Origin of the sequence: Streptomyces sp. NPDC001828, assembly GCF_042892175.1 — a bacterium.
Classification (GTDB): Bacteria; Actinomycetota; Actinomycetes; order Streptomycetales; family Streptomycetaceae; genus Streptomyces.
Genome location: NZ_JBIATV010000017.1, coordinates 1 through 48543, shown reverse-complemented (window position 1 = coordinate 48543; position 48543 = coordinate 1). Strand labels below are relative to the sequence as shown.

Genomic DNA, 48543 nt, shown 5'->3' with positions numbered 1-48543 from the left:
GCGCGCTCTACACCACCCGGGTGCGGGTATTATCTCGGGGTGGCGCCCCCACACCCTTTTTTGGGGGGGGGGGGCCCCCCCCGCCCCCCCCCCCCCCCGCCCCCCCCCCCCCCGGGGGGGCCGGGGCCCCCCCCCCCCAAGCCCACCCACCCCACTTCCACCCCCGGAGGGATCAGGGCCGGTGCTCGGCGATCGCCGCGAACTCCTCCACCGTCAGCGCCTCGCCCCGCGCCTGGGGCGAAACCCCCGCCGCCACCAGCGCCGCCTCGGCCGCCGCCGGCGAGCCCGCCCAGCCGGACAGCGCCGCGCGGAGCGTCTTGCGGCGCTGGGCGAACGCCGCGTCGACCACCGCGAAGACCTCCGCCTTGGAGGCCGTCGTCACCACGGGGGCCGCGCGGCGGACCAGCGACACGAGCCCGGAGTCCACGTTCGGCGCGGGCCAGAACACGTTCCGCCCGATCGACCCGGCACGCTTGACGTCGGCGTACCAGTTCGCCTTGACCGACGGCACCCCGTACACCTTGTTGCCCGGCTTCGCCGCGAGCCGGTCGGCGACCTCCGCCTGGACCATGACCAGGGTGCGCTCGATGCTCGGGAAGCGGTCCAGCATGTGGAGGAGCACCGGGACCGCCACGTTGTACGGGAGGTTCGCGACCAGCGCGGTGGGAGCCGGGCCCGGCAGGTCCTGGACGAGCATCGCGTCGGAGTGGACCAGCGCGAAGCGGTCGGCCCGCGCGGGCATCCGCGCCTGGATCGTGGCGGGCAGGGCCGCCGCGAGCACGTCGTCGATCTCGACCGCCACCACGCGGTCCGCCGCCTCCAGGAGCGCCAGGGTCAGCGAGCCGAGACCCGGCCCCACCTCCACCGCCACGTCGTCGGGGCGGACCTCGGCGGTACGCACGATCCGGCGGACCGTGTTGGCGTCGATGACGAAGTTCTGGCCGCGCTGCTTGGTGGGGCGTACGCCAAGCGCTGCGGCCAGTTCACGGACGTCGGCGGGGGTAAGGAGTGCGTCGGGCTCAGTGGTGCTCACCGATACAGCCTACGGCCGCAGTGCGGCCACGGGCTCGACCCCCGGGTCACGAAGAGCTTCTTCGCCCGGAACGTCTGCTCGGCGGCCGGCGCCTGCTCGGCCCGCCCGCTGCCGCCCAGCGCGTGCCAGGTGCCGGGGTCGAACTGGTAGAGCCCGCCATAGGTGCCCGACGGGTCGAGCGCGCCCGGCCGGCCGCCGGACTCGCAGTGCGCCAGGCCGCTCCAGTTGAGGTGGTCGGCGCCGCCCACCGAGGACGGCAGCGCCTTGGTGCCGACCTTGACCTGCTGGGTGACCGGGGCGCGCACGATCTCCTCGGCGATCTTCCGCGGCTTCTGCTTGACGCCGTTGACGGTCCGCAGCGCGTAGGTGACCTTGCGGGCGCCCTGCTCGCCCTGGCGGACCACGACCTGGGTGCCCGCGAACAGGGAGGCGTCCTTGGCCTTCTCGACCCGGAACGGGATGGGCTCCTCGCGCACCTCCTTGGTGCCGCTGATCCGCATGACGGTGACGGTCTGCCCGTCGCGCGGGAAGGAGGCACCGGGTACGGAGGTGGTGTCCTGGCCCTGGAGGGAGATGCCCGCCTCCTGGAGCGCCTCGGCGACGGTGGCCGCGTTGGTGCGCAGGGTGCGTTCGCGGCCGTCCGCGAGGAAGGTCACCGAGCGTTCGGTGCGTACGTCGAGGGTGAGGCCGGCGCGGCCGATCGCCGAGGAGCGGGACGCCGAGAGATAGGCGCCCTCGGCCCGCACCCCGAGCTGGCGCAGGGCGCCCTCGACGGTGTCGGCCGTCGTCCACACCTGGCGGCGCTGCCCGTCGAGGGTGAGCTGGACGGGGCGGCCGTAGCGCACCACGACCTCGTCGCCGCCCGCCAGCGCCGCGCCGGGGCCGGGCGCCACGATGTCGTGCGCGCCGACCGGTACGTGTTCGTCGGCGAGGAGTTCCTCGACGCTGTCGGCGAAGGTGTGCATGGTGCGCGGGACGCCGTCGACGGTGAGCTTGACGGCCTTGTCGCTGACCAGGAACGCGGAGGTGCCGCCCGCCAGGAACGCGACGACCAGGGCCTGCGGGACGAGCCGGCGCAGCCGGTCGGGCCCGGCCGAGGACTTGCGGCGCCGGGCGGCCCGGCGCGCCCCGGCCCGCCCGCCGCTGTCGGCGTCCTGGCCGGGCGGCGGCCCGGACGGCTCGGGGCCGCGCGGCTCGGGGACGGGGGCCGCCGGCGCGATCCGGGTGTCGTGGTCGGCGTACGCGGTGCCGTGGGGAGGCGGCGCGGTGACGGTCGCGGTGCGGTGGCCGCCGCGTGCGGCACGGTGACTGCCCTGCGAATTGCTCACGACGCTCCGGGGTCCGGTCCGATGGTGCGGGCCGGGACACTAGCGGAGGGACGGTCACTCTCCAAAGCAGCTCGACTACGCAGTGTCGTGGCGTTACTCTGCGCGCCGCCTCACGATGGCCGGATTTGTTATCGCTCAGTAATCAAACGCCCGCGCGGTGTTGTCGGCGATCGCCGCGGCCAGCACGTCTTCGCCGACGCCCTTGACGGCCGCCATGGCACGCACCGTGACCGGAATGAGATACGGCGCATTGGGCCGTCCGCGGTACGGCGCCGGCGTGAGGAACGGCGCATCCGTCTCGACGAGAACGAGTTCTCGCGGGGCGACCGCGAGAGCGTCCCGCAACGGCTGGGCGTTTTTGAAGGTCATGTTTCCGGCGAAGGACATGAAGTACCCGGATTCCGCGCAGAGTTCGGCCATTTCCGCGTCGCCGGAATAACAGTGGAAGACGGTCCGTTCGGGGGCGCCTTCCTCGCGCAGAATGCGCAGCACATCGGCGTGCGCCTCGCGATCGTGGATGACGAGCGCCTTGTCGTGCCGCTTGGCGATCTCGATGTGCGCCCGGAAGGACCGCTCCTGGGCGGCCTTGCCCTCGTGCCCGGTACGGAAGTGGTCGAGGCCGGTCTCGCCGACGGCCTTGACCCAGGGCAGCGCGGCGAGCCGCTCGATCTCGGCGAGCGCCTCGTCGAGCGCGCCTTCGCCGCCGGGGCCGCGTGCGCCCTGGCGCGACCAGCCGTCGGGGTCCCCGTGGACGATCCGGGGGGCCTCGTTGGGGTGCAGGGCGACGGCCGCGTGGACGGCCGCGTACGCCTCGGCGGTGTCGGCGGCCCACTGGGAGCCCAACACGTCGCAGCCCACCTGGACCACGGTGGTGACGCCGACGGCCGCGGCCTTTTCCAGGGCCTGTTCGACCGTGCCGTCCTGCATGTCCAGGTGGGTGTGCGAATCGGCCACCGCCACCCCTAGGGGCTCGGGCAGCGGGGGCGGGGCATCTTTGGCGGCGCTCATGCGCCGATCCTACGAAAGGGCACGCGCCCCCGGCGCCCGGTGCCTACTTGCGGTGGAAGGGGTGCAGGAGGTCGGACAGGTGCCAGTGGTGCTCCGGCTTCACGGTGGAGTCGGCCGCGTCCTGGGGCCCGGGCTGCGCCGGGGCGGACGCGCGGCGCTGGACCTGCTGCGCGGAGGACACCCGCCCGGCGCGCATGATGCGCACCACGTGGCCGCCGCAGTTGAGGCAGGTGGGGGCGGACAGCGGGGAGGGCACCCGTTCGCCGTTGGCCTTGTATATGACGAATGCCTGGCCAGTGGCGTCTACGTGGTGCTCTATCTCGTACGCCTGTTCCCAGCCGTATCCGCACCGCATGCACGCGAAGGCGTATGCCTCGTGTGCCGTGGTCTCAGCGATCTCACTCATGTGCCGGCTCCTCTTGTCCGCTGGACAAGCTCTTGCGAGCGCTCTTGCGAGCGGGGGCGAAAAGGTCCCCGATCCAGGAGACGCCTTTCGCTGCCAAAATGCATCAGGTGCTGTCGAGAGTTGGCGCGGTCTTGGCCTTTCCTAGGGCTGCGTGCTTTTCTCCGCCCCGGTGCGCGGCCTGCGTTTTACTTTTTACGATAGTCCTTTACCGTCCGCGGGGCTCTGACGTGCCGCGTTCTTTGCCGCGACAACCGCGTCGAAGACCTCTCGCTTGGGTAGACCGGTCTCGACGGCGACGGCCGCGATGGCCTCCTTGCGCCGCTCCCCCGCCTCCTCCCTGACCTGTACGCGCCGCACCAGCTCGGCCGCGTCGAGATCGGCCGGGCCGGTCTCGGGAGCGCCCTCGACCACGACGGTGATCTCGCCGCGCACCCCCTCGGCCGCCCACTGTGCGAGGTCCTTCAGCGGGCCGCGCTTGACCTCCTCGTACGTCTTGGTCAGCTCCCGGCACACCGCCGCGCGCCGCTCGGCGCCGAACACCTCGGCCATCGCCGCGAGGGTGTCGTCGAGCCGGTGCGGGGCCTCGAAGTAGACGAGGGTGCGCCGCTCGTCGGCGACCTCGCGCAGCCGCCCGAGGCGTTCGCCCGCCTTGCGCGGCAGGAAGCCCTCGAAGCAGAAGCGGTCCACGGGCAGCCCGGACAGGGCGAGCGCGGTGAGCACGGCCGAGGGACCCGGCACCGCCGTGACCTTGATGTCCTTCTCGACGCAGGCCGCGACCAGGCGGTAGCCCGGGTCGGAGACCGAGGGCATGCCGGCATCGGTCACGAGCAGCACCCGGGCGCCGCCTTCGAGGGCCTCGACCAGTTCGGGGGTGCGCGCCGACTCGTTGCCCTCGAAGTAGGACACGACCCGGCCCGTGGTGTGGACGCCGAGCGCCTGGGTGAGGCGGCGGAGCCGCCGGGTGTCCTCCGCGGCGACGACGTCGGCCCGCTCCAGTTCGGCGGCGAGCCGGGGCGGGGCGTCCGCGGTGTCGCCGATGGGGGTGCCTGCGAGTACGAGTGTTCCGGTCACACCGACCATCCTCGCAGCCCGCCGTGGCCGAGGCCGCCGGGCCCGGCCACGGGACTCCCACAGGCGAGTTCCCTACGATGGCGCGGTGACCAGTACTGCGCCACAGACCCGACCGGGCCACGACGCCGGGAACGAACCGCCTTCCTGGCGGCACCGCATGCGCCGGTTCGGCCATGTCGTGCGGCCGAGAACCGGGCTGCGCGAGCGCCTGGTGCCGCCCTTCGCCGAGCCCGCGGGCCAGCTGTGGACGGTGCTCGGCATCGGGCCGCTGTGGGCGGCCCGCATCGTGCGCTGGTCGGCGTGGGCGGGGCCGCTCCTGGTGACCCTGGTCGCGGGGCTCATGCGGTTCTGGCACCTGGGTTCCCCGCACGCGGTGATATTCGACGAGACGTACTACGCCAAGGACGCCTGGGCGCTCATCAACCACGGCTACGAGGGCGACTGGCCGAAGGACATCGACAAGTCGATCCTCGCCAACCCGGACCTCATCTCGGTGCCGACCGCGCCGGGCTATGTGGTGCATCCGCCGGTCGGCAAGTACCTGATCGGCATCGGCGAGAAGATGTTCGGCTTCACGCCGTTCGGCTGGCGCTTCATGGTCGCCGTCCTCGGCACCCTGTCGGTGCTGCTGATCTGCCGGATCGGGCGGCGCCTCTTCCGCTCGACGTTCCTGGGCTGCCTGGCCGGCGCGCTGCTCGCGGTCGACGGGCTGCACTTCGTGATGAGCCGCACCGCGCTGCTCGACACGGTCGTGATGTTCTTCGTCGTGGCCGCCTTCGGCTGCCTCCTGGTCGACCGCGACCGCACGAGAGCCAGGCTCGCGGCGGCGCTGCCCGAGGACGAGGACGGGCTGCTGCGCCCGGACGCCGAGATCGCGGCGAGTCTGCGGTTCGGGTGGCGGCCCTGGCGGATCGGGGCCGGGGTCATGCTCGGCCTGGCCTGCGGCACCAAGTGGAACGGCCTGTACATCCTGGTCTTCTTCTGCGTGATGGCCGTCCTGTGGGACGCGGGCGCCCGGCGCACGGCCGGTGCGGTCAGCCCCTACCGGGCGGTGCTCCGCCGGGACGCGTTCTGGGCGTTCGTGTCCACGGTGCCGGTGGCGATCGCCACGTACATGGTGTCGTGGACGGGCTGGTTCGCCACCGACAAGGGGTACGGGCGGCACTGGGCGGACGGCCGCGCGGGCCTGTCCCCCGACCACGTCAAGCTCCCGGTCATCGGCACGATCAACCACCTGCCGCAGTTCGACCTGAGCTGGGTGCCGGCCTCGCTGCGCAGCTTCTGGCACTACGAGACCGAGGTCTACAGCTTCCACGTCGGCCTCACCGAGGGCCACACCTACCAGTCGAACCCGTGGAGCTGGCTGGTCCTCGGCCGGCCGGTCTCGTACTACTACGAGAGCCCCGGCCCCGGCTCCGACGGCTGCCCTTCGGACGCGGGCGGCAAGTGCGCCTCCGAGGTCCTGGCACTCGGCACCCCGCTGCTGTGGTGGGCCGGCTGCTTCGCGCTCCTGTACGTCCTGTGGCGCTGGTTCTTCCGGCGCGACTGGCGGGCGGGCGCGATCGCGTGCGGCATCGCGGCCGGGTACCTGCCCTGGTTCATGTACCAGGAGCGGACGATCTTCTTCTTCTACGCGGTCGTCTTCGTGCCGTTCCTGTGTCTCGCGGTGGCGATGATGATCGGGGCGATCATCGGGCCACCGCAGGTGACGCGCGGCGCGGCCGTTCCGGTGGATCCGGGGCTTGCCCCCGGGGAGCGGCGGCGTGCGGTCGGGGCGATCGGGGCCGGCGTGCTCGTGCTGCTCATCGTCTGGAACTTCGTGTACTTCTGGCCCATCTACACCGGTACGCCCATCCCGCTGGACTCCTGGCGCAGCCGGATGTGGCTGGACAGCTGGGTGTGACGCCGGGTCCCGTTCCGGTAACCGTTCGGACAACTGCGAGACCCGCTGTCGCTCCCGTCCCGTAGAGTCACTCCCAAGTAACCCTTGAACACGTTCAAGAGGTTCGGGGGACTCCTGGGGAGGGGAACTGCGGGATGCGCAGCGGAGCGAAGGTCGCCATCGTGGGCGGGGTGTTCGTGGTGGTCGCCGGAGGCGTGGCGTACGGGGGCTACGCACTGGTCGGCGGGAGCGACGACAAGGGTTCCGGCGGGACGCGCACACAGGGTGCGCCCGCCCGCACCGGGCCGCCGGGAGCGGACGAGATCAAGGAGACGTCCACCAGCTTCCTGCAGGCCTGGGCGAAGGGCGACGCGGCGGGGGCCGCCGCCCTGACCAACAACCAGACGGACGCCTCCACGGCCCTGTCCGGCTTCAGCGACCAGGCCCACATCACCCACGTGACGGTCACGCCGGGCGCGCCGAACGGGGCGGTCGTCCCGTACACGGTGAAGGCCGACGTCTCGTTCGGGGGGAAGACGGCTCCGCTGTCCTACGCCTCCCAACTCACCGTCGTACGGGGCGAGTCCACGCACAAGCCGCTCGTCGACTGGCAGCCCGCGGTGCTCTACCCGCAGTTGAAGAAGGGCGAGCACCTGGTGACCGACCAGGCGCAGAACCCGGAGATCCAGGCCGTCGACGTCAAGGACCGTCCGCTGACCAAGGAGAAGTACCCCTCGCTCGGCGCGATCCTGGACGGGCTGCGCGAGAAGTACGGCGCGAAGGTGAACGGCACGCCGGGCGTCGAGCTCCAGATCCAGGGCAACGGCACCCCGGCGCGCACCTTGATCACCCTTCAGAAGGGCACCCCGGGCAAGCTGAAGACGACGCTCGACGCGGATGTGCAGGCCGCCGCCGAGCAGGCGGTGAAGCGGTTCGGGGAGTCCTCGGTGGTCGCGGTGCGGCCCAGCACCGGTGAGATCCGGGCGGTCGCGGACAACCGGAACGACAAGTTCCCCGCCTCGCTCCAGGGCCGGGTCGCCCCGGGCTCGACGATGAAGATCGTCACGGCGGCGATGCTGATCGAGAAGGGCAAGGCGTCGCCGGACAAGCCGACCGAGTGTCCCTCCGACGTGATGTGGCAGGGCGTCACCTTCCACAACCTCAACAACTTCTCGCTGGACAACAAGCCCTTCTCCATGAGCTTCGCCAAGTCCTGCAACACCGCCTTCATCAAGCTCGTCGACGACGTGAACGACGATGCCGCGCTGGGCCGGGTCGCCGCCGACTACTTCGGCATCGGCCAGGACTGGAAGGTCGGCGTGCCGTCCTTCGACGGCAGCGTGCCCGCGTCGGCCGGGGCCGAGACGGCCGCCGCCTACATCGGGCAGGGCAAGGTCCAGATGAGCCCGCTCGACATGGCGTCGGTCGCGGCGACCGCGAAGTCGGGCCGCTTCCGCCAGCCGGTGATCGTGCCGCAGTCCCTCGACGGCCGCGAGCTGGCCCAGGCCGACCCGCTGCCCTCCGGCATCGCCGCCCAGCTGCGCGAGATGATGCACATCACCGCGACCGCCTCGTACGGAACGGCGACGCAGGCCATGGCGAGCGTCGGCGGGGTCAAGGGCGCCAAGACCGGCTCGGCGGAGAAGGACGGCCAGAACAAGTCGGACAGCTGGTTCACCGGCTACAGCGACGACCTCGCGGCCGCCGCCCTCGTCCAGTCCGGCGGCCACGGCGGTGACGCGGCGGGGCCCATCGTCGCCCAGGTCCTGCGCGCGGGCTGACACCGGCCAGGGTGCCCCTACCCGTCCTGGGCCGACTGCTGGAAGCCGGTGTTGACGGCGAGGAGGCCGCCGTCCACGCGCAGTGTGGTGCCGGTGATCCAGGCCGCGTCGCAGGAGGCCAGGAAGGCCACGGCCGCCGCGATGTCGTCGGGCTCGCCGACCCGGCCCAGCGGATACGCCGCCGACAGCCGCTCCAGCTGGGCCTCGCGGCCGTCCCAGGCGGGCGTGCGGATGGTGCCGGGGTGCACGAGATTGACCCGCACCCCGCGCGGCGCGGCGTCCCCGGCGAGCGTACGGGTCAGGGAGGCGAGGCCCGCCTTGGCGGCGCTGTAGGCGTGGTTGCCGAAGTCCTGCTCGCCGTTGACCGAGCCGATGTTCACGATCGCGCCCCGGCCGGAGGCCGCCAGGTGCGGGAGGGCGGCGCGGGCGCAGCGGAAGGCGCCGGTGAGGGTGATGTCGAGGTCGCGGGCCCACTCCTCGTCGTCCTCGTCCTCGAAGCGCTCGGCGTCCGGGGTGCAGGAGTAGGCGTTGTTGACCAGGACGTCGAGCCGGCCGAACTCCTCGACGGCGAAGGCGACCGCGGCCTCCACCGAGGCGCGGTCGGCCACGTCGCAGTGCCGGGCGACGGCGCCCACCAGGTCGGCGGCGACCGCCCGCGCACGCGCCAAGTCGATGTCGGCGACGAGGACTTGGGCGCCCTCGGCGGTCAGCCTGCGCGCGATGGCCGCGCCGATGCCGCGCCCCGCGCCGGTGACCAGCGCCGTGTGTCCCGCGAAACGTGCCGTGTGCGAAGCGATCCGAGAATGCGTCATACGGTCGAACGTAGCGCCCTCACCAGTGCCTGGGCGCGGGGATCCGCGGTGACGCCCTTCTGCAGGCCGTTGGTCACATAGCCGAACGCGAGGCCCGACTCGGGGTCGGCGAAGCCCAGCGAGCCGCCGCGTCCGGGGTGCCCGAAGGACCCGGCGGCGAGCAGCGGGGAGGCCGGGCCGTGCAGCATGTACCCGAGCCCGAAGCGGGTGTTCACGACCAGCACCCGGTCGGGTCCGGCGCTCTCCTCGGTGCGGGCCAGGGTGAGCGTGGCGGGCGCGAACAGGCGCTGCCCGCCGTCGACTCGGCCGATCGTGGCGGCGTAGAAGCGGGCCAGCGCGCGGGCGGTGGAGATGCCGGCGGACGCGGGGAGTTCGGCGGCTCGGTAGGCGGGGTCGTTCTCGTCGGGCAGCGGGTCGATCGCGCCGAACGCGCGGCGGGTCGGCGAGTCGGGGTCCCCGTAGGCCTCGGCGACGTTCCGCCTGGGCCGCAGCCGGAGCCCGCCCTCGCCCTCGGGCGCCTCGACCGGGCCGACCCGGCCCACCCGGTGCGCCTCGGTGTCCGGCACGCCCAGCCAGAAGTCCAGGCCGAGCGGCCCGGCTATCTCCTCGGCGAGCCAGCGGCCGATGGTGCGCCCGGTGACGCGCCGGACCAGCTCGCCGAGCAGCCAGCTGTACGTCTGGGCGTGATAGCCGTGCGCGGTGCCGGGCTCCCAGAGCGGGGCCTGGGCGGCGACGGCGGCAGGGCCCGTTTCGCCGTCGGTGGCCTCGGCCGGGGTGAGCGGACGGTCAAGGGCGGGCACTCCGGCCCGGTGCGCGAGCAGATGGCGCACCAGGGTGCGTTCCTTGCCGGCCGTCTTGAACTCGGGCCAGTACGTCGACACCGGGGCGTCCAGGTCGAGGCGGCCGCGCTGGTGCAGGAGCAGGGGGACGGCGGCGGCCACGCCCTTGGTGGCCGAGCGGACGATCTGGGCGGTGTCGAGCGCCCAGGGGGCGGTGCCGTCCACGTCCTTGGTGCCGGCCCAGAGGTCGACGACCTTGCGGCCGTCGCGGTACACGGCGACGGCCGCGCCGCGGTCGGCCCGGTGCGTGAAGTTGCGCACGAAGGCGTCCTTCACCGGTTCGTAGCCCGGTGCCACGGCGCCCTGTACGTCGACCACGATCCGCTCCCCACGATGCCGGGCACCCCACCGGCACCCCTCCCCATGGTGCCCCACGCGGACCCCGTTCCCCCCTGGGGCTCCGCCCCGGACCCCGTTCGCGCCTGAACGGCGCTCGTCCTCAATCGCCGGACGGGCTGGGACTGCCGGTGCGGCCCAACCCCCGTACCGCTAAGGGGCGCGGGGAACTGCGCGACCAGCCACGCACGGCCCGCAGCCGAACCAGGGGGCCCGGGGGCGAAGCCCCCGGAAGCCCGCCCCATCCCCATTCCACCCCCGGAGGGTTGCGGGAAGGGGCGGGGAGGGGCCAAAACCCGGGACCCGGGGCAGAGCCCCAGCGCACCCGGGTCTGCGCACCCCGACCAGCCAGCCGCAACTCCGCAGGGAAGTCGCTACGCGCCCGCCCGCCCCAGCGGGGCGACCGTCGACGACGGGTCGAAGCCGAAGGGCAGTTCAAGGCGGTGCGCACGCATCAGGTCCCCGTCGGACAGGACGTCCGCCGTGGGCCCGTCCGCCGCGATGACCCCGTCGCTGAGGATCACCGAACGCCCGCACAGTTCGAGCGCATAGGGAAGGTCATGGGTCACCATGAGCACGGTGACGTCCAACCCCCGCAAGATGTCCGCCAGTTCACGCCGCGACGCCGGGTCGAGGTTGGACGACGGCTCGTCCAGGACCAGGATCTCCGGGGACATCGAGAGCACCGTCGCGACGGCGACCCGGCGCCGCTGTCCGAAGGACAGGTGGTGCGGGGGCCGGTCGGCGTACTCGGCCATGCCGACCTGCGCGAGCGCCCCCATCACCCGCTCCTCCAGCTCCGCCCCCCGCATCCCGGACGCGGCCGGGCCGAAGGCGACGTCCTCGCGGACGGTCGGCATGAAGAGCTGGTCGTCGGGGTCCTGGAAGACGATGCCGACCCGGCGCCGGATCTCGGCGAGATTCTTCTTGGCGACGGGAAGCCCGGCCACGGTCACCGATCCGGCGCCGCCTTCGAGGATGCCGTTGAGGTGCAGGACGAGGGTGGTCTTGCCGGCGCCGTTGGGCCCGAGCAGCGCGACCCGCTCGCCGCGGCCCACCGTCAGGTCGACGCCGAACAGCGCCTGGTGCCCGTCGGGGTAGGCGAAGGCGAGCCCGGACACTTCGAGGGAGGGGACGTTCACGATGGCCTCAGGAGTAGTCATGGGGTGCCTCAGCGGTCATGGGGGCGCCGGGAAGCAGGGCGGCCCCGAGGTGCGGGGAGGCGCCGGGAAGCGCGGCCCCGGAGTGCGGGGAGGTCGGGGGCGTCACAGCGTCCAGCCGAGCAGGCAGACGGCGAGCGCCGTCACGGGCAGGGCGGCGGCCCGCGTCCACTGGGCGCGGGTGGCCGTGACCTCGTCGATCACCGGCATGGACCCGGCGTATCCACGGCTGACCATCGCGAGATGGACGCGTTCGCCGCGCTCGTAGGAGCGGATGAAGAGCGCGCCCGCCGACTTGGCGAGGACGCCCCAGGAGCGCACTCCGCGCGCCTCGAATCCGCGTGAGCGGCGGGCGATGGACATCCGCCGCATCTCGTCGGTGATGACGTCCCCGTACCGGATCATGAAGGAGGCGATCTGGACGAGCAGCGGCGGCAGCTTGAGGCGCTGGAGGCCGAGCAGCAGGGCGCGCAGTTCGGTGGTGGAGGCGAGGATCACGGAGGCGGCGACGCCGAGGGTGCCCTTGGCGAGGACGTTCCAGGCGCCCCACAGCCCGTTCTCGCTGAGCGAGAGGCCGAGCACGTGCACCTGCTCGCCGGGCACGACGAACGGCATGAGCACCGCGAACGCCACGAACGGGATCTCGATGAGCAGCCGCTTGAGGAGGTATCCGGCCGGGATGCGGGCCGCTCCCGCCACGAGGGCGAGCAGCACGGCGTACAGCGCGAAGGCCCACATCGCCTCGCGCGGCGTGGACACCACGACGACCACGAACAGGAACACCGCGGCGAGCTTGCAGTGCGGGGGCAGTTCGTGGACCGGCGAGTGCCCGTGCCGGTAGAGCCGGTGGGAGTGGCCCGCTCCCATGTCAGACCGCTTCCGGGGTGCGCTCGGGCGCGCTGTCGGCGCGGCGCCGGCGCACCGCCCAGAACACACCGCTGCCGACGGCGACGGTGACGCCGACGCCGATCACCCCGGCGAGACCGCCCGCCAGGCGGGCGTCGCCGATGTCCTTGACCGAGTAGTCGGCGAGCGGCGATTCGGAGGAGGCGTGCTGGGTGGTCTTGGCGTCGATGCCCTTGTCGTGGGCGACCTTCTCCAGGCCGTCGGGGCTGGCCGAGGCGTAGAACGAGACGAATCCGGCGAGCAGCAGGGCGGTGACGATGCCGAAGCCCCAGACCTTCCTGGTCGACCGGGTGCGGGCCGCGGCCGGGGCGGCGGCGGGCGCGTCGACGAGTTCGCCGCCGACGCGCAGCTTGAGCGGCGCGGTCAGGCCGCGGGCGCCGTGCACGAGGTCGGGGCGTACGGCGATGACGGCGCCGACCGTGAGCGCGGTGATGACGGCCTCGCCGATGCCGATGAGGACGTGCACGCCGACCATCGCGGTGAGCACCTTGGTGATCGGCACGTCGGTGGTGCCGCCGAGCGCGTAGATCGCGGTGAAGACGAGGGCGGCGGCAGGCACCGAGACGAGCGCGGCCACGAAGGAGGCGACGGTCACCGAGCGGCGGGTGCGGGGCAGCACCTTGACCAGGGCGCGGAACAGGACGTAGGCGACGACCGTGGTGGTGATCGCCATGTCGGTGATGTTGACGCCGAGCGCGGTGAGCCCGCCGTCGGCGAAGAGGATGCCCTGCATGAGCAGGACCACGGAGACGCACAGCACACCCGTGTAGGGCCCGACGAGTATCGCCGCGAGCGCGCCGCCCAGCAGATGGCCGCTGGTACCGGCCGCGACGGGGAAGTTCAGCATCTGCACGGCGAAGATGAACGCGGCGACCAGGCCCGCGAGGGGCGCCGTCTTCTCGTCGAGTTCGCGCCGCGCCCCGCGCAGGGAGACGGCGACGGCTCCGGCGGCGACCACACCTGTGACCGCCGATACAGGTGCGTTGATGAATCCATCGGGTACATGCATGGGTGGACTCCGATTTCCCGTTGGCGCCCTCTTCCCTGCGCGGCATGCGCAGAACCGTTTGATGATAGTGCCTTGTTGCGAACCTCTTGCAAGAGCGGCCGAATGACAGATGCCAAGCCGACTCGCCGAGGGCTTACCAGGAAATTATGGGACATTGGATAACAAATAACGCGTACCGGTATTCATCAGCAGCACCCAGCGTGAGGAGCGACCGATGTCCCCCGCAGTCGAGGGCCACGCCGAGGACCACGCCGCCGATCGCAGCTCCGTGGAGGACCACGCCCGGGCCAGGATCGTCACGGACGCCCCGCTCTCCAACCCGGTCCCCGTGGCGCTGCGCTACGACGCGGCCGGCTCGCCCGGCGCGGTCTGCTTCGCCTTCCCCGGCGGCAACGAGTGGATCTTCCCGCGCGACCTCCTCGAATCGGGCCTGCGCGCCCCGGCCCGCAAGGGCGATGTGAGCGTCTGGCCGTGCGGCCGGGCCCAGACGGTGCTCGAATTCCACTCGCCGGACGGAGTGGCCGTGGTCCAGTTCGACAGCTCGCCCCTGGTCCGCTTCCTGCGCCACACCTACGCCACCGACGTGCCCGCGGCCCCGTCCCCGGCCGGCCGGCGGCGCTGAGTCCGGCACCGGGACCACGCGAAGGCCCCCCGTGCGCATCGCGCACGGGGGGCCTTCGCGGCACCGGCGGTCCCGTCCCCACAGGCCGCCCGCACCGGCCGGGACCCACGGCCGCTCGGTTCGTGGGGTCCCGGCGTTCAGGGGGCGGGGGTCAGACCCGCGCCAGTTCGCGATCGCCGTCGGTGTCGCCGGCCTCCGTGTGCTTGCGCAGGCCCTCGCCCTCGACGTCGACGTTGGGCAGCACCCGGTCCAGCCAGCGCGGCAGCCACCAGGCCTTCGCGCCGAGCAGCGCGAGCACCGCGGGCACGATCGCCATCCGGACGACGAACGCGTCGAAGAAGACCGCGATCGCGAGGCCGAAGCCGATCATCTTGATCATTTGCTCGCTGGAGCCGATGAAGCCGGAGAACACCGCGATCATGATCACGGCGGCCGCCGTCACCACCCGGGCGCCGTGCCTGAACCCGGTGACGATCGCCTGTCCCGGCCGCTCGCCGTGGACGTACGCCTCGCGCATCCGCGTGACCAGGAAGACCTCGTAGTCCATCGCGAGACCGAAGACCACACCCACCATGAAGATCGGCATCATCGACATGATCGGGCCGGTCTGCTGCACGCCGAACACCGAGCCGAGCCAGCCCCACTGGAACACCGCGACGACCGCGCCGAGGGCGGCGACCACCGAGAGCAGGAAGCCGAGGGCCGCCTTCAGCGGGACCAGGACCGAGCGGAAGACCACCATCAGGAGCAGGAAGGCGAGACCGACGACGAGTGCCAGATAGGGCAGCAGCGCGTCGTTCATCTTCTGCGAGAAGTCGATGTTCATCGCGGTCGAGCCGGTCACCAGGAGCTTGGCCCCGGTGTCGGCCTTGAGCGAGGCACCGGTGTCCCGGATCGAGTGGACGAGGTCCTCGGTCTCGGTGGAGGACGGCTTGGACTTCGGGATGACCGTGATGGTCGCCGTGTCGTTGCCCGAGTCCTTGTTGAACATCGGCGGGAGCACCGGGCCGACGTCCGGGAGCTTCTTGATCGCGTCGACCGTGGCATCGGCCGCGCCCCGCACGCCGGCGGCGGCGCCCTTGCCGTCGACGACGACCATGAGCGGCCCGTTGAAGCCGGGACCGAAGCCCTCGGAGAGGTTGTCGTAGGCGCGGCGCTGGGTGGTGGAGGTCGGCTGCGAGCCGTCGTCCGGCAGGCCCATCTGGAGCGAGCTCGCCGGGAGCGCGATCGCGCCGAGGCCGATGACACCGGCGAGGAGCACCCACACCGGCCTGCGCAGGACGAAGCTCGCCCAGCGGGTGCCCATGTTGGGCTTGGCGTCGGCGGCCTTCTCGCCCCGCTCGTGCGCCTTGCGCGCCTTGCGGCCGAGCACCCGCTTGCCGGCGAAGCCGAGCAGCGCGGGTATCAGGGTGAGCGCGATGAGCACGGCGATGACGACGGTGCCCGCGGCGGCCGCGCCCATCTTCGTGAGCATCGGGATGTTGACGACGGCGAGGCCGACGAGCGCGATGACCACGGTCAGGCCGGCGAACACCACGGCGGACCCGGCCGTGCCGACGGCCCGTCCGGCGGCTTCCTCGCGTTCCCTGCCCTCGGCGAGCTCGGCCCGGTAGCGGGAGACGATGAACAGGGCGTAGTCGATGCCGACCGCGAGCCCGATCATCATCGCGAGCGTGGACGTGGTCGAGCCGAGGTCGAGCACATTGGCGAGCGCCGTGATGGTGGAGACGCCGATGCCGACGCCGATCAGGGCGGTGAGCAGCGGAAGCCCCGCCGCCACGAGCGAGCCGAAGGTGACCACCAGGACCAGGCCCGCGATGACCACGCCGATGATCTCGCCGGAGCCGGTCTCCGGCATGGCCTGGAGCGCGTCACCGCCGATCTCCACGGTGAGCCCGGACTTCTTCGCCTCGTCGCCGCTCTTCTTGAGCGCGTCGCGGGTGTCGTCGGTCAGCTCCATCGCGTTGGTCTTGTACGAGACCTGGATGTAGGCGATGGAGCCCTTGCCGTTCTCGGAGACGGCGTTGGCCTTGAAGGGGTCCGTGACCGAGCCGACCTGGTCGGAGCCCGCCTCAAGACCCTTGACGGTCTTCTCGACCGCGGCCTTGTTGGCCGGGTCGGCCATCTTCTGGCCGGCGGGCGCCTTGAAGACGATGCGGGCGGTGGCGCCGTCGGCGGCCTGGTTCGGGAACCGCTCCTTGAGGAGGTCGAAGGCGCGCTGCGCCTCGGTGCCCGGGATCGAGAACGAGGAGGAGGTGGCGGTGGTGGCGGAGGCCGCGCCGAATCCGGCGAGGGCGAGCAGCGCCACCCACACCAGGGCGACATAGCGGCGGCGCCGGAAGGCGAACCTGCCTAGGCGGTAGAGGAACGTGGCCACGAGGGCGTACTCCCGGTCAAGTCGTATGGAACCAGCAGGGCATGGGGAACCAGCCCGACGACGAGAGCGGCGTGCGTCAGGTGGGGCGGGTACTGCGCGGGGAGCCGGGCGGGGTGGTGCTCGGGGGTGCCTAGCGGGGGTCGCCGAGGGCGGGGAGGACCACGGCGTCGAAGTAGTCGGCGAGGAAGGCCTGGTCGACCGGGCGGTCCTCGATGAACTGCCGGGCGGCGAAGGCGCCGACCATCATGTGTACGACATAGGGGAGGGCACGGTTGTCCGCGGCGACCTCACCGCGTTCCACCGCGCGCCGCAGCACCGTGTCGAGCCCGGTGATCTCCGGTTCGATCAGTACCTCGCGCAGCGCCTTGTGGAGCTCGGGGTTGTCGTGCACGGCCCGCATCAGACCCCGCATCAGCGCGGAGTCCTTCTCCATCTGACAGTCGTCCTCGCGGGCGACCATCGCCTGGAAGTCGCCGCGCAGCGAGCCGGTGTCGATCTCGGCGAGACTGACCGGCTTGTTGTGCCGCAGCGCCCGTGCGACCAGCTCCGGCTTGCTCCCCCACTGGCGGTAGAGGGTGGCCTTGCTGGAGCGGGTGCGGGTGGCGACGGCGTCCATGGTCAGGGCGTCGTAACCGACCTCGCGCAGCAGGTCGAGCACGGCTTCGTAGAGCTCTGCCTCGCGTTCCGGGGTGAGCCTGCCCGCCATGATCGACCTCCTCTCCTTTTGCGTACCGTACGAAGGTAACTCCGCCCCGAAGCGAAACGGAACCGTTTCGCTTGTGTCGTCGACCACAGGTGTCGGAGCGGGATAAGTACGCGTATGGGCGTGCCCGGGCAAGCGCGCGCCGGAGCGCGCGGAAAGCGGCGGGAGCGGAATCGGGAGCGGAATAAACCCCTCCCACAAGTTGCCGCACCCCCTCCCCGCGGAAAGCATTGGGGGGTGAGTGACGACGCCGCGTACCTCCGGTTCCCGCATCTGCACGACGACTTGCTGTGCTTCGCCGCCGAGGACGACCTGTGGGTCGCCCCCCTGGTGCCGGCCGGGCACAGCCCCTCGCGCGCCTGGCGGGTCACCGTCGACCGCACCAAGGTCGGCCACCCCCGCTTCTCGCCCGACGGCAGCCAGATCGCGTACACGACCTGGCGCAGTCTCGATCCGGAGATCCATCTGGCCCCGGTGACCGGCGGACCGGCCCGCCGGCTCAGCTACTGGGGGTCCTCCGACGCCCGGGTGTGCGGCTGGACGCCCGACGGCCACATCCTCGCGGTGTCCTCGCACGGCCAGCCGTTCTCGTACTTCTCCTGGGCCTACAGCGTGCCCACCGACGGCTCCCCCGGCGGGAAGCTCCCCTGGGGCCCGGTCTCCGACATCGCCGTCACCGATGTCGACGGGGAGCGGCGCACCCTGCTGCTCACCGGGAAGCCGCCGCACGAGCCGGCCGCCTGGAAGCGCTACCGCGGCGGCGCGACCGGCCGCCTGTGGCTGCACGGCGAGCGGCTACTGCCCGACATCGGCGGCCACCTGGACGCGCCGATGTTCGTGGACGGCCGCATCGCCTTCCTCTCCGACCACGAGGGCGTAGGCAACCTGTACTCCTGCCTGCCCGACGGCAGCGACCTGACCCGGCACACCGACCACGACGCCTTCTACGCCCGGCACGCCTCCAGCGACGGCCGCCGGGTGGTCTACCAGTGCGCGGGCGACCTGTGGATCGTGGACGCGCTCACCCCCGGCTCGGTACCGCGCAAGCTGGACGTGCGCCTGGGCGGGCCGCGCGCCGGGCGGCGCACCTACCAGGTGCCGGCCGCCAGCCACGTCGACTCGCTGTCCGTCGACACCACCGGCCGGGCCAGCGCCGTCGTGGTGCGCGGCAGCCTGTACTGGCTCACCCACCGCGACGGCCCGGCCCGCACCATCGCCGACACCCCGGGGGTGCGGGTGCGGCTGCCCGAGATGCTGGGCGGCAACGGCCAGGTCGCCTACGTCACCGACGCGGACGGCGAGGACGCCGTCGAGATCGCCTTCCTGCCGCGCGCCAGCGGCGAACGCGAGCCGCGCCGCCTCGCGGCGGGCGAGCTCGGCCGGGTTCAGGAGATGGTGTCCGACCCGGACGGCGAGCGCCTGGCGATCGCCGCGAACGACGGCCGGCTGCTGCTCATCGACGTGACGGAGGAGTCCACCGGCGAGGTCACCGAGCTGATCCGCTCGGTCAACGGTCCCGTCCGCGACCTCGCCTTCTCGCCCGACGGCGCGTGGCTGACCTGGTCGCACCCGGGCATCGGGCGCTCGCTGCGCCAGATCAAGATGGCGCGCATCGCGGGACCCGGCGGCCGCACGGTCGTGGACGTCACCAACGGCCGCTTCGAGGACGAGAACCCGGTGTTCACCAGCGACGGCCGCTATCTCGCGTTCCTGTCCTGGCGCGGCTTCGACCCGGTGTACGACGTGCACACCGGCGACCTGTCCTTCCCGCTCGGCTGCCGCCCCTATCTGGTGCCGCTCTCCTCGGCGACGCCCTCGCCGTTCGCGCTCTCGCCGGACGGGCGGCCCGCGGCCGGCGGCCTCGACCCGCTGGACGACTCGGGCGACGGCACGGTCACGGTGGAGGTGGAGGGCCTGGAGAGCCGGGTCACCCCGTTCCCGGTCTCCGCCTCCAAGTACTCGGCCCTGTACCCGGTCTCGGGCGGCGGCCTGGTCTGGCTGCGCTGGCCCATCTCGGGCGCGCTCGGCGAGACCTTCGCCAACCCGGCCGACACCTCGGGCCGCCCGACCCTGGAGCACTTCAACATCTCCAAGGCCCGCAGGACCGAACTCGTCGACCACCTCGACTACTTCGCGGTCAGCGGCGACGGCAGCCGCCTGGTCGTCGTGGACGAGGGCGAGCTGCGGGCGGTGCCCTCCACCGAGTCCGGCGACAGCGACTCGACGGTCTACCTCGACCTGCGCCGCATCCTGCACGACGTCGACCCGGCCCTGGAGTGGCGCCAGGCGTTCGACGAGGCGGGCCGCATCATCCGCTCCTACTTCTGGGAGCCCCAGATGTGCGGCATCGACTGGTCGGCGGTGCTTGACCAGTACCGCCCGCTGGTGCGACGCGTGTCCTCCCCGGACGAGTTCGCGGACCTCCTGCGCGAAGTGCTGGGCGAACTGGGCACCTCGCACGCCTACGTCACCGCAGCCCGCCGCAACGAAGGGCCGCCGCACTACCAGCGCGCACAAGGCCTCCTGGGCGTCAACATGCTCTGCAAGGACGGCAGTTGGCTGATCCGCCGCATCCTGCCCGGCGACTCCTCGGACTCCAAGGCCCGCTCCCCGCTGGCCGGCGCCGGGATTCGCGAGGGCGCGGTCCTGACCCATGTGGACGGCCGCCCGGTCGACCCGGTGTCGGGGCCCTTCCCCCTGCTCGCGGGCGCGGGCGGCACGACGGTGGAGCTGACCTTCCGGCCCAGCGAGGGCGAGGGCCGCTCGCGCCGAGTGGCGGTGGTCCCCCTCGTGGACGAACGCCCGCTGCGCTACCAGGACTGGGTGGCCAAACGCCGCGAGGTGGTACGGGAGTTGAGCGGCGGCAAGTGCGGCTATCTGCACATCCCCGACATGGGCGGCTCGGGCTGGGCCCAGTTCAACCGCGACCTGCGCCTGGAGGTCAGCCGCCCCGCCCTGATCGTGGACGTACGCGGCAACGCGGGCGGCCACATCAGCGAGCTGGTGGTGGAGAAGCTGACCCGCCGCATCCTGGGCTGGGACCTGACCCGCAACGCGGCCCCCGTCTCCTACGCCTCAAGTGCCCCTCGGGGCCCGGTGGTTGCCCTCGCCGACGAGGCGACGTCGTCGGACGGCGACATGATCACGGCGGCGTTCCGGCTGCTGAAGCTCGGCCCGGTGGTGGGCCAGCGCACCTGGGGCGGGGTCGTCGGGATGACGGGCCGTCATGTGCTGGGCGACGGGACGGTGATCACCGTGCCGATGAACGCGGCGTGGTTCGACGAGTACGGGTGGGGGGTGGAGAACCACGGGGTGGAGCCGGACCTGGAGATCCTGCGGACCCCCCTCGACTGGGCGGAGGGGCGCCACGCCCAGCTGGACGACGCGGTCCAACTGGCCCTGGACCTCCTGGCCCTCCACCCCGCCTCCACCCCCCCGGGCTACGCCACCACCCCCAACCGCCAACGCCCCAAACTCCCCCCGCGAGCCCTCTGACCCGGGGTCACGCCCTCGGTCGCGGACCGCACGTGGCCGCTCGCGCAGTTCCCCGCGCCCCTGGCAGCGCCGGTGGCATGGGCATCCTCAGCCCGTCCGGCGTTTGAGGACGAGCGCCCTTAAGGCGCGAACGGGGGTCTGGGGGCGGAGCCCCCAGGGTCCCGGAACCAACCAACCCCGGGCCACGGGCGGGCGGGTGGGCAAATCCCCCGGGGCCGGGGAGCTCAGGGCCGCGCCGAGCGGGTTGCCCGGGACTGCTCGTCGGCGGAGCCACCCGCCCCGACCAGCCCCCGCGACACCGACCCGAGCCGCGGCTCGAACCGCCGCATCTCCCGCTGCCCCACCGCCCCGATCACCGCCGGCAGATACCCCCGCACGGACTGCATCCCCCGCAGCCACCACTGCGCGTACACGTGCGAGGACCGCCGCTCGATCCCCGCGACGATGCGGTCGACCGCGGGCCCGAGCGGATACGTCCGGTTCGAGGGCCACGGCAGCCGCGAGCGCAGCTCGCGCATCACCTCGTCCTGGTCCGCCCCCCGCACCATGTCCGTGTCGGTCCACGACAGGTAACCGACCCCGACCCGCACCCCCTTGTAGCCGACCTCCGCGCGCAGGCTGTGCGCGAACGCCTCGACCCCGGACTTGGACGCGCAGTACGCCGTCATCATCGGTGCCGGCGTGATCGCCGCGAGCGAGGCGATCTGGAGGAAGTAGCCGCGCGACTCCATCAGGACCGGCAGGAACGCCCGCGCGGTGACCGCGCCGCCGATGAGGTTGACCTCGATGACCCGGCGCCAGGCGTCGGGGTCGGAGTCGACGAACGGCCCCCCGGAGGCGACCCCCGCGTTGGCGACGACGATGTCGACCTTCCCGAACCGCTCCTTGACCTCGACGGCGACCCGCGCCATCGCCTCGTGGTCGGTGACGTCCGCGTACCAGGACTCCGCCTCGCTGTGCAGCCGCGCCGCGACCCGCTTCAGCTCGTCGGGTTCGAGGCCGACGAGCGCGACCTTGGCGCCGCGCGCCGACAGCTTGCGCGCGAGGAGTTCACCGACGCCACGGGCCGCACCCGTGACGACCGCGACCTGTCCTTCAAGACTGACCCTGCTCATACGGCACGCTCCTCGGCGTCGACGGCGGCCGGGGCGGCGAGATGCTCGGCCACCAGCGCGCGGATCTTCTCGGTGATGAATGCGGGCGCCTCGATGGGCGTCATGTGCCCGACGCCGGTGAGCACGTCGAGCGAGCGGCAGTCGGGCAGCACGGCCGCGAGCCGCCGCGCGTGCACGGTCGGTGTGAGCCGGTCGGCGCTTCCGCACACCACTGCGGTCGGCATCCTCAACTCCCTTACCGATCCGCCCAGTTCGAGCTCGGCCAGGACGTGCGACCAGGCCTTGCGGACATCGCGCGGGCAGGCGTGCACGATGCGGGCGCACGCCTCGACCTTGTCCGGGGCCGCCCCGGGCCCCATGGTCGCGTACCGCAGGACCTTCTTGGCGAGCGGCGTGACCGGCCCGAGGGGCGCGCCGGATCCCAGGACCCGCCGGGTGAGCCCGGTCCGCAGGCGCCCGGCCCGCATCGGCACCACCCGCGAGTCGGCGACGAGCTGGGACGCGCCGGTGCTGCACAGCAGGACGGCCGCCGCGTGCTCGCGCAGGCCCGGCCGCCCCGCGGCGGCCATGAGGGTCATGCCGCCCATGGAGTGCCCGGCGAGCACGGCCTGTTCGCCGGGCGCGAGCGTCGCGGCGAGTACCGCTTCGAGGTCGTCGGCGAGCGCCTCGGTGGAGCAGACCTCGGCCGCGGCCGTACGACCGTGGCCGCGCTGGTCGTAGGCGATGACCCGGCACTCCCCGGCAAGAGCCCGGATCTGCGCGGCCCAGAACGCGGTCGAGCAGGTCCAGCCGTGTGCCAGGACGACGGCGGGCGCGTCGGCGGGACCGTGCACCTCGACGTGCAGCGGGCTGCCGTCGGCGGAGCGCGCGGTCAGTACGCGGTCGGGCGCGGGCGGCGCGTACGCCCCGTGGCGCACGGCCCCGTCCCGGCTCACGCGGACACCGCCGCTTCCTCGGCCGCGACGCCGAGCGCGGACACCGCCTCGGCCGCCCGGGCGCGTACGACCTCGTACTCGCCCAGGTCCACCTCGCGCGTCAGTCGGCGGAACTCGCCGGTGGTGCCCGGCCAGGCGGTGGTGTTGCGGCCGTTGGCGTCGAGGTACCAGCTGGTGCAGCCACCGGTGTTCCACACGGTCCGCTTCATGCGCTCCTGCACCTGCCGGTTCCAGGCGCCGACGGCGGACGGCCGGGGGGCGAGCGCGGTGCGGCCGCCCAGGACGTTCAACTGCCGCAGGTAGTCGGCCATGTAGTTGAGCTGGGACTCGATCATCAGGATCATCGAGGAGTTCCCGAGGCCGGTGTTGGGCCCGATGATGGTCATCCAGTTGGGGAACCCGGCCGCGGTCGCGCCACGCAGCGACTGCATGCCGTCCTTCCACGACTCGGCGAGCGTGTGCCCCTCGGCGCCGACGACCCGGTCGGCGATCGGCATGTCCGTGACGTGGAACCCGGTGCCGAAGATGATCGCGTCGACCTCGGACTCGGTGCCGTCGGCGGCGACGACGGTGGAGCCGCGCACCTCGGCGAGCCCGGAGGCGACGACGTCCACGTTGCTCTGGGCGAGCGCCGGATAGTACGTGCTGGACAGCAGGATCCGCTTGCAGCCGATGCGGTAGTCGGGGATCAGCTTCGCCCGCAGCGCCGGGTCCTTGATGGCGCGGGCCATGTTGGACTTGGCGAGCGACTCGATGAGGCCGAGCTCGTTCGGCCGCTTGGTGAACGCGCTGACCTGCAACTCCCTGATGCCCCAAAGGAGTCCGCGCCGGGCGGCCCCGGTGAAGGGCAGCTGGCGGTGCAGCCAGCGCTCGACTCCCGTGATTCCACGGTCCATTCGGGGCATCACCCACGGCGGCGTGCGCTGGAGGAGCGTGAGCTTCGCGACCTCGGGCTGGATGGCGGGCACGATCTGGATCGCCGATGCGCCGGTGCCGACCATGGCGACGCGCTTGCCGCGCAGGTCGTAGTCGTGGTCCCAGCGCGCGGAGTGGAACACCTTGCCGGGGAAGGTGTCGAGCCCGGCGATCTCCGGCATCTTGGGGTCGGAGAGCGGCCCGGTGGCGGAGACGACGACATCGGCGGTCAGGGTCCGGCCGCCCGCGATCTCGATCTCCCACCACAGCCGTTCGGTGTCCCAGCGCATCATCAGCACCTCGTGGTCGAGGCGGATGTGCGGGCGCAGCCGGAACACGTCGGCGACGTGCTCGAGGTAGGCGCGGATGTGCTCCTGGCCGGAGAAGGTGCGCGGCCAGTCGGGGTTGGGCGCGAAGGAGAAGGAGTACAGGTGCGAGGGCACGTCGCAGGCGCACCCCGGGTAACTGTTGTCGCGCCAGGTGCCGCCGACGGAACCGGCCCGCTCCAGGACGACGAAGTCGGTGATCCCCTCGCGGCGCAGCCGCACCGCCGCGCCGAGGCCGCCGAACCCCGAGCCGATCACCGCCACACGTACATGCTCGTGCTTGGCCATGCCACCGCCTCCACGGTCGGACCCATAACGTTGCCAGCAATCACTGGCACTGTTGGGAGCGTAGAGCAGTCACATACCGAGCGGTAGGGGTGCGGGCGGGGAAAGTTACCGCCGGTACAACGCGCCGGGCACCGCTTAGGCTGAGGCCCGTGGCAGAAGACCAGGCAGGTAACGGCGATCCGGATGTCCGCGAGTACCGCATGTCGGAGCTGGCCCGGAAGGCCGGCATCACCGAACGCACCCTGCGCTTCTACCGCGAGCGCGGCCTGATCCCGCCGCCGCGCCGCGAGGGTCGGATCGCCTGGTACGACGACCACCACCTGGCCCGGCTCAGGACGATCTCGGCGCTCCTGGAGCGCGGCCACACCCTGTCCGGCATCGCCGACCTGACCTCGGCCTTCGAGTCGGGCCGCGACGCGGGCGAGGCGCTCGGCCTGGTCGAGCCGACCGAGGAGACGCCGGTGCGCCTGACGCCCGAGGCGCTGGCGGACCACTTCGCGGGCGAGGTCACTCCGGAGAACCTGGCGGCCGCCCTCGACCTCGGCTACCTCGCGGTGTCGGGCGAGGAGATCGTCCACATCAGCCGCCGCCTCCTGGACGTCTCGGCCTCGCTGGTGCGCGAGGGCGTCCCGCTGGCCGCGGTGCTCGCGGCGGGCCGCGAGGTCCGCGACCACGCGGACGCCCTGGCCGCCCTCTTCACCGACCTGCTGCGCACCCACACCTCGACGAAGGACGCCGAGCGCATGCGCCCGCTGGCCAAGGCGGTGGTGGACGCGGAACTCTCCCTCGCCCTCGACCGCCGCCTCTCGCAGAAACCCTGAGCGCGGGCCGCACGGGGGCACGACCGCACGGGCCGCACGGGCCGCCGCCGATGGAACCTAGGGCGGCGGCCGGCAGGCCGCCTGGGACGGCGCGCGTTCCTTACAGGTCGTAGACCACCGTCACCGGCGCGTGGTCGCTCCACCGCTCGCCGTGCGTCGCGGCGCGCTCCACGAACCCCTTCACGGCCCGCCCGGCGAGCCCCGGGGTGGCGACCTGGTAGTCGATGCGCCAGCCCGTGTCGTTGTCGAAGGCGCGGCCGCGGTAGGACCACCACGAGTACGGCCCCTCGACGTCCGGGTGCAGCTGTCGCACCACGTCGACGTAGCCCCCGTCGGCGGAGTCGAAGACCCGGGTCATCCACTCCCGCTCCTCGGGCAGGAAGCCGGAGTTCTTCTTGTTGCCCTTCCAGTTCTTGAGGTCGGCCTCCTGGTGGGCGATGTTCCAGTCGCCGCAGACCACGACCTCGCGCCCGTCGGCGGCGGCCCGGGCCCTGAGCCCCTTGAGGTACTCGAGGAACTCCGCCATGAAGCGGATCTTCTCGTCCTGCCGCTCGGTGCCGACCTCGCCGGAGGGCAGGTAGAGGGAGGCCACGGTCACACCGGGCAGATCCGCCTCCAGGTAGCGCCCGCTGCCGTCGAACTCCGCGCTCCCGAACCCGGTCCGCACCCGGTCCGGCTCGCGCCGGGTGAGCAGGGACACACCGGCCCGGCCCTTGGCGGCGGCCGGGGCGTGCACGGCGAACCAGCCCTCGGGCGCCCCGGCCTCGTCGGGCAGCTGGTGGGGCTCGGCCCGCACTTCCTGCAGGCAGATCACGTCCGCGCCGGTCCCCGCGAGCCATTCCACGAAGCCCTTCTTGGCGGCGGCCCGCAGCCCGTTTACATTCACAGAGGTCACAGTGAGCATCCCGGCACCCTACCGACCCGACACAGTCCACTCACCGCATAGAAGTACGCTATATCGCATGATTATCCAGCAGCTCGGCTACGACCACCCCGACGCGGTCAGGCTCAACGACCAGGTCCAGCTCGAATACGCCGCGCGGTACGGGGACGACGGCGACGTCACACCCCTGAGCGCCGCGATGTTCATACCCCCGCGCGGCCTGTACCTGATCGCCTACGACCCCGAGGGCCGCCCGGTGGCCACCGGCGGCTGGCGCAGCCAGGACGCCAACGAGGAGAACTACCGCGACGGCGACGCCGAGCTGAAGCGCATGTACGTCGTCCCCGAGGCCAGAGGCCTGGGCCTGGCCCGCCGCATCCTGGCCGCCCTGGAAGCCGACGCCCGCAGGGCCGGCCGCACCCGCATGGTCCTGGAGACCGGCACCAAGCAGCCCGAGGCCATCACCCTCTACGCCTCGACGGGCTACGAGCCCTGCGAAAAGTTCGGCCACTACCGCACGTACGACACGAGCCGCTGCTTCGCGAAGCCGCTCAACAACTCCTGAACGGCACCCGGAGGGCTCCCGGAGAAGTCCCGGCGGACTCCCGGGGAACGCCCGAAGGACGCCTGGAACGACGAAGATCCCGCCCGATCTGACGATCGGACGGGATCTCGTTGTTGTTGTGGACCTGAGGGGATTCGAACCCCTGACCCCCTCGATGCGAACGAGGTGCGCTACCGGACTGCGCCACAGGCCCTTGCAACGAGTGAAACCTTAGCACCCGGAAGGGAGTGCTTGGAAATCGGTTCCTCGCTGGTCAGCGAGAGGGGGGTCATTCGTTGGCGGCGCGCGGCCGGTCCTCGTCCGCGTACTGGTCGAAGAGCGGCGTACGGCGGCGACTTGAGCCCGAGCGCTGTCTGGGTGGCGGGTCGGCGGCGGGCGGGGCCGGGGTGGGCTCCGCCGTCGAGGAACGGGCCGAGGACCAGGTGTCCGGGGCGCCCAGGTCGATGCTGCCGGTCGCGCGCGGAGCGACCGGCGCGGTCACGTACGTCGGCAGCGGGACCGGCACCGGCTCCCAGCTCGCGCCGCGTTCGGGGCCGCGCTCGCGCTGCTGGTCGACCCACTCCTGGTGGTCCGTCTGCTCGACCAGCGCGCGCCGCCCGGCCTCCTGCGGCGACAGCGCCGGGGCGGGAGCGGGTTCGGGCACGGGGTCCGGGTGGTGCGAGTCGGGCTCGTCGTCGGCCTCGGCGCCCGGCGCGGTGGCCCGGGCGCGCGGCCGGCTCTCGCGCAGCCGCTGGGCCGCGACCTCCGCACGGCGGCGGTCCATGGTGAAGGCGAAGCGCCGCCGCTCCTGGACGCGCAGGTGCACGATGTACGCGCTCAGCAGGGCGGCCGGGACGGCCGGCGCCCACAGGAAGCCGAGCCCGCCGACCGCCGCGACGACCGCGCCGAGCGTGAAGGCGAGGAAGAGCACCACGGTGGTGCGCCGGCGCCGGGCGAGGACCGCGCTGCGCTGGGCGCGCCGGGCCCGCTCCGCCGAGGCGGCGTTCGCGGGGCGCGGGCGCTCCTGCCGTTCGGGGTGCGGCTCCGGGCGCGCGGGGCGCTGGGAGCGGGCCGGGGGCACGGCGAAGTGCCGGGCGCCCGTGGACTCCCCCGGGGTGTCGAGGGGTTCGGTCAGGGCGTCCGGAGGGGTCCCGCGTCCCGCCTCGGGCGATGCCTCCTCGGTGGCCCGCTGACGCAGCTCCTTGGCGTACCGGCGCTCCATGGCCGACCGTCCGGACAGGAGCCGGATGGCTGTGCTGAAGCGTTCCGTCGGACGGGCCTCGTTGAGCTCGTCCTGCCTGCGGAGCCACATCGGCACCAAGTAGGCGGCCCAGGCCCCGACGATGACTGCGTAAATGAGGCCGCTGCTGCTCACACACCACACCGTAGAGGGATGGGCGCGCGGGGATACGCCAATTGAGCCGGTGTGTCGCACGATCTGGCTGATATCACCGGCTTTTTTTGTGATTTCTCAGATCGTTCGATGTTCGTTCGATGTTCTGTCAGCGATAGACAAGGGGCCGATCTCGATCGAATTCGAACGTTTATTTCATTTCTCGTGATGGGTCTGCCGGGCCCGCCGCCACCGGGCGAGCAGCCCGTCCGGGACTTCCTCCGCGGTGAGCGCGTACACGAGGTGATCGCGCCAGGCGCCGTCGATGTGGAGATAGCGCGGGCGCAGCCCCTCCTCGCGGAAACCGAGCTTTTCCACCACGCGCCGGCTCGGTCCGTTCTCCGGGCGAATGCACACCTCCATGCGGTGCATCCCGACCGCGCGGAAGCAGTGGTCGACGGCGAGCGCGACGGCGGTCGGCATCACCCCGCGCCCCGCCACCTCGCGGTCCACCCAGTACCCGACGTGGCCCGAGCACATCGAGCCCCAGGTGATCCCGGCGACCGTCAACTGGCCCACCAGGTGCCCCTGGTACTCGATGACGAACGGCAGCATGCGGCCCGCGTTGGCCTCGGCCCGCAGATGGCGGACCATCTGCCGGTAGGTGGGGCGCTGCGAGAAAGGGGCGCCGGGCGCGGGCGGCGGGATCGTCGCCTCCCAGGGCCGCAGCCAGTCGCGGTTGCGCCGGTTGACCTCGCGCCAGGCCCGCTGGTCGCGCAGCTTTATGGGGCGGAGGACCACATCGCCCTCCGCCAGCTCGACCGGCCAGGAAGGAACGTTCAGCTCGGGCTCCCCGTGGGTCTGGGGTGGTCGCCGCCGCGGATCTGGTCCACGGCGTGCCGCAGGATCCGCTCCAGGACGGCGATTCCGTCGCGTACGCCGCCGGTGGAGCCCGGCAGGTTGACGATCAGGGTGCCGCCGCCGGCCACCCCGGCCAAACCCCGTGAGAGGGCGGCGGTGGGGACCTTGGCCAGGCCCTCGGCGCGGATCGCCTCGGGGATGCCGGGCACCTCGTAGTCGATGACGGACCGGGTGACCTCGGGGGTGCGGTCGGTGGGCGAGAGGCCGGTTCCGCCGGTGGTGACGATCACGTCGTACCCGGCGGCCGCGCCGGCCCGCAGCGCCTGCTCGACGGGGTCGCCGTCGGGCACCACGAGCGGGCCGTCCACGGCGAAGCCGATCGAGGCGAGGCCGCCCGCGAGCAGCGGCCCGCCGGTGTCGGCGTACACGCCGGCGGCCGCCCGGTTGGAGGCGGTCACGACGAGCGCCGCGTACGGCGCCAGCAGTGCCTGGCCGAGGCCTTCGCCGCCGGGCGGGAAGGGCACCGCGGCCTGCGGCCCGGGCCGTCGCGGAGCCGGGGCGGGGCCCGGCTGAGGGGGCGTCACGCTCCGGCCGCCTCGGGCCGGTTCCAGTCGCCGGACTTGCCGCCGGTCTTCTCCTCGACCCGGATGTCGGTGATGACGGCCGCCTTGTCGACGGCCTTGACCATGTCGACGACGGTGAGCGCGGCCACCGACACCGCGGTCAGCGCCTCCATCTCGACGCCGGTGCGGTCGGTGGTCTTCACCGTCGCGAGGATCTCCACCGCATCGTCGGCGACCGCCAGGTCGAGCTTCACGCCGGACACCGCGAGCGGGTGGCACAGCGGAATGAGGTCGGGGGTGCGCTTGGCACCCATGATTCCGGCGATGCGGGCGGTGGCGAGCGCGTCGCCCTTGGGCACGCCCTCGCCGCGCAGGAGTTCCACGACACGCGGCGAGACGAGCACGCGGCCGCTCGCGCGGGCTGTGCGTGCGGTGACGTCCTTCTCGGAGACGTCGACCATGCGGGCCGCACCCGCCTCGTCGATGTGCGTGAGCCTGCCTTGCGTCGAACTCATTCGGTGGCGCTCCCGGTACGTCTTCTGTGGGCAGACACCGTACCCCCACCGGCCGGCGGTCAGCCGAGCAGGACCACTTCGACCTCGCTGTCGGGCTCCGCGGAGGTGGCTTCCTCGGGGATCACGATGAGGCAGTCGGCGAGCGCGAGCGCCGCGATCAGATGCGATCCCGAGCCGCCCACGGGGCGGACGGTGCCCGCCTCGGCGTCGTAGCTGCCGCGCAGGAACTGGCGCCGGTCGGCGGGCGAGGACAGCGCCTTGTCGGTCTTCAGAACGGCGCGCGCGGTGGGCCTGTTGACCTCGGGGAGGCCCATCAGGGTGCGGATCGCGGGGCGCACGAACAGCTCGAAGGAGACGTACGAGGACACCGGGTTGCCGGGCAGGGCGAGCAGCGGGGTGTGGTCGGGGCCGATCGAGCCGAAGCCCTGCGGCTTGCCGGGCTGCATCTTCAGCTTGCGGAAGTCGATGCCGCTGCCGGGCTCGTCCGCGTCGCCCACCGAGGACAGCGCCTCCTTGACGACGTCGTACGCCCCGACGCTGACGCCGCCGGTGGTGACCAGGAGGTCGGCGCGGATCAGCTGGTCGTCGATGGTGTCGCGGAGCACGGCCGCGTCGTCGGTGACCGCGCCGACCCGGTAGGCGATGGCACCCGCGTCCTTGGCGGCGGCCGCCAGGGCGAAGCTGTTGGAGTCGTAGATCTGGCCCTGGCCCAACTGCTCGCCGGGCTGCACCAGTTCACTGCCGGTGGACAGGACCACCACGCGCGGGCGCGGCCGTACGGTGACGGTGCCGCGGCCGATGGCGGCGAGCAGGCCGATCTGGGGCGGCCCGAGCACGGTGCCGGCCCGCAGCGCCAGGTCGCCGACCTGGACGTCGCTGCCGCGCGCGCGGACGTGGGCGCGGGCCTCGGCGGCGCGGTGCACCCGCACTTCGCCGCCGGCCCCTTCGGGCGCGGCGCCCGCCGGACGCATGGCGGTGGCGGCGCCGTGGCCGGCCCCGCCGTCGGTCCACTCGACGGGGACGACGGCCTCGGCGCCGGGGGGCAGCGGGGCGCCGGTCATGATCCTGGCGGCCTGGCCGGGGCCGACGGTGGGCAGTTCGCCGCTGCCGGCCGCCACGTCACCGATGACGGTGAGCACGGCGGGGAACTCCTCGCTGGCGCCCGCGACATCGGCGACGCGGACCGCGTATCCGTCCATCGAGCTGTTGTCGAAGGGCGGCAGGGCGATGGACACCGTGACGTCCTCGACCAGGACGCAGCCCTGGGCGTCGGGCAGTTGCAGATCGATGGGGGCGAGTGGACGGACCGCGGCGAGGATGTCGTCCAGGTGCTCGTCCACCGACCAGATCGTGTTGCTCACGGGGCCTACATCTCCTCGGTGACGTACCGGCGAAGCCAGGCCCTGAAGTCGGGGCCCAGGTCTTCACGTTCGCACGCCAGTCTGACAATGGCTCGGAGATAGTCTCCGCGATCGCCGGTGTCATAGCGACGGCCCTTGAAGACGACGCCGTGCACCGGGCCGCCGATCGCCTCGTCCGCGGCCATCTGCTGGAGCGCGTCGGTGAGCTGGATCTCGCCGCCGCGGCCGGGCTCGGTGGTGCGCAGCACGTCGAAGACGGCCGGGTCCAGAACGTAGCGTCCGATGACGGCGAGGTTGGAGGGGGCCTCGGCCGGCTCGGGCTTCTCGACGAGCCCGGTGACCCGTACGACGTCACTCTCGGCGGTGGTTTCGACGGCCGCGCAGCCGTAGAGGTGGATCTGCTCGGGGTCGACCTCCATGAGCGCGATCACGCTGCCGCCCTCGCTCTCCTGGATCTCCACCATCCGCGAGAGCAGCTGGTCGCGGGCGTCGATCAGGTCGTCGCCGAGGAGCACGGCGAAGGGCTGGCTGCCCACGTGCGGGGCCGCGCACAGCACCGCGTGGCCGAGGCCGCGCGGGTCCCCCTGGCGCACGTAGTGCATGGTCGCCAGGTCGCTGGACTCCTGCACCTTGGCGAGCCGGTCCGCGTCGCCCTTGCGGGTGAGCGCCGACTCCAGCTCGTAGTTCCGGTCGAAGTGGTCCTCCAGGGGACGCTTGTTGCGACCGGTGATCATCAGGACGTCCGACAGGCCCGCCGCCACCGCCTCCTCCACCACGTACTGGATGGCGGGCTTGTCCACCACCGGCAGCATCTCCTTCGGTGTGGCCTTCGTGGCCGGAAGGAACCGGGTGCCGAGCCCGGCGGCGGGGATGACAGCCTTGGTGATCCGTGGGGGCGACTGAGTCATGCGGGCACCCTATCCGCTGCGTATGTGCGGAAGATTGCCCTTCGGCGAATTCGCTCCCTTACGCACACATTTGAGGGGCCGAAGGAAATACGGTGAGTGATCACATGTCCGAAAAGGCGGCCTTGCGGCGCGGCCTCCTGGACGCCAGGAGGCGACTGTCCGGCGACGAGCTCCAGAAGGCTTCCCGCGCGCTCGCCGACCGGGCCCTGGCCCTGCCCGAACTCGCCGCCGCCGGCACGGTGGCCGCCTACGTCTCGGTGGGCGGCGAACCCGGCACCCGCGTCCTGGTCCACGCCCTGCACGCCCGGGGCGTGCGCGTCCTGCTTCCGGTGCTGCTCCCGGACAACGACCTGGACTGGGCCCCCTACACCGGCCCCGAACACCTCCTGCCCGCCGGGCGCGGGCTGCTCGAACCGGACGGCGGCCGCCTGGGCCCGGACGCCGTGACGGCCGCCGACGCGGTGCTCCTGCCCGGCCTCGCCGTGGACGCGCGCGGCATGCGCCTGGGCCGGGGCGGCGGCTCCTACGACCGGGTCCTGGCCCGCGTCGAGGCGTCCGGCAGCACACCGGCCCTGGTGGTGCTCCTCTACGCGAACGAGGTGGTCGCGCGGGTCCCGGAGGAACCGCACGACCACCCCGTGCACGCTGTCGTCACCCCCTACGGGGTGACGCGCTTTCCCGTGTGAGCGGCCGCACTGCGGCGCGCGCCGCGCGCACCGCCCGTACTACGGCGTGAGCTTCAGCGTGTCGACGGTCGAGCCGTCGACCGCCTTGCCGGAGAACGACCAGTCGAGCAGCTCGCCCTTGGCCCACTTCTCGGTCTGGTCCGAGTAGTGCGCGCTGTAGGCGTGGCCGGAGGCGCCGGTGAGGTTGATCCACTTGGACTTGTCGAAGTCCTTGAGGTTGACGATCATCCGCATCGACGGCACCCAGGTGACGCCGTAGTCGCCGCTCGCCGCGTTCCAGCCGGTGGCGTCCACCGCGGCCTCGCCGCCGCCCAGGTTCCACGGGCCCCGGTTGAGCATGTACTGCAGCACGCCCGGGCCCTCCTTGCCGAGCGTCTGGTTCTTCAGCATCAGCTGGTGCAGCCGGCCCCACGACCAGGTCGTGGTGTCCTTGCCGAGCTTGGCGGTCAGCTCCCAGCGGGCGTCCTTCATGGCCCGCGCGAGCAGCTGGTCACGGTTCGACGTGGCCTTGTCCAGACGGGTCGCGGGCGACTTCCACCAGGTGTTGTTCTGGTCGTTGAAGATCTTGCGCACGACCTCGAACCAGCGGTCGCCGCCGTCGGGCTGCGCCGAGTCGCCGTCGCGCTCGCCGCACTCCCAGACCTTCTTGTCGGGGTCGTCGACCGGGCCGGTACCGGCCGGCGGCGTCACGTACAGGCACTCGCCCTTGGGACGCAGCTCCTTGGGCAGCTTGTTGCCGAAGGCCAGCTTCAGGACGTTGCGCCACACCGAGTTGAAGTAGGCGGCGGCCGCCGAGTCGTTCTCCTGGGTGTAGTCCCAGCCTTCGAGCAGCTTCTGCGCCTCGCGCACCGAGGGGTCGGACACGTCGATCTTCAGCAGGGCGGGCGTCAGGAGCGCGGCGATCTCGCTGCTGTTGTCCATCTGCATCTTCTGCATGTCCTCGGTGGAGATCTTCCCGCCACCCTTGATCTTCGACTCGATGAGGTCGTTGATCCGCTGGCTGCGGGTGCCGTAGCCCCAGTCCTTGGTGAGCAGGTACGGGTACTTCTTCTCGTCGATCACGGCCTGGTTGGCGGTGACGATGAAGCCCCGCTTGGGGTCGTACTCGTAGGGCAGCGCCTCGAAGGGGATGTACTTCTTCCACGTGTACTTGGAGTCCCAGCCCGGGGCCGGCATGGTGCCGTCGACGCCGTCCGCGCGCATCGGGATCCGGCCGGGCGCCTGGTAGCCGATGTGGCCCTTGGTGTCGGCGTAGATCAGGTTCTGCGAGGGGACCTCGAAGTCCTTGGCGGCGGCCCGGAAGGACTTGAAGTCGCTCGCCTTGTCGAGCGCGAACACGGCGTCCATGGACTTGCCGGGCTCGAGCGCCGTCCACTTCAGGGCGACCGCGTAGCCGGAACCCCGGTCCGGGGCGGCCGAGTTGACGGGCGCCTTCTGGCCGACCTTGCCCAGCTCGTCGTCGCGGTCGGAGACCAGGGGGCCGTTGTTGGTCTCGCGGATCGTGATGGTCTTGCTGGCCCCTCCGGCCACCTTGATGACCTCCTCGCGGGTGGCGAGGGGCTTCTCCTCGTTGTCGTAGAGGTAGTTGGAGCCGGAGATCTTCTCCAGGTACAGGTCGGTCACGTCGGCACCGAGGTTGGTGAACCCCCAGGAGACGTCCTGGTTGTGGCCGATGATCACGCCCGGCATGCCGGAGAAGGTGTAGCCCGCCATGTCGTAGCCGCACGTGCTGGACACCGTCCGGCAGTGCAGGCCCATCTGGTACCAGAGCGAGGGCATCATCGGCGCGAGGTGCGGGTCGTTGGCCAGCAGCGGCATGCCGGTCGTCGTGTACTGGCCCGACACCACCCAGGAGTTGGAGCCGATACCGCTGCCGTTCGGGCCGAGCAGCGAGGGGATCTTGTCGAGGGTGTCGGACAGCGCGCCGAGCTGGCTCTGCATGCCCTGCAGCGCGCCCTGCGCGGTGTTCGAGGTCCCGTCGGAGGCGCTGGAGGCCCGGTTGGGGTCGAACTTCCCCGACGCCTTGCTGTACGAGCCCTCGTCGACGATGGGGCGGTGGGTGGCGGCGGGATAGGCCGGGTACAGGTCCTTGATCTGCTGCGGGCTGAGCCGGCTCGTCATCAGGGAGCGGTCGATCTCGTCCTGCATGTTGCCGCGCAGGTCCCAGGCCATCGCCTTGAGCCAGGCCACGGAGTCGACCGGCGACCAGGCCTCGGGCTTGTAGTCGTTGGTGAGGTTGAGCGCCGCGTACTCGACGGAGATGTCCTTGCCGTCCTTGCCCTTGAGATACGCGTTCACCCCCGCCGAGTACGCCTGGAGGTACTTCTTCGTCGCGGGCGACAGCTTGGTGTCGTACTCCTTCTGCGCCACCCTGTGCCAGCCCAGCGTGCGCAGGAAGGCGTCGGTGTCGACCTGACCGCTGCCGAACATCTCCGAGAGCCGGCCCGAGGTCATGTGCCGGCGGACGTCCATCTCGTAGAACCGGTCCTGCGCCTGGACGTAGCCCTGGGCCATGAACAGGTCGGCGTCGCTGTCGGCGTAGATCTGCGGGACGCCGTAGTCGTCGCGCTTGACCTCGACCTGGCCGGTGAGGCCGGGGAGCTTGATGGTGCCGGTCGTCTGCGGGAAGGAGGCGCGCACGGTACTGACTCCCCAGTACGCGCCGTAGGCGACGCCCGCGACCAGCGCCAGCACCAGGACGAGGACGAACAGCCTCAGGCGGCGTCCCCTCTTCCTGCTCGTCTTGCCGGCCGTCGTACCGGCGGAAGGGGCGGTTGTGGTGGCGGGCATCGCTGTCCTTCGAGGGGCAGGGTGGTCCAGGAGTGCTGGGAGCAACCATAGGCGCAGCCGCTGAGAGCCCCGGACGCGGTGTCTTCGTTCACATACCGGGACGCCATCCACAGGAGCTCTCGCGTAAAGAAAGCGTCAAAGATTAGGTAAGGTAACGAAGTACCTTGGGCGCCGGAACGATTCACCTGGTGCGCCCCAGGAGTCCCCGGATGCGCACCAGGCGCTTGGGGATGCACGATTTTCAGGGGGTGCCTGGCGGCGCCTGAGGGGAAGGATCGGCCACTGACTGTCCACCAGCTCAACGAACTCCTGCTCATCTGCTCGCTCGTCCTGCTCATCGCCGTCGCGGCGGTGCGCATCTCCTCCCGCAGCGGGCTCCCCAGCCTGCTCCTGTATCTCGGCATCGGGATCGCCATCGGGCAGGACGGCATCTTCAACGTCACGTTCAACGACGCCGAACTGACGCAGGTGATCGGCTATGCCGCACTCGTGGTGATCCTGGCCGAGGGCGGCCTGGGCACGAAGTGGAAGGAGATCAAACCGGCGTTGCCGGCGGCCGTGGTGCTGTCGCTCGTCGGCGTCGCGGTGAGCGTGGGCGTCACCGCGGCGGGGGCGCACTATCTGGTGGGCCTGGAGTGGCGGCAGGCACTGATCATCGGCGCGGTGGTGTCGTCCACCGACGCGGCCGCCGTCTTCTCGGTCCTGCGCAAGGTGCCGCTGCCCTCGCGCATCACCGGTGTCCTGGAGGCCGAGTCCGGCTTCAACGACGCCCCCGTGGTCATCCTGGTCGTCGCCTTCTCGACGCCGGGGCCGGTCGACTCCTGGTACCTGCTCGTCGGGAAGATAGCCCTGGAGCTGGCCATCGGCGCCTCCATCGGGCTCGCGGTGGGCTGGCTCGGATCGTACGGACTGCGTCATGTGGCGCTGCCCGCCTCCGGCCTCTACCCGATCGCGGTGATGGCGATCGCCGTGTCCGCCTACGCGGCCGGCGCGATGGCCCACGGCTCCGGATTCCTCGCGGTCTACCTCGCCGCCATGGTCCTCGGCAACGCCAAGCTGCCGCACTGGCCGGCCACCCGCGGCTTCGCGGACGGGCTCGGCTGGATCGCCCAGATCGGCATGTTCGTCCTGCTCGGCCTGCTGGTCACCCCGCACAACCTGGCCGCCGACTTCTGGCCGGCCGTGATCATCGGCCTGGTCCTGACCATGGTGGCGCGGCCGCTGGAAGTACTGCTCAGCCTGCTGCCGTTCCGCATGCCGTGGCAGGAGAAGGCCCTGATGTCCTGGGCGGGCCTGCGCGGCGCCGTGCCCATCATCCTCGCCACCATCCCCATGGTCTCCGGGGTCGACGGCAGCGAGAAGGTCTTCAACATCGTCTTCATCCTGGTCGTCGTCTACACCCTGATCCAGGGCCCGACGCTGCCGTGGCTGGCCCGCAAGCTCCAGCTCTCGGACTCGGACGAGGCCGCCGACCTCGGCGTCGAATCGGCGCCCCTGGAGCGGCTGCGCGGCCACCTGCTGTCCGTGGCGATCCCGCCGAAGTCGCGGATGCACGGCGTCGAGGTGCACGAGCTGAGGCTGCCGCCGGGCGCGGCCGTCACCCTGGTCGTACGCGACGGCAAGAGCTTCGTGCCGGGGCCCACCACGGTGCTGCGCCAGGGCGACGAGCTCCTGGTGGTCGCCACCGATCCGGTACGGGACGCGGCCGAGTCCCGGCTGCGCGCGGTCGGCCAGGGCGGCAAGCTCGCGGGCTGGCTGGGCACCGGCGGCCCGGGCGAACCCGCCAAGAGCGCGAAACAGAACGCGAAGCCCACGAAGAACGCGAAGCCCAGGCGAACGCCGCATTAAGACGCGTGTCGCCGTGTTAAACCGCGTGACGGCCGAATAAACAGAGGCCGAAACTTGGCACTCCGTGCGGAATCGTAGGCACGGAGTGCCAGGACTCTGTATCATGAAGGCACACCACTGATCGACCAACTCTGCCTGACGCAGAGCTGGCGCGACCGTATGGCGGTCGGGGGCTCCCCGCAGCACCCCCGGCATCTACCGCAGTTCCGCGCAAGAGGACAGCTCTCGGCAACGCCCGCACCCACAGATCTGTGCATGGGGCGCGCTACCAGGCGGCAGAAAGGCAAGGGGCCGTGGCATCCACGGTCACTTCTGACAAGCGGCCCGGTTACGGGCAGCTTCTGCGCACACCCGGCGCACTGTCCTTCCTCCTGCCCGGCTTCGCCGCCCGGCAGCCCTTCGCGATGCTCACCATCGGCATCCTGCTCCTGGTCCAGCACACGACCGGCTCCTACGGCGGCGCCGGCGCGGTGGCCGCCTTCACGGGCGTGTCCATGGCGCTCTTCGCCCCGCAGAGCGGCAAGCTCGCCGACCGCTTCGGCCAGCGCGCCGTGCTGGTGCCCGGCGTCCTGGTCCACGCGGCCTCGGTGTCGGCGCTGACCGCGCTCGCGCTGGCCGGCGCGCCCCTGTGGGCCCTGTTCATCGCCGCCGTACCCACCGGCGCCTCGGTCCCGCAGGTCGGGCCCATGGTGCGGGCCCGCTGGGCGAGCAAGCTCGACGGGTCGCCCCTGATGGCGACCGCCGCCGCCTTCGAGTCCGTGACGGACGAGTTCACCTTCGTCATCGGCCCGGTCCTCGCCACCGCCCTGTGCACCGGCGTGCACCCGGCGGCCGGCCTGATCGCCGAGGCCTCCCTGACCCTGGTCGGCGGTCTGCTGTTCGCGGCCCGGCGCGCCACCCAGCCGCCGGTGCGCAGCGCCGCCGAGCTGGAGCAGGCCGAGCACACCTCCGCGCTGTCCATCCCGGGCGTACGCGTCCTGGCGATGGCCTTCCTCGGCATCGGCGCGGTCTTCGGCGGCATGCAGGTCTCGCTCACCGCGTTCGCCGAGGAGATCGGCAACCCCGGTATCAACGGCGTCCTCTACGGCATCTTCGCCGCCGGGAACATGCTGGCGGGCATCGCCTGCGGCGCCATCGCCTGGAAGTCCGCGCCCCGCACCCGGCTGATCGCCGGCTACGCGGCGCTGACGCTCGCGGCCTCCGGCCTGTGGGCGGCGCACTCCGCGCTGCTGCTCGGCGGCCTCGGCCTGATCGTCGGCCTGTGCATCGCGCCCGCGCTGATCACCGGCTACACCCTCGTCGAGTCGCTGGTCCCGTCGACCTCGCGCACCGAGGCGTTCACCTGGCTGACGGGCGCGGTCGCGCTCGGCCAGGCCGCCGCCGTCACGGTGGCCGGACGCCTGACCGACGCCCATGGTTCGACCGCCGGTTTCCTGGTGCCGATGGCGGGCACCGCGCTGGCCCTGGTGACCCTGCTCGCGCTGCGTTCGCGGCTCGCTCCGCGCCCGGCGGCACGTACCGTGGCGCGTGGCGTCGGTCACCGTGTCCCCGTCACGGTGGACTGATCCCGGGGAATACGTCACTATGGACCGTCGTTAGCACTCATCGAGTGAGAGTGCCAGGAGGAAGACAAGTGCCGACCTACCAGTACCAGTGCACCGAGTGCGGCGAGGGCCTCGAGGCGGTGCAGAAGTTCACCGATGACGCCCTGACCGTGTGCCCGAACTGCGAAGGACGCCTGAAGAAGGTGTTCTCGGCGGTCGGCATCGTCTTCAAGGGCTCCGGCTTCTACCGCAATGACAGCCGCGGCGCGTCGTCGAGCAGCTCGCCCGCGTCGTCCTCGGCGTCGAAGACCCCGGCCTCGTCGGGTTCCGACTCGAAGCCGGCCGCCTCGACATCGAGCTCCGGCTCGTCCTCGTCGAGCGCGAGCCCGGCCGCCTGACCCAGCCTTCACGTGAGAACCCCCGCCGTACTACGGCGGGGGTTCTCGCGTTCACGCCCCCGGTTAGTGTGACCGCCATGGTTAACGCAGAGATCGGCGTCATCGGCGGCTCGGGGTTCTACTCGTTCCTGGAGGACGTCACCGAAGTCCAGGTCGACACCCCCTACGGCTCCCCCAGCGACTCGCTCTTCCTCGGCGAGATCGCCGGCCGGCGAGTGGCCTTCCTGCCCCGCCACGGCCGCGGCCACCACCTGCCCCCGCACCGCATCAACTACCGCGCCAACCTGTGGGCGCTGCGCTCGGTCGGGGTGCGCCAGGTGCTCGGACCGTGCGCGGTCGGCGGCCTGCGCGAGGAGTACGGGCCGGGCACGCTGCTCGTACCGGACCAGCTGGTCGACCGTACGAAGGCGCGCGTCCAGACCTTCTTCGACGGACTGCCCCTGCCGGACGGCACCGTCCCCAACGTCGTGCACACCACGTTCGCCGACCCGTACTGCCCCAGCGGCCGCGAGGCGGCGCTCGGCGCGGCCGCCGGACGCGGCTGGCAGGCCGTGGACGGCGGCACCATGGTCGTCATCGAGGGGCCCCGCTTCTCCACCCGCGCCGAGTCGAAGTGGCATGCGGCGATGGGCTGGTCGGTGGTCGGCATGACCGGACACCCCGAGGCCGTACTCGCCCGCGAACTGGGGCTCTGCTACACGTCGTTGAGCCTGGTCACCGACCTCGACGCGGGCGCGGAGACCGGCGAGGGCGTCTCGCACACCGAGGTCCTGAAGGTGTTCGGCGAGAACGTGGCGCGTCTGCGCGAGGTGCTCTTCGACGCGGTCGGCGCCCTGCCGGCCACCGAGGACCGCGACTGCCTGTGCACCCACGCGCACGACGGCTGGGAGCTCGGCATCGAACTGCCGTGAGCGGCCGCCGCCGAAGGGGACGAGCCGCGGATTCCCCTGCCTGAACTCCCCTTCCAGGTGAGCGAGTTGTCGGCGGCCAGGCGCGGCGGGCCCGCGAACCCGACGCGAGGGGACGCTCCCGACCGGGCGGGGATCCGAACTCCCCTTCCGAGTGAGCGAGTTGTCCACAAGCGGGGCCTCGTCCACAGGCCCCGGCGAAATCCCTCGGGCTGGGGGATCGTGAGGAGCGTCCGAAGCACAGGCTCTCCACGATCGGCAGTGGTCACCATGTCCGCAGGTCCCGCAGCATCCTCGTCCCCCGCTCCCCGCCCCCGCCCGTTCCTGCCTCCCGTGCCCGCACCCGAGCCCGGCGGCGTGCCGTTCTTCCCGCCGCTGCGGGTGCGGGGCGGGCGGAACGCACTGCGCCGCGCGCTGCGCAGGCGACGGCGTGCCGTGGCCGCGGGGCTCGCGGTCACGGCCGCGGCCCTCGCGGTGTCCAGCCCCCAGGCGGCCGAGCGCACGCACCCGGCCGCGGCTCCGGCACCCCGCGAGCGCGGGCCCGCCCGGGCGGCTCCGGTGGTGTCCGCGCCGGTACGGATCGCCGACGCGGAGACCGTGCGGCTGCTGAGGCCCGGCGATGTGGTCGACGTGATCGCCTCCGCCAACGCGCCGTCGCCGGGCGGCGGCGAGGCCCGCGTGCTGGCAACGGGCGCCAGGGTCACGCGAGTTCCGGGCCGGCCCGGCGCACCGCCGGAGGCCGGAGCGCTCGTCGTCCTCGCCGTGCCGCGCGAGACCGCGCGGGTGCTGGTCGGCGCCGGCCCCTCGGCCCGGCTGGCGGTGACGCTGTGCTGATTCGCACGGGCGAACGGTCAAGTCACCAGTTCGCGTGCATGGATTGGACAGCGCGACCCTGCCCTGTCCAAGGTGGCGCAGGAGTTTGCCCCACCCCCTGCACCTGCGAAGAAAGGCTCATTGGTGAGCGAGGAGAAGACAGGCGTACTGGCCGGCTTCAAGGCCTTCCTGATGCGCGGGAACGTGATCGACCTGGCCGTCGCCGTGGTGATCGGCGCCGCGTTCACCAACATCGTGAACTCGATCGTGAAGGGCGTGATCAACCCTCTGGTCGGCGCGCTCGGCACGAAGGACCTGGACCACTACAGCTCCTGCTTCAAGGCCCCCTGCACCGGCGACTCGGGCATCCAGATCCTGTGGGGCGGGGTGCTCAGCGCCCTGCTGAGCTTCCTCGTCACCGCCGCGGTCGTGTACTTCCTGATGGTGCTGCCCATGGCCAAGTACCTGGCACGGCGGGCCCAGCAGCAAGGGGTGAAGGAGACGATGGAGGTCAGCGAGCTGGAGGTGCTCAAGGAGATCCGGGACACCCTGGTCGCCCAGCGCGGCGGCCCCGGCACGGGCACCGGTCCGGCCACGGGTGCCGGCCCGGGCTCCGGTCCCGGCACCGGTCCCGGCGTGGAGTTCTAGTACCGGCTCCGCCGGCTCAGATGTGGTGCGGCGGCTTCTCGTCGAGGAAGCGCGCGAGGTCCGCGGCGCTGCCCGAGGACACGGGCCGCTCGCCCCACCCGCGGTCGGTGTCGTCCGCCGACTGCTGGTCCAGCGGGTCGTCGAAGACCAGCCTCGGCTTGGGCCTCGGCTGCTCCTTGGGCGCTGATTCCCGGTCACGCGGGCCGGGGGCGGGGGCGGTGCTCATGCCTCAAGGGTACGGCGGGCGGCGGGAGCGGACGTGGGCCGGCCGGGGAGCCCGCGACCGGCGGGCCCGCGCCGGGCGCCGGGCCCGCCGCCTTCGGCGGCCCTGCGAGCAGCGGGGCCCGCACCGGCTCCCCCGCCTTCACTCGCACCGGCTCCCCCGCCTTCAGCGGTCCTTCGGATCGAGCGCCCAGAGGCCCAGAACCACCAGGAACGACAGACACAGGAAGCCCGCACCCCACCAGGCGGTGCCGGTGTTGCCCCGCATCCACTCGTTGACCACCACCGTCAGTCCCCACAGCTGGCCGATGACCACGGTGATCGCGAGCGTGAGGCGGGCCGTCAGCTTCGAGGAACGCTCCGGCTCCTGCTCGGTGCCCGCGCCCGGGCCGGGCCCGGTGTGCCGGGTCCGGGGGTCCCCGTAGCCGCTGGTCGCGCGGATCTGCGGGTAACGCTCGCGGACCGGCCGGTTCAGCCGGCGCTGCGCGGAGCCGGGGGTGTACGCGGGCCGAGGGGGGAGCGTGAGGTCCTCGCCCGGGCCGGAGTGCCCACCGGGTCCTGGCAGGCCGTCGGGGCCGGGCGAGCCACCGAAGCCCCCGTGCCCGTCGGGACCGCCGGGGCCGGGCCCGCCATGAGGTCCGGGCAGGCCGTCGGGGCCGGAGGGTGCGCCGCCATCGGGGCTCATGTCCGCTCGCTCCTCTCGACCGCCTTGGCATTCGCGGCAGGGCAGCCCAGGCGGGCCGCCATGTCGGGCCGCTTGTCGGCGAACTCCCGGCACATGGCGTCCTTGTCGCTCTCGCCCGAGCGCGCCGAGGCCACCGCCCAGACGGCCCCGTCGGCCTCCTCGACCAGGAGCACCTTCGGCAGCGGACGCGGCGGCGGCCCCGCGGTCACCTCCCCCGTACGGGCGTCGAAGACCCCCTCGTGGCAGGGGCAGTAGAGCTCGCCCTCGGTGCCGCGGTCCTCGCGCCACAGCACCCCGCAGGCCAGATGCGTACAGACGGCGGAGTAGCCGACGAGGGTGCCGTCCTTGAGGCGGACGGCGACCGCGCGGTCGTCCTCGCCGGGGAAGCGGAAGGCCACGGACTCGCCGGGGGCGAGCACCGGCGCCACCCGCTTGGCGTCGGGCGGGCCGTCGCTGTCGCCGTGCCGGTGCAGCACCCCCCCGGCCACGGCGAGACCGCCGACCGCCAGTCCCCCCGAGACGGTGGCGACGATCCGCAGATAGTCGCGGCGGGTGGTGAGGGAATCGGCGGCGATGCGGTCGTGGAGGGCGGCCTGGGCGGGGTCGGCGCCCGGGTCGGGGGCGGCGGGGGACTGGTCGGTGACGCTCATCGCGTGACGTCCTTCCCGTTGACCTCGACGATCGGGAGCCCCCCGGGCACCGGCCACTGGACCTTGTCGGCGGGCACCACCATGGCCACGCCGGTGGAGACGACGACATCGCCGAACGTGAAGGAGTCGGCGACCTGGACCCCGGGACGCTCGGCGCGCAGCTCCTCGACGGTCCCGTAGAACAGCGCGCCGGTCGGGCAGACCGTGGCGCACATCGGGGCCAGACCGTAGGCGGTGCGGTCGTAGCAGAGGTTGCACTTCATCTGCAGCTTCGCCTGGAGGTCGATCTTCGGTACGCCGAAGGGGCAGGCGTTGACGCAGTTCGCGCAGCCGATGCAGCGGGTGGTGTCGGCCTGCTGCACCACCCCGTCCGCGGTCACCAGGATCGCGTCGGCGGGACACACCTCGGCGCACGGCGCGACCGGGTCCTCGCAGTGCATACAGACGGTCGGAAGGGAGGCGACGGAATGACCCTCGTCGGGATAGTCGAGATGGATCATGGACTTGCCGCGGTGCGAGTCGCACTCGCGGCAGGCCGACACACAGGCCTGGCAGCCGATGCAGCGCCCCGGGTCGATGAAGATCGTTCTGCCCATCATGGCGGACGTCAGCTCCTCTCCGCGGTGCCACGGCCCTGCGGGGACGTGGGCGGCAGGGGGTCGGTGCGCGACACCTGGGTCGCCGGATACGCCACGTGCCCCGGCGCCGTCGGCGGCGCCGGCACCTCGTCGATCCGCTCGGCGGCCTCGATGCGGCAGGCGCACACCTTGTACTCGGGGATCTTGGAACGGGGATCGAGGGCGTCGATGGTGAGCGCGTTGGCGGCCGTCGGAACGGGCCAGTGGTACGGAATGAACACGGTGTCGGGCCGGATGGCCTCGGTGACCAGGGCGGGAAAGACCTCACTGCCGCGCCGGGTCACCACCCGCACCGGATCGCCGTTGCGGAAGCCGTGCGACGGGTGGACCTCCACCCACGGGCGCGGGGTCTGCTCGACGAGCGCGCCGAGCCGGCGGGTCTGGTTGCCGGACAGGAAGTGCGCCACCGTACGGCCCGTGGTCAGCGACATCGGGTGCTCTTCGTCGTACGGGTCCATCGGCGGATGCCACTCCACGACCTGCATATGGATCTTGCCGTCCGGGTGCGAGGTCTTGCCGCCCTCGAAGAGGCGGGGCGTGCCCGGATGGTCGGTGGAGGGGCAGGGCCAGGCGATACCGCCGGTCTCCTCCAGACGCTCGTAGGTGATCCCGTAGTAGTCGTTGACCGTCCCGGCGGACGCGACGCGCAGCTCCTCGAACACCTCGCGGGAGCCCGGATAGGCGAACTTGTCTCCCACGCCCAGGCGTTGGGCCAGCTGGCACATCACCCAGGTGTCGGTGCGCACACCGGGGGGCGGGTCCTGTGCCTTGTTGTGCTTGACCACCCTCGCCTCGGCGTTGGCCATCACACCCTCGTCCTCGGCCCAGGTGGTGACGGGGAAGACGACGTGGGCGTTGGCCGCGGTCTCGGAAAGGAAGAAATCGAATTGAGCGTGGAACTCCAGAGTGTCGTAACCGTTCTTGACCGTCGCGTAGTTGGGCAGCGAGACGAACGGGTTGTTGCAGATGCCGATCAGGCCGCGGATCTCCTGGCGCTGCATCTGCCAGACCATTTCCATCATCGAGGTCCCGGCGGGCGGGAGTTCGGTCTCCTCGATCCCCCAGATCTCGCAGATCTGCCGGCGGTGTTCCGGATTCGAGATGGAACGGCCGCCGGGCAGCAGATCGGACTTCTGCCCGTGCTCGCGCCCGCCCTGCCCGTTGCCCTGGCCGGTGATGGTGCCGTAACCGGCGCCGGGCTTGCCGAGATGGCCGGTCGCCGTGCACAGGTTGATGACGGTCAGACAGTTCTCGACGCCCTGCGAGTGGTGCTCGATCCCCCGCGCGTGCCAGGCCATCGCCCGATCGGCGCCCGCGAACGCCCGGGCCACCTGGACGACCTGCGAGGCGGGAATCCCGCAGATGTCGGCGGCCGTCTCGGGCGTGCACTCGGCGACGGCGGCGCGCACCTCGTCCCAGCCGGTGGTGTGCGCGGCGACGAACTCCTCGTCGACGAGGTTCTCCTTGATGACGACGTGCAGTACGGCGTTGAAGAAGGCCGCGTCGGTGCCGGGGCGCAGGGCGACATGGATGTCGGCGGTACGCGCGATCGCCGTCTCGCGCGGATCGACCACGATGAGGCTGGCCCCGCGGTCCCGCGCACCCCACAGGTACTGGGTCATGACGGGGAAGCACTCCCCCACGTTCGACCCGGCGATCAGCAGGCAGTCGGTGAGCAGGATGTCGGAGAACGGATTGCCCGCCCGGTCGATGCCGAAGGCCAGCTTGTTGGCGCCGGCCGCGGACACCATGCACAGACGCCCGTTGTAGTCGACGTGCCGCGTCCTGAGCGCGACCCGGCCGAACTTGCCGACCAGGTACGTCTTCTCGGAGAACAGGCTCGCCCCGCCGAGCAGCCCGAAGGCGTCATTGCCGTGGGCGGCCTGGATGCGGCGGATCTCGGCGACCGTGAAGTCGAGCGCCTCCTCCCAGGAGGCCTCGCGGAACGGCTCGTCGCGGGAGCGGCGCATCAGCGGCGCGGTCAGCCGGTCGGGGTGGTTGACCTGCTGGTAGGCGTTGATGCCCTTGGGGCACAGCCGCATCCGGTTGATGTCGTGGTTGCGTGGCTCGACCCCGAACACCTTGCCCGCCCGGTCGACCCTCAGATACATGCCGCACTGCACCCCGCAGAAGCAGCAGTGGGTGGGCACCAGGGTCTCGCCGTTCTGGTCGGCGTGCCACTGGTCGGCGGGGATGCCGCCCGCGTCCCGGAAGTTGCGGGTGCCGGGGGGCGCGATCGAAGGGTCCAGCGGAATGGGCCGGCTGCTCACTTGAAGCCCTTCTTGACGTGGCTGAGGTAGGCGGTGCCGCGCAGCACCCGCTTGCAGCGCGGGCAGTACTGGGCCCAGGCGTCGAAGTCGAGCTTCAGATCGCGCATGGTGCCGCGCAGGTTCTCGACGTAAGGGGCGGTGTCGATGGGCTCACCGCAGCGCTTGCACGCGAAGACCTGCTCGTCCTGGCGGGTCGTGTACTTGAACAGCTGCATGCCGACCGCGGCCGGCCGCTGCACGATGTGGAAGAACTTCCCGAACGGGATGTAGATGAGCGTGAACACCACGGACACCATGTGCAGGATCGCCAGGAACTCGTAGCCGCCGCCGTGCAGGAAGATCGACGAGAAGGTGAGGAGGAGCCCGGTCACGGAGATGACGATCAGCGCGATCAGCGGGACGAGGTCGTAGCCGAAGCGCTGGCCGGTGATGGCGCCGCGGTCCTTCATCCGCCGCCACAGGAAGTACGAGGCCCCGGGGATCACCAGGACGGCGGCGATGTCCAGGCCGTGGAACATCAGCCAGCCGACCAGGCTCAGCGCGTCGAACCCGAGGATCTTGAACCCCCAGATCCGCATCTCGTACCCGGGGCCCGAGCCGGACCCGGAGGTGAAGGTGAACCAGCCCCAGGTCAGCGGGAACGTGATCGCGGCGGCCAGGATGCAGCCCCAGAAGATCAGCTGGTGGGCGGCCCAGCGGGCGTGCGAGCGGGCGCCGAGGAACTTCTGGAAGCCCAGATAGGTGGCGATCATCTTCGGCAGGGCGGTGGGCGCCTTGCGGAAGTTGGCGACCGAGAAGAGGCTGCGCCAGCCCTGCTTGAACAGGCGGCGCGCGCCCGGAGAGGAGATCCACACGGTGTAGCGGTAGGCGACGCCGAAGGCCAGGAAGACGGTGGCGACCGCGTACGGAAGGAGCGCGGAGTCGAAGTCCTTCAGCAGCCGGCTGCCGAACACGATGGCCAGGATGAGCAGCACGGACACGGCCGCACCGGCCAGCGTCGCGCGCAGCGCCACGGAACGCGGGGCGCGCGCGGCGGCGACGGCAGGCGCCGGTGGCGGCGCGCCCGGGGAGGACGCGTCCGGGGAGGACGCGTCCGGGGAGGACGCGTCCGGAAGTGCGGCGGGAGGCGCGGGTGGCTCGGTCACCTCCTCACGGTAGGGACAGGGAGGGGGGAACCACCTGTTTTAGGGATCAACAGGGTGATTCGGCTCAGTCCGTACCGATCTGGCCCAATCGCGACGGCGTTCCGACTCAGATCGCGGTCAGGCCGTGCGAGGTGAAGATGTCGCGGGCGGCTGTCAGCGCCTCCGGAGCCGGTGACGGGGTGTCGTGCAGGGTGAAGTTCATGTCGAGGGCCTCCCACTTGCTCTCGCCCAGCTTGTGGAAGGGCAGGACGTCGACGCGGGACACGTTGCCGAGGGAGGCGGCGAAGGAGGCGACGCCGTCGATGTTGGCGGGGTCGTCGGTCAGGCCCGGCACGAGAACGAAACGGATGTGGACCTCCTTGCCGAGTTCCGCGAGACGGCGGGCGAAGTCCAGCGTCGGCTGCAACGGCCGGCCCGTCACCTTCCGGTACGTCTCGGTGTCCCAGGACTTGATGTCGAGGAGGACCAGGTCGACATCGCGCAGCAGCGCGTCGGTGGCCCGGGCGCCGAGGAAACCGGAGGTGTCGAGGGCGGTGTGCAGGCCCAGGTCGTGCTTGTAGCGGTGCAGCAGTTCGCCGGCGAAGACGGGCTGGAGCAGCGGTTCGCCGCCGCTGACGGTGGCGCCGCCGCCCGCCGCCCGGATGAACGTCGTGTACTTGGCGGCCTCGGCGACCACGTCGTCCGCGGTGGTGCGCTTGCCGTTGCGCATCCGCCAGGTGTCGGGGTTGTGGCAGTACAGGCAGGTCAGCGGGCAGCCCGAGAGGAAGGTGACGAAGCGCGTGCCCGGGCCGTCGACGCCGGTCGACAGGTCCCAGGAGTGCACCGAGCCGACGATCGGCCGGCGGGTGGCCGCCCCGGCGGGCGTGGTGGCGTCCTCGTCGCAGCCGAAACGGGCCGGCCGGCCGACGGGAATCTCCGGGCTGAGCAGAACGGCCATGGCAGGACCTTCCTGAGCTGGGACTGATGGGGAGGGGCGGGGTGGGTGGGGTGGGGTGGGGGCGGGGCGGGTGGGCGAGGGGGGTGGGGGGGGAGGGGGACCCCCCCCCCCCCCCCCCCCCCCCCCAAAACCCCCCCGGGAGCAGCCGGTGTGGTGCGGGCCGTGGGGGTTTGGGGGGGGGGGGGGGCACTTTTGAACGCGGGGCGGGAACCCCGGTGGGGAGGG

43 protein-coding genes and 1 tRNA gene are annotated in these 48543 nt (G+C 72.0%); 13 read left to right on the top strand and 31 right to left on the bottom strand.

Annotated features, from left to right (window positions below; genetic code table 11):
* Positions 1 to 172: 172 nt before the first annotated feature.
* The 5 genes from rsmA to rsmI all read right to left on the bottom strand — a co-directional run bounded on the left by rsmA (position 173) and on the right by rsmI (position 4855).
* Positions 173 to 1033, bottom strand: a complete 861-nt coding sequence (gene rsmA, locus ACFYZA_RS35545; RefSeq protein WP_388494600.1) for a 16S rRNA (adenine(1518)-N(6)/adenine(1519)-N(6))-dimethyltransferase RsmA — start codon at positions 1031 to 1033, stop codon at positions 173 to 175.
* Positions 1030 to 2361, bottom strand: coding sequence for a ubiquitin-like domain-containing protein (locus tag ACFYZA_RS35540; protein ID WP_388494599.1), 1332 nt, complete (start codon positions 2359 to 2361; stop codon positions 1030 to 1032). Before ACFYZA_RS35540 ends, rsmA begins: the two co-directional genes overlap by 4 nt.
* 135 nt (positions 2362 to 2496) lie before the next feature.
* Positions 2497 to 3369 (bottom strand): TatD family hydrolase, encoded by an 873-nt coding sequence (locus tag ACFYZA_RS35535; protein WP_388494598.1) that lies wholly within the window; start codon positions 3367 to 3369, stop codon positions 2497 to 2499.
* A gap of 43 nt (positions 3370 to 3412) precedes the next feature.
* The gene (locus ACFYZA_RS35530; RefSeq protein ID WP_388494597.1) at positions 3413 to 3775 is read right to left on the bottom strand and encodes a hypothetical protein; all 363 of its coding nucleotides are present in this window, start codon (positions 3773 to 3775) and stop codon (positions 3413 to 3415) included.
* A 192-nt stretch (positions 3776 to 3967) separates the two neighbouring features.
* A complete protein-coding gene (gene rsmI / locus ACFYZA_RS35525) occupies positions 3968 to 4855 on the bottom strand; it encodes a 16S rRNA (cytidine(1402)-2'-O)-methyltransferase (RefSeq protein WP_388494596.1) in 888 nt (295 codons plus the stop codon).
* Between the two features lie 76 nt (positions 4856 to 4931).
* Between rsmI and ACFYZA_RS35520 the strand changes: the two genes are divergently transcribed.
* Positions 4932 to 6749, top strand: coding sequence for a dolichyl-phosphate-mannose--protein mannosyltransferase (locus tag ACFYZA_RS35520; protein WP_388494595.1), 1818 nt, complete (start codon positions 4932 to 4934; stop codon positions 6747 to 6749).
* Between the two features lie 134 nt (positions 6750 to 6883).
* Positions 6884 to 8509 carry a penicillin-binding transpeptidase domain-containing protein gene (locus ACFYZA_RS35515; RefSeq protein WP_388494594.1) on the top strand — a complete coding sequence of 542 codons (1626 nt, stop codon included), beginning with the start codon at positions 6884 to 6886 and terminating at the stop codon, positions 8507 to 8509.
* A gap of 17 nt (positions 8510 to 8526) precedes the next feature.
* Here ACFYZA_RS35515 and ACFYZA_RS35510 read toward each other — a convergent pair whose 3' ends face one another.
* The 5 genes from ACFYZA_RS35510 to ACFYZA_RS35490 all read right to left on the bottom strand — a co-directional run bounded on the left by ACFYZA_RS35510 (position 8527) and on the right by ACFYZA_RS35490 (position 13571).
* Entirely contained in the window at positions 8527 to 9321 is a 795-nt protein-coding gene (locus tag ACFYZA_RS35510) for an SDR family NAD(P)-dependent oxidoreductase (protein ID WP_388494593.1), read from the bottom strand.
* Positions 9318 to 10481, bottom strand: coding sequence for a serine hydrolase domain-containing protein (locus tag ACFYZA_RS35505; RefSeq protein WP_388494663.1), 1164 nt, complete (start codon positions 10479 to 10481; stop codon positions 9318 to 9320). Before ACFYZA_RS35505 ends, ACFYZA_RS35510 begins: the two co-directional genes overlap by 4 nt.
* Before the next feature lie 389 nt (positions 10482 to 10870).
* Positions 10871 to 11659 (bottom strand): energy-coupling factor ABC transporter ATP-binding protein, encoded by a 789-nt coding sequence (locus ACFYZA_RS35500; RefSeq protein ID WP_382600691.1) that lies wholly within the window; start codon positions 11657 to 11659, stop codon positions 10871 to 10873.
* A gap of 102 nt (positions 11660 to 11761) precedes the next feature.
* Positions 11762 to 12523, bottom strand: a complete 762-nt coding sequence (gene cbiQ / locus ACFYZA_RS35495) for a cobalt ECF transporter T component CbiQ (protein ID WP_382600689.1) — start codon at positions 12521 to 12523, stop codon at positions 11762 to 11764.
* A 1-nt stretch (position 12524) separates the two neighbouring features.
* Positions 12525 to 13571, bottom strand: coding sequence for an energy-coupling factor ABC transporter permease (locus ACFYZA_RS35490; protein WP_388494592.1), 1047 nt, complete (start codon positions 13569 to 13571; stop codon positions 12525 to 12527).
* Between the two features lie 214 nt (positions 13572 to 13785).
* On the opposite strand from ACFYZA_RS35490, the gene ACFYZA_RS35485 reads away from it, so the two are divergent.
* A complete protein-coding gene (locus tag ACFYZA_RS35485; protein ID WP_382600685.1) occupies positions 13786 to 14193 on the top strand; it encodes an SsgA family sporulation/cell division regulator in 408 nt (135 codons plus the stop codon).
* Positions 14194 to 14344: 151 nt separating this feature from the next.
* On the opposite strand, the gene ACFYZA_RS35480 is transcribed toward ACFYZA_RS35485, so the two are convergent.
* Both ACFYZA_RS35480 and ACFYZA_RS35475 read right to left on the bottom strand, forming a co-directional pair.
* A complete protein-coding gene (locus ACFYZA_RS35480) occupies positions 14345 to 16570 on the bottom strand; it encodes an MMPL family transporter (RefSeq protein WP_388494591.1) in 2226 nt (741 codons plus the stop codon).
* A gap of 130 nt (positions 16571 to 16700) precedes the next feature.
* The gene (locus tag ACFYZA_RS35475) at positions 16701 to 17276 is read right to left on the bottom strand and encodes a TetR/AcrR family transcriptional regulator (RefSeq protein WP_382600857.1); all 576 of its coding nucleotides are present in this window, start codon (positions 17274 to 17276) and stop codon (positions 16701 to 16703) included.
* 234 nt (positions 17277 to 17510) lie between these two features.
* Here ACFYZA_RS35475 and ACFYZA_RS35470 point away from each other — a divergent pair, with 234 nt between their 5' ends.
* A complete protein-coding gene (locus tag ACFYZA_RS35470) occupies positions 17511 to 20768 on the top strand; it encodes a S41 family peptidase (RefSeq protein WP_382600855.1) in 3258 nt (1085 codons plus the stop codon).
* Positions 20769 to 20992: 224 nt separating this feature from the next.
* Here the strand turns inward: ACFYZA_RS35470 and ACFYZA_RS35465 are convergent, their stop codons facing one another.
* The 3 genes from ACFYZA_RS35465 to ACFYZA_RS35455 are packed head-to-tail and all read right to left on the bottom strand — an operon-like array spanning position 20993 to position 24347.
* The gene (locus ACFYZA_RS35465; RefSeq protein WP_382599461.1) at positions 20993 to 21883 is read right to left on the bottom strand and encodes an SDR family oxidoreductase; all 891 of its coding nucleotides are present in this window, start codon (positions 21881 to 21883) and stop codon (positions 20993 to 20995) included.
* Complete coding sequence (locus tag ACFYZA_RS35460) at positions 21880 to 22818, bottom strand: alpha/beta fold hydrolase (RefSeq protein ID WP_388494590.1); 939 nt, start codon at positions 22816 to 22818, stop codon at positions 21880 to 21882. Before ACFYZA_RS35460 ends, ACFYZA_RS35465 begins: the two co-directional genes overlap by 4 nt.
* Complete coding sequence (locus tag ACFYZA_RS35455) at positions 22815 to 24347, bottom strand: flavin-containing monooxygenase (RefSeq protein ID WP_388494589.1); 1533 nt, start codon at positions 24345 to 24347, stop codon at positions 22815 to 22817. Before ACFYZA_RS35455 ends, ACFYZA_RS35460 begins: the two co-directional genes overlap by 4 nt.
* Positions 24348 to 24547: 200 nt before the next feature.
* Between ACFYZA_RS35455 and ACFYZA_RS35450 the strand changes: the two genes are divergently transcribed.
* On the top strand, positions 24548 to 25168 hold the full coding sequence (locus tag ACFYZA_RS35450) for a MerR family transcriptional regulator (protein ID WP_382599467.1): 621 nt from the start codon (positions 24548 to 24550) through the stop codon (positions 25166 to 25168).
* A 100-nt stretch (positions 25169 to 25268) separates the two neighbouring features.
* Here the strand turns inward: ACFYZA_RS35450 and ACFYZA_RS35445 are convergent, their stop codons facing one another.
* Entirely contained in the window at positions 25269 to 26072 is an 804-nt protein-coding gene (locus tag ACFYZA_RS35445) for an exodeoxyribonuclease III (protein ID WP_388494588.1), read from the bottom strand.
* Between the two features lie 58 nt (positions 26073 to 26130).
* Between ACFYZA_RS35445 and ACFYZA_RS35440 the strand changes: the two genes are divergently transcribed.
* Positions 26131 to 26616, top strand: coding sequence for a GNAT family N-acetyltransferase (locus ACFYZA_RS35440; protein ID WP_382599453.1), 486 nt, complete (start codon positions 26131 to 26133; stop codon positions 26614 to 26616).
* A 119-nt stretch (positions 26617 to 26735) separates the two neighbouring features.
* On the opposite strand, the gene ACFYZA_RS35435 is transcribed toward ACFYZA_RS35440, so the two are convergent.
* The 7 genes from ACFYZA_RS35435 to galU form a co-directional block, all read right to left on the bottom strand.
* Positions 26736 to 26809 (bottom strand) — tRNA-Ala (locus ACFYZA_RS35435).
* A gap of 75 nt (positions 26810 to 26884) precedes the next feature.
* A complete protein-coding gene (glpR, locus tag ACFYZA_RS35430; RefSeq protein WP_388494587.1) occupies positions 26885 to 27970 on the bottom strand; it encodes a gephyrin-like molybdotransferase receptor GlpR in 1086 nt (361 codons plus the stop codon).
* Positions 27971 to 28144: 174 nt separating this feature from the next.
* Positions 28145 to 28771, bottom strand: coding sequence for a GNAT family N-acetyltransferase (locus tag ACFYZA_RS35425; protein WP_382599465.1), 627 nt, complete (start codon positions 28769 to 28771; stop codon positions 28145 to 28147).
* Positions 28768 to 29373: a molybdenum cofactor biosynthesis protein B gene (locus ACFYZA_RS35420; protein ID WP_388494586.1), complete on the bottom strand. Its 606-nt coding sequence runs from the start codon at positions 29371 to 29373 to the stop codon at positions 28768 to 28770. The genes ACFYZA_RS35425 and ACFYZA_RS35420 overlap by 4 nt, the downstream gene beginning before the upstream one ends.
* Complete coding sequence (gene moaC, locus ACFYZA_RS35415) at positions 29370 to 29867, bottom strand: cyclic pyranopterin monophosphate synthase MoaC (protein WP_382599447.1); 498 nt, start codon at positions 29865 to 29867, stop codon at positions 29370 to 29372. Before moaC ends, ACFYZA_RS35420 begins: the two co-directional genes overlap by 4 nt.
* A 59-nt stretch (positions 29868 to 29926) precedes the next feature.
* Positions 29927 to 31228 (bottom strand): gephyrin-like molybdotransferase Glp, encoded by a 1302-nt coding sequence (gene glp, locus ACFYZA_RS35410; protein WP_382599445.1) that lies wholly within the window; start codon positions 31226 to 31228, stop codon positions 29927 to 29929.
* Positions 31229 to 31233: 5 nt separating this feature from the next.
* Positions 31234 to 32136: a UTP--glucose-1-phosphate uridylyltransferase GalU gene (galU, locus tag ACFYZA_RS35405; RefSeq protein ID WP_382599443.1), complete on the bottom strand. Its 903-nt coding sequence runs from the start codon at positions 32134 to 32136 to the stop codon at positions 31234 to 31236.
* Between the two features lie 92 nt (positions 32137 to 32228).
* On the opposite strand from galU, the gene ACFYZA_RS35400 reads away from it, so the two are divergent.
* A complete protein-coding gene (locus tag ACFYZA_RS35400) occupies positions 32229 to 32822 on the top strand; it encodes a 5-formyltetrahydrofolate cyclo-ligase (protein WP_388494585.1) in 594 nt (197 codons plus the stop codon).
* 39 nt (positions 32823 to 32861) lie between these two features.
* Here the strand turns inward: ACFYZA_RS35400 and ACFYZA_RS35395 are convergent, their stop codons facing one another.
* Complete coding sequence (locus ACFYZA_RS35395; protein ID WP_382599439.1) at positions 32862 to 35612, bottom strand: penicillin acylase family protein; 2751 nt, start codon at positions 35610 to 35612, stop codon at positions 32862 to 32864.
* Positions 35613 to 35894: 282 nt separating this feature from the next.
* Between ACFYZA_RS35395 and ACFYZA_RS35390 the strand changes: the two genes are divergently transcribed.
* The 6 genes from ACFYZA_RS35390 (at position 35895) to mscL (ending at position 41771) form a co-directional block, all read left to right on the top strand.
* Entirely contained in the window at positions 35895 to 37460 is a 1566-nt protein-coding gene (locus tag ACFYZA_RS35390) for a potassium/proton antiporter (RefSeq protein WP_388494662.1), read from the top strand.
* A gap of 293 nt (positions 37461 to 37753) precedes the next feature.
* Entirely contained in the window at positions 37754 to 39025 is a 1272-nt protein-coding gene (locus ACFYZA_RS35385) for an MFS transporter (RefSeq protein ID WP_388494584.1), read from the top strand.
* A gap of 68 nt (positions 39026 to 39093) precedes the next feature.
* Complete coding sequence (locus tag ACFYZA_RS35380; RefSeq protein WP_382599435.1) at positions 39094 to 39402, top strand: FmdB family zinc ribbon protein; 309 nt, start codon at positions 39094 to 39096, stop codon at positions 39400 to 39402.
* A 77-nt stretch (positions 39403 to 39479) separates the two neighbouring features.
* Positions 39480 to 40313 (top strand): S-methyl-5'-thioadenosine phosphorylase, encoded by an 834-nt coding sequence (locus tag ACFYZA_RS35375; RefSeq protein ID WP_388494583.1) that lies wholly within the window; start codon positions 39480 to 39482, stop codon positions 40311 to 40313.
* Between the two features lie 267 nt (positions 40314 to 40580).
* Positions 40581 to 41144 carry a hypothetical protein gene (locus ACFYZA_RS35370; protein WP_388494582.1) on the top strand — a complete coding sequence of 188 codons (564 nt, stop codon included), beginning with the start codon at positions 40581 to 40583 and terminating at the stop codon, positions 41142 to 41144.
* Between the two features lie 123 nt (positions 41145 to 41267).
* Positions 41268 to 41771 carry a large conductance mechanosensitive channel protein MscL gene (gene mscL / locus ACFYZA_RS35365; RefSeq protein ID WP_382599429.1) on the top strand — a complete coding sequence of 168 codons (504 nt, stop codon included), beginning with the start codon at positions 41268 to 41270 and terminating at the stop codon, positions 41769 to 41771.
* Positions 41772 to 41787: 16 nt separating this feature from the next.
* Here mscL and ACFYZA_RS35360 read toward each other — a convergent pair whose 3' ends face one another.
* The 7 genes from ACFYZA_RS35360 to pflA form a co-directional block, all read right to left on the bottom strand.
* Positions 41788 to 41997, bottom strand: coding sequence for a hypothetical protein (locus ACFYZA_RS35360; RefSeq protein ID WP_382599427.1), 210 nt, complete (start codon positions 41995 to 41997; stop codon positions 41788 to 41790).
* A gap of 162 nt (positions 41998 to 42159) precedes the next feature.
* Positions 42160 to 42678, bottom strand: coding sequence for a hypothetical protein (locus ACFYZA_RS35355; protein ID WP_388494581.1), 519 nt, complete (start codon positions 42676 to 42678; stop codon positions 42160 to 42162).
* Positions 42675 to 43328 (bottom strand): Rieske (2Fe-2S) protein, encoded by a 654-nt coding sequence (locus tag ACFYZA_RS35350; RefSeq protein ID WP_388494580.1) that lies wholly within the window; start codon positions 43326 to 43328, stop codon positions 42675 to 42677. Before ACFYZA_RS35350 ends, ACFYZA_RS35355 begins: the two co-directional genes overlap by 4 nt.
* On the bottom strand, positions 43325 to 43927 hold the full coding sequence (locus ACFYZA_RS35345) for a 4Fe-4S dicluster domain-containing protein (protein ID WP_100574070.1): 603 nt from the start codon (positions 43925 to 43927) through the stop codon (positions 43325 to 43327). The genes ACFYZA_RS35350 and ACFYZA_RS35345 overlap by 4 nt, the downstream gene beginning before the upstream one ends.
* An 8-nt stretch (positions 43928 to 43935) precedes the next feature.
* Complete coding sequence (locus ACFYZA_RS35340; protein WP_388494579.1) at positions 43936 to 46236, bottom strand: molybdopterin oxidoreductase family protein; 2301 nt, start codon at positions 46234 to 46236, stop codon at positions 43936 to 43938.
* Complete coding sequence (locus ACFYZA_RS35335) at positions 46233 to 47381, bottom strand: MFS transporter (RefSeq protein ID WP_388494578.1); 1149 nt, start codon at positions 47379 to 47381, stop codon at positions 46233 to 46235. The genes ACFYZA_RS35340 and ACFYZA_RS35335 overlap by 4 nt, the downstream gene beginning before the upstream one ends.
* A 106-nt stretch (positions 47382 to 47487) precedes the next feature.
* Positions 47488 to 48318 (bottom strand): pyruvate formate-lyase-activating protein, encoded by an 831-nt coding sequence (gene pflA / locus ACFYZA_RS35330; RefSeq protein WP_388494577.1) that lies wholly within the window; start codon positions 48316 to 48318, stop codon positions 47488 to 47490.
* Positions 48319 to 48543: the final 225 nt, after the last annotated feature.

Excerpts from the sequence above, each read along its gene's own strand:
- ACFYZA_RS35535 (WP_388494598.1), bottom strand. The coding sequence starts at position 3,369 with ATGAGCGCCGCCAAAGATGCCCCGCCCCCGCTGCCCGAGCCCCTAGGG.
- ACFYZA_RS35530 (WP_388494597.1), bottom strand. The coding sequence starts at position 3,775 with ATGAGTGAGATCGCTGAGACCACGGCACACGAGGCATACGCCTTCGCG.
- rsmI (WP_388494596.1), bottom strand. The coding sequence starts at position 4,855 with ATGGTCGGTGTGACCGGAACACTCGTACTCGCAGGCACCCCCATCGGC.
- ACFYZA_RS35515 (WP_388494594.1), top strand. The coding sequence starts at position 6,884 with ATGCGCAGCGGAGCGAAGGTCGCCATCGTGGGCGGGGTGTTCGTGGTG.
- ACFYZA_RS35510 (WP_388494593.1), bottom strand. The coding sequence starts at position 9,321 with ATGACGCATTCTCGGATCGCTTCGCACACGGCACGTTTCGCGGGACAC.
- ACFYZA_RS35500 (WP_382600691.1), bottom strand. The coding sequence starts at position 11,659 with ATGACTACTCCTGAGGCCATCGTGAACGTCCCCTCCCTCGAAGTGTCC.
- cbiQ (WP_382600689.1), bottom strand. The coding sequence starts at position 12,523 with ATGGGAGCGGGCCACTCCCACCGGCTCTACCGGCACGGGCACTCGCCG.
- ACFYZA_RS35490 (WP_388494592.1), bottom strand. The coding sequence starts at position 13,571 with ATGCATGTACCCGATGGATTCATCAACGCACCTGTATCGGCGGTCACA.
- ACFYZA_RS35485 (WP_382600685.1), top strand. The coding sequence starts at position 13,786 with ATGTCCCCCGCAGTCGAGGGCCACGCCGAGGACCACGCCGCCGATCGC.
- ACFYZA_RS35475 (WP_382600857.1), bottom strand. The coding sequence starts at position 17,276 with ATGGCGGGCAGGCTCACCCCGGAACGCGAGGCAGAGCTCTACGAAGCC.
- ACFYZA_RS35465 (WP_382599461.1), bottom strand. The coding sequence starts at position 21,883 with ATGAGCAGGGTCAGTCTTGAAGGACAGGTCGCGGTCGTCACGGGTGCG.
- ACFYZA_RS35455 (WP_388494589.1), bottom strand. The coding sequence starts at position 24,347 with ATGGCCAAGCACGAGCATGTACGTGTGGCGGTGATCGGCTCGGGGTTC.
- ACFYZA_RS35450 (WP_382599467.1), top strand. The coding sequence starts at position 24,548 with ATGTCGGAGCTGGCCCGGAAGGCCGGCATCACCGAACGCACCCTGCGC.
- ACFYZA_RS35445 (WP_388494588.1), bottom strand. The coding sequence starts at position 26,072 with ATGCTCACTGTGACCTCTGTGAATGTAAACGGGCTGCGGGCCGCCGCC.
- ACFYZA_RS35440 (WP_382599453.1), top strand. The coding sequence starts at position 26,131 with ATGATTATCCAGCAGCTCGGCTACGACCACCCCGACGCGGTCAGGCTC.
- moaC (WP_382599447.1), bottom strand. The coding sequence starts at position 29,867 with ATGAGTTCGACGCAAGGCAGGCTCACGCACATCGACGAGGCGGGTGCG.
- galU (WP_382599443.1), bottom strand. The coding sequence starts at position 32,136 with ATGACTCAGTCGCCCCCACGGATCACCAAGGCTGTCATCCCCGCCGCC.
- ACFYZA_RS35395 (WP_382599439.1), bottom strand. The coding sequence starts at position 35,612 with ATGCCCGCCACCACAACCGCCCCTTCCGCCGGTACGACGGCCGGCAAG.
- ACFYZA_RS35375 (WP_388494583.1), top strand. The coding sequence starts at position 39,480 with ATGGTTAACGCAGAGATCGGCGTCATCGGCGGCTCGGGGTTCTACTCG.
- ACFYZA_RS35370 (WP_388494582.1), top strand. The coding sequence starts at position 40,581 with ATGTCCGCAGGTCCCGCAGCATCCTCGTCCCCCGCTCCCCGCCCCCGC.
- ACFYZA_RS35360 (WP_382599427.1), bottom strand. The coding sequence starts at position 41,997 with ATGAGCACCGCCCCCGCCCCCGGCCCGCGTGACCGGGAATCAGCGCCC.
- ACFYZA_RS35355 (WP_388494581.1), bottom strand. The coding sequence starts at position 42,678 with ATGAGCCCCGATGGCGGCGCACCCTCCGGCCCCGACGGCCTGCCCGGA.
- ACFYZA_RS35350 (WP_388494580.1), bottom strand. The coding sequence starts at position 43,328 with ATGAGCGTCACCGACCAGTCCCCCGCCGCCCCCGACCCGGGCGCCGAC.
- ACFYZA_RS35345 (WP_100574070.1), bottom strand. The coding sequence starts at position 43,927 with ATGATGGGCAGAACGATCTTCATCGACCCGGGGCGCTGCATCGGCTGC.
- pflA (WP_388494577.1), bottom strand. The coding sequence starts at position 48,318 with ATGGCCGTTCTGCTCAGCCCGGAGATTCCCGTCGGCCGGCCGGCCCGT.